This window comes from Sarcina sp. DSM 11001, assembly GCF_900101015.1.
Taxonomy (GTDB): domain Bacteria; phylum Bacillota; class Clostridia; order Lachnospirales; family Lachnospiraceae; genus CAG-791.
Map to the genome: position 1 here is coordinate 1 of NZ_FNFZ01000024.1, position 57671 is coordinate 57671.

General features: G+C 53.3%; 46 protein-coding genes and 1 pseudogene. 9 read left to right on the forward strand and 38 right to left on the reverse strand.

The window, feature by feature from the left end; all coding sequences use genetic code 11:
- Nucleotides 1-451: 451 nt before the first annotated feature.
- From BLT02_RS12490 to BLT02_RS18120, 5 genes are all read right to left on the reverse strand, one after another.
- Nucleotides 452-1228 (reverse strand): SDR family NAD(P)-dependent oxidoreductase, encoded by a 777-nt coding sequence (locus BLT02_RS12490; RefSeq protein ID WP_092996027.1) that lies wholly within the window; start codon nt 1226-1228, stop codon nt 452-454.
- Nucleotides 1225-1446, reverse strand: a complete 222-nt coding sequence (locus BLT02_RS12495) for a hypothetical protein (protein ID WP_139187601.1) — start codon at nt 1444-1446, stop codon at nt 1225-1227. Before BLT02_RS12495 ends, BLT02_RS12490 begins: the two co-directional genes overlap by 4 nt.
- Before the next feature lie 218 nt (nt 1447-1664).
- The gene (locus BLT02_RS12500; RefSeq protein ID WP_092996033.1) at nt 1665-2513 is read right to left on the reverse strand and encodes an N-acyl homoserine lactonase family protein; all 849 of its coding nucleotides are present in this window, start codon (nt 2511-2513) and stop codon (nt 1665-1667) included.
- Nucleotides 2514-2707: 194 nt separating this feature from the next.
- Nucleotides 2708-3244, reverse strand: a complete 537-nt coding sequence (locus BLT02_RS12505; protein ID WP_092996036.1) for a hypothetical protein — start codon at nt 3242-3244, stop codon at nt 2708-2710.
- A gap of 302 nt (nt 3245-3546) precedes the next feature.
- On the reverse strand, nt 3547-4146 hold the full coding sequence (locus tag BLT02_RS18120) for a sugar O-acetyltransferase (protein WP_175453828.1): 600 nt from the start codon (nt 4144-4146) through the stop codon (nt 3547-3549).
- 510 nt (nt 4147-4656) lie between these two features.
- Between BLT02_RS18120 and BLT02_RS12520 the strand changes: the two genes are divergently transcribed.
- A complete protein-coding gene (locus BLT02_RS12520; protein ID WP_092996045.1) occupies nt 4657-4923 on the forward strand; it encodes a type II toxin-antitoxin system RelB/DinJ family antitoxin in 267 nt (88 codons plus the stop codon).
- A complete protein-coding gene (locus tag BLT02_RS12525) occupies nt 4916-5185 on the forward strand; it encodes a Txe/YoeB family addiction module toxin (RefSeq protein ID WP_092996048.1) in 270 nt (89 codons plus the stop codon). Before BLT02_RS12520 ends, BLT02_RS12525 begins: the two co-directional genes overlap by 8 nt.
- A gap of 136 nt (nt 5186-5321) precedes the next feature.
- On the opposite strand, the gene BLT02_RS12530 is transcribed toward BLT02_RS12525, so the two are convergent.
- The 4 genes from BLT02_RS12530 to BLT02_RS12545 are packed head-to-tail and all read right to left on the reverse strand — an operon-like array spanning nt 5322 to nt 8607.
- A complete protein-coding gene (locus BLT02_RS12530; RefSeq protein WP_092996051.1) occupies nt 5322-5843 on the reverse strand; it encodes a flavodoxin family protein in 522 nt (173 codons plus the stop codon).
- A gap of 16 nt (nt 5844-5859) precedes the next feature.
- Nucleotides 5860-7317, reverse strand: a complete 1458-nt coding sequence (locus tag BLT02_RS17930; protein ID WP_242869805.1) for an aldo/keto reductase — start codon at nt 7315-7317, stop codon at nt 5860-5862.
- A 19-nt stretch (nt 7318-7336) separates the two neighbouring features.
- Nucleotides 7337-8350: an alpha/beta hydrolase gene (locus BLT02_RS12540; RefSeq protein WP_092996185.1), complete on the reverse strand. Its 1014-nt coding sequence runs from the start codon at nt 8348-8350 to the stop codon at nt 7337-7339.
- A 35-nt stretch (nt 8351-8385) separates the two neighbouring features.
- Nucleotides 8386-8607 (reverse strand): hypothetical protein, encoded by a 222-nt coding sequence (locus BLT02_RS12545; RefSeq protein ID WP_139187603.1) that lies wholly within the window; start codon nt 8605-8607, stop codon nt 8386-8388.
- A gap of 173 nt (nt 8608-8780) precedes the next feature.
- Between BLT02_RS12545 and BLT02_RS12550 the strand changes: the two genes are divergently transcribed.
- The gene (locus tag BLT02_RS12550; protein WP_092996056.1) at nt 8781-9665 is read left to right on the forward strand and encodes a LysR family transcriptional regulator; all 885 of its coding nucleotides are present in this window, start codon (nt 8781-8783) and stop codon (nt 9663-9665) included.
- 21 nt (nt 9666-9686) lie between these two features.
- Here the strand turns inward: BLT02_RS12550 and BLT02_RS16885 are convergent.
- The 3 genes and pseudogenes from BLT02_RS16885 to BLT02_RS12560 form a co-directional block, all read right to left on the reverse strand.
- Nucleotides 9687-9842 (reverse strand): annotated as a pseudogene (locus BLT02_RS16885) (type IV secretory system conjugative DNA transfer family protein); the annotation flags it as partial.
- 434 nt (nt 9843-10276) lie between these two features.
- Complete coding sequence (locus tag BLT02_RS12555) at nt 10277-12013, reverse strand: ABC-ATPase domain-containing protein (RefSeq protein WP_092996059.1); 1737 nt, start codon at nt 12011-12013, stop codon at nt 10277-10279.
- Nucleotides 12014-12079: 66 nt separating this feature from the next.
- Complete coding sequence (locus tag BLT02_RS12560; RefSeq protein ID WP_092996062.1) at nt 12080-13573, reverse strand: glycoside hydrolase family 32 protein; 1494 nt, start codon at nt 13571-13573, stop codon at nt 12080-12082.
- A 401-nt stretch (nt 13574-13974) separates the two neighbouring features.
- Between BLT02_RS12560 and BLT02_RS12565 the strand changes: the two genes are divergently transcribed.
- Complete coding sequence (locus BLT02_RS12565; protein WP_092996066.1) at nt 13975-15213, forward strand: TFIIB-type zinc ribbon-containing protein; 1239 nt, start codon at nt 13975-13977, stop codon at nt 15211-15213.
- A 247-nt stretch (nt 15214-15460) separates the two neighbouring features.
- Nucleotides 15461-17449, forward strand: coding sequence for a TPM domain-containing protein (locus BLT02_RS12570; protein ID WP_139187605.1), 1989 nt, complete (start codon nt 15461-15463; stop codon nt 17447-17449).
- Nucleotides 17450-17766: 317 nt separating this feature from the next.
- Here the strand turns inward: BLT02_RS12570 and BLT02_RS12575 are convergent, their stop codons facing one another.
- The 18 genes from BLT02_RS12575 to BLT02_RS12660 form a co-directional block, all read right to left on the reverse strand.
- Nucleotides 17767-18114: a hypothetical protein gene (locus BLT02_RS12575; protein WP_092996072.1), complete on the reverse strand. Its 348-nt coding sequence runs from the start codon at nt 18112-18114 to the stop codon at nt 17767-17769.
- A 179-nt stretch (nt 18115-18293) separates the two neighbouring features.
- Nucleotides 18294-19853 (reverse strand): acyl CoA:acetate/3-ketoacid CoA transferase, encoded by a 1560-nt coding sequence (locus tag BLT02_RS12580; protein WP_092996075.1) that lies wholly within the window; start codon nt 19851-19853, stop codon nt 18294-18296.
- Between the two features lie 189 nt (nt 19854-20042).
- Nucleotides 20043-20837, reverse strand: a complete 795-nt coding sequence (locus BLT02_RS12585) for an enoyl-CoA hydratase-related protein (protein ID WP_092996078.1) — start codon at nt 20835-20837, stop codon at nt 20043-20045.
- A gap of 511 nt (nt 20838-21348) precedes the next feature.
- A complete protein-coding gene (locus tag BLT02_RS12590) occupies nt 21349-22692 on the reverse strand; it encodes a GntP family permease (RefSeq protein WP_092996081.1) in 1344 nt (447 codons plus the stop codon).
- A gap of 515 nt (nt 22693-23207) precedes the next feature.
- Nucleotides 23208-23648 carry a MarR family winged helix-turn-helix transcriptional regulator gene (locus tag BLT02_RS12595; protein ID WP_092996084.1) on the reverse strand — a complete coding sequence of 147 codons (441 nt, stop codon included), beginning with the start codon at nt 23646-23648 and terminating at the stop codon, nt 23208-23210.
- Between the two features lie 372 nt (nt 23649-24020).
- Nucleotides 24021-24926, reverse strand: a complete 906-nt coding sequence (rsgA, locus tag BLT02_RS12600; protein ID WP_242869806.1) for a ribosome small subunit-dependent GTPase A — start codon at nt 24924-24926, stop codon at nt 24021-24023.
- Nucleotides 24919-27228 (reverse strand): Stk1 family PASTA domain-containing Ser/Thr kinase, encoded by a 2310-nt coding sequence (pknB, locus tag BLT02_RS12605; RefSeq protein ID WP_139187607.1) that lies wholly within the window; start codon nt 27226-27228, stop codon nt 24919-24921. The genes rsgA and pknB overlap by 8 nt, the downstream gene beginning before the upstream one ends.
- A 132-nt stretch (nt 27229-27360) precedes the next feature.
- Complete coding sequence (locus BLT02_RS12610; RefSeq protein ID WP_092996090.1) at nt 27361-28113, reverse strand: Stp1/IreP family PP2C-type Ser/Thr phosphatase; 753 nt, start codon at nt 28111-28113, stop codon at nt 27361-27363.
- 54 nt (nt 28114-28167) lie between these two features.
- Complete coding sequence (rlmN, locus tag BLT02_RS12615; protein WP_092996093.1) at nt 28168-29292, reverse strand: dual-specificity RNA methyltransferase RlmN; 1125 nt, start codon at nt 29290-29292, stop codon at nt 28168-28170.
- 68 nt (nt 29293-29360) lie between these two features.
- Nucleotides 29361-30791 carry a 16S rRNA (cytosine(967)-C(5))-methyltransferase RsmB gene (gene rsmB / locus BLT02_RS12620; protein ID WP_092996096.1) on the reverse strand — a complete coding sequence of 477 codons (1431 nt, stop codon included), beginning with the start codon at nt 30789-30791 and terminating at the stop codon, nt 29361-29363.
- Nucleotides 30788-31489, reverse strand: a complete 702-nt coding sequence (locus BLT02_RS12625; protein WP_092996098.1) for a zinc metallopeptidase — start codon at nt 31487-31489, stop codon at nt 30788-30790. Before BLT02_RS12625 ends, rsmB begins: the two co-directional genes overlap by 4 nt.
- 410 nt (nt 31490-31899) lie before the next feature.
- A complete protein-coding gene (gene fmt / locus BLT02_RS12630; protein ID WP_347474977.1) occupies nt 31900-32859 on the reverse strand; it encodes a methionyl-tRNA formyltransferase in 960 nt (319 codons plus the stop codon).
- 43 nt (nt 32860-32902) lie between these two features.
- A complete protein-coding gene (gene def / locus BLT02_RS12635) occupies nt 32903-33433 on the reverse strand; it encodes a peptide deformylase (protein WP_092996104.1) in 531 nt (176 codons plus the stop codon).
- Nucleotides 33434-33683: 250 nt separating this feature from the next.
- Entirely contained in the window at nt 33684-36065 is a 2382-nt protein-coding gene (priA, locus tag BLT02_RS12640) for a replication restart helicase PriA (protein WP_092996107.1), read from the reverse strand.
- Nucleotides 36066-36192: 127 nt separating this feature from the next.
- Nucleotides 36193-37740: a UDP-N-acetylmuramoyl-L-alanyl-D-glutamate--2,6-diaminopimelate ligase gene (locus BLT02_RS12645; protein WP_347474978.1), complete on the reverse strand. Its 1548-nt coding sequence runs from the start codon at nt 37738-37740 to the stop codon at nt 36193-36195.
- Nucleotides 37741-37915: 175 nt separating this feature from the next.
- Nucleotides 37916-39703, reverse strand: a complete 1788-nt coding sequence (gene recJ, locus BLT02_RS12650; protein WP_092996113.1) for a single-stranded-DNA-specific exonuclease RecJ — start codon at nt 39701-39703, stop codon at nt 37916-37918.
- 69 nt (nt 39704-39772) lie between these two features.
- Nucleotides 39773-42181: a protein translocase subunit SecD gene (gene secD, locus BLT02_RS12655; RefSeq protein ID WP_092996116.1), complete on the reverse strand. Its 2409-nt coding sequence runs from the start codon at nt 42179-42181 to the stop codon at nt 39773-39775.
- A 242-nt stretch (nt 42182-42423) separates the two neighbouring features.
- Nucleotides 42424-43497, reverse strand: a complete 1074-nt coding sequence (locus tag BLT02_RS12660) for a hypothetical protein (RefSeq protein ID WP_092996120.1) — start codon at nt 43495-43497, stop codon at nt 42424-42426.
- A 414-nt stretch (nt 43498-43911) separates the two neighbouring features.
- Between BLT02_RS12660 and BLT02_RS12665 the strand changes: the two genes are divergently transcribed.
- Together BLT02_RS12665 and BLT02_RS12670 are read left to right on the forward strand one after the other, a co-directional pair.
- On the forward strand, nt 43912-44808 hold the full coding sequence (locus tag BLT02_RS12665) for an alpha-hydroxy acid oxidase (protein WP_092996124.1): 897 nt from the start codon (nt 43912-43914) through the stop codon (nt 44806-44808).
- A gap of 278 nt (nt 44809-45086) precedes the next feature.
- Nucleotides 45087-45845 carry a 4'-phosphopantetheinyl transferase family protein gene (locus BLT02_RS12670; protein ID WP_092996127.1) on the forward strand — a complete coding sequence of 253 codons (759 nt, stop codon included), beginning with the start codon at nt 45087-45089 and terminating at the stop codon, nt 45843-45845.
- Between the two features lie 206 nt (nt 45846-46051).
- Here the strand turns inward: BLT02_RS12670 and aspS are convergent, their stop codons facing one another.
- From aspS to BLT02_RS12685, 3 genes are all read right to left on the reverse strand, one after another.
- Nucleotides 46052-47836, reverse strand: coding sequence for an aspartate--tRNA ligase (gene aspS / locus BLT02_RS12675; protein WP_092996130.1), 1785 nt, complete (start codon nt 47834-47836; stop codon nt 46052-46054).
- 91 nt (nt 47837-47927) lie between these two features.
- Entirely contained in the window at nt 47928-49190 is a 1263-nt protein-coding gene (gene hisS / locus BLT02_RS12680; protein ID WP_092996133.1) for a histidine--tRNA ligase, read from the reverse strand.
- A gap of 253 nt (nt 49191-49443) precedes the next feature.
- On the reverse strand, nt 49444-50616 hold the full coding sequence (locus BLT02_RS12685) for a hypothetical protein (RefSeq protein WP_175453829.1): 1173 nt from the start codon (nt 50614-50616) through the stop codon (nt 49444-49446).
- A gap of 488 nt (nt 50617-51104) precedes the next feature.
- On the opposite strand from BLT02_RS12685, the gene BLT02_RS12690 reads away from it, so the two are divergent.
- Together BLT02_RS12690 and dprA are read left to right on the forward strand one after the other, a co-directional pair.
- Nucleotides 51105-52655, forward strand: a complete 1551-nt coding sequence (locus BLT02_RS12690) for a YifB family Mg chelatase-like AAA ATPase (protein WP_092996139.1) — start codon at nt 51105-51107, stop codon at nt 52653-52655.
- Nucleotides 52656-52661: 6 nt separating this feature from the next.
- Nucleotides 52662-54443 (forward strand): DNA-processing protein DprA, encoded by a 1782-nt coding sequence (dprA, locus tag BLT02_RS12695; RefSeq protein WP_092996142.1) that lies wholly within the window; start codon nt 52662-52664, stop codon nt 54441-54443.
- A 161-nt stretch (nt 54444-54604) separates the two neighbouring features.
- On the opposite strand, the gene BLT02_RS12700 is transcribed toward dprA, so the two are convergent.
- The 5 genes from BLT02_RS12700 to dhaL all read right to left on the reverse strand — a co-directional run bounded on the left by BLT02_RS12700 (nt 54605) and on the right by dhaL (nt 57368).
- Nucleotides 54605-54934 (reverse strand): rhodanese-like domain-containing protein, encoded by a 330-nt coding sequence (locus BLT02_RS12700; RefSeq protein WP_092996145.1) that lies wholly within the window; start codon nt 54932-54934, stop codon nt 54605-54607.
- A gap of 16 nt (nt 54935-54950) precedes the next feature.
- Complete coding sequence (locus BLT02_RS17225) at nt 54951-55106, reverse strand: hypothetical protein (protein WP_175453830.1); 156 nt, start codon at nt 55104-55106, stop codon at nt 54951-54953.
- A 21-nt stretch (nt 55107-55127) separates the two neighbouring features.
- Nucleotides 55128-56126: a dihydroxyacetone kinase subunit DhaK gene (gene dhaK / locus BLT02_RS12705; protein ID WP_092996148.1), complete on the reverse strand. Its 999-nt coding sequence runs from the start codon at nt 56124-56126 to the stop codon at nt 55128-55130.
- A gap of 206 nt (nt 56127-56332) precedes the next feature.
- A complete protein-coding gene (dhaM, locus tag BLT02_RS12710) occupies nt 56333-56740 on the reverse strand; it encodes a dihydroxyacetone kinase phosphoryl donor subunit DhaM (protein ID WP_092996151.1) in 408 nt (135 codons plus the stop codon).
- Between the two features lie 4 nt (nt 56741-56744).
- The gene (gene dhaL / locus BLT02_RS12715; protein WP_092996154.1) at nt 56745-57368 is read right to left on the reverse strand and encodes a dihydroxyacetone kinase subunit DhaL; all 624 of its coding nucleotides are present in this window, start codon (nt 57366-57368) and stop codon (nt 56745-56747) included.
- Nucleotides 57369-57671: the final 303 nt, after the last annotated feature.

Below are 57671 nucleotides of genomic sequence, written 5' to 3' on the forward strand. Positions count from 1 at the left end.
GTGAGAGTTGATCCATAAAAAAGCACCTCCTGTTAGAAACTTGAAATGTGATTTCTAACAGGGGCGCCGCATTTTTGTTAAGGGTATGTCAATTGACAAAATACACAAATCCACTACTTAAATTTGTGCACTATGTATAGAAAGTGTGCCAAAAATCTTATTTTGACCACCTTGGTACCAGGTACCATAAACCTACGTAATACTGAGTCGCTTCAGACAGGTGCTTAAAGCCAAACTCTCTGTAAATCTCGGCAGAATTCTCTCTGACAACCTTATAGGAAAGCTTCGGGAACTTGCGTCCCCTCGATGCTGTCATATGGTCTCAGCTGACTCCCAGGCATAAGCTTTATATCGCACGTGTATAAGATGCCCAGCACACAGAAAGAACGCTCCTACACACGAAAGGTGTGTCGGAGCGTCCCTCGCGAACGGGTCTTGAATTGTGCTGCTGTCAGTGGTTCATTTGTCTTGCAAACTTCCTGGTAACCGATCTGGGGGCGATCCTGGCACCGAATCCCATCAGCTTAGTGAATGTTCCCTGGTAATGAAGGACTTTTCCCTTTTCCATGGCCCGGATGCCTTCTCCCGCCACAGCAGCCGCGCTGGCCGCTTTTCGGAACATAACGGATCCGCCTTTCATAGAAGCCGCTTTCTCAAACCCGGTGGCAGTAGGACCGGGACAGATGGCTGTGACGGTCACTCCGCTTCCTTTTACTTCTTCGGCGACCGCTTCCGAAAAGCTGCGGACAAATGCCTTGGAGGCATAATACACGGACATGTCCGGCCCAGCAGAGAAGGCGGCAACTGATGACAGGTTCAGGATCTTTCCGTACCCCTGTCTCATCATGGGTTTCAGGAAACAATGCGTCAGCTGCATCAAGGCTACAATGTTGACCTGGATCATCTCGTACTGTTTCTGCCAGTCCCTATCCGCAAAGCTTCCGGAGTCCCCGAATCCCGCATTGTTAATCAGGATATCGACCGGGAGCTTATGCTCCAGAGTATAATCGAAAACATCCAATGCCGCGTCCTTCACGGAAAGATCTGCTGCACAGACATGAACCTTCACGCCGAATTCAGACTCCAGCTCATTCTTGATGGCATACAGTTTTCCTTCATTCCTTGCCACCAGGACCAGATCATATTTCTTTGATGCGCAGATCCGGGCAAACTCAAGGCCCAGCCCGCCGGATGCTCCCGTGATCAAGGCTGTGTGCTGTCTTTTCATTTATCAATATCACTCCTCGTATACATAATCCTGGCATCAGCCATCCGCCTCAGAATCCGGTCCTTTTTTAAGAGGGAAGGCAGGACCTCGATACACTCCGCAGAAGCTTCCCATACGGAAAAAGATCCGATAGTAGAAATGACCACTGTCGGGATCTCCCTGATCTGTGACGCAGATACAAGCCCGACCAGGATAAAGAGAATCCCAATAATCATCATACGTGCTGCCCGGATATTGCACTTTAACATATCCCGTTTGTTCCGGTCCTGCAATTTCCGGAGCAATCTGTCATAGGATTCACGGAAACGTCCGTCAGGCTGCTGCTCAGTGTCAGACCTGATGGGTCAAAGGCAGAATACAGCTCTTCCTCTTCTCTGATATGAATCGGGATTAAAAATTCTCTCATCTGCTGCCGTTCCTTGTTTATGATGTTCTCTTACAGCTCGATCACATGCGGCGCTATATCCGGATCGTGATTGGCCAGGGATTCTATGCAGTCCGGATCCAGGCTCTGTTCACGGATCCAGGCAAGGGACTGTTTCTGCAGCTTCTTGTCCGCCGCAATACCTGAAGTAATCTGCTCCTCCCAGCTCTTTCTGGCATAACCGCCGTCGGAGAAGAGCAGGACAAACTTGCCATCCTCGTTCCTGATCTTGACCGCGTACAGACCGTCCGCATGACCGGGGATATTGATCAGTTCGATGGATCCGTCTCCCAGAAGGTCGTAGGACTTGCCCACAGGTCCCTGGGTATCGTTCCAGTCAAAGGCTGTGAGCGGGATATCCTCCCACCAGCCCTTGTAATAGCGGACCCGGTTGGTTGCTTTTGAGGCAAACTTTAACTCGTCTGCAGCGACCATGAACTTCTTTGCGCCCTTCACCTGCTTCAAGCCGTTGGCATGGTCGCAGTCCAGATGGGTAAGAAGTACTGCATCCAGGTCGGAATCCCTGATGCCAAGCTTTAGGAGCTGTTCGTCAATGCACTCTCCCAGGCCGATCCGGCCCTGATTCACTTCATAGAGGATGACGCTGCCAAGAGACTTGACCTGTGCCCTCTTATCAAATTCCCCGTCCGGACTCATTTCCCTTGCCCAGCCGGTATCTACCAGAAAACGTCCCTTTGGATGCTCAATAAGATAGGCAGAGACCGGAAGCCACAGCCTGTCCTCTTTCTTCCCGAATATACCGGAAGCCTTGATGGCATTGCTTTTGTCCCCTCCAAAGGGAAGATCCGGCGCCACGCACACCTCGCCGGTGTGAAATACATGAATTTTGATGTCAGCCATGAAAAAGCCCTCCTTATGTGAAAATCGACCGGCTTCCTTTCTGCCGTTTCTTTCATCATAGGAGGGTTCTGAACTTAGGAACACTACACAAAACGGAATAGTGTCCGGTTTTGTGTACGGTTTTGTGCCCGGTTTTGTGTCTGGTTTTGCGTTCGGTTTTGCGTCTGGTTTTGCGTCCGGATTTGTATCTGGTTTTACGCGGATGTCGTCAGGGAATCCAGCACCTTCATGATAAGGGGCTTGATTTCCTTGGGACGCACAGCTTCCGGATGCTCCATCCAATAGGTATAGGCACTGATCATAGATGAGGCAAGAATCTCCGCAATCGGATCACGGTTTCTGGAATACTTCATCCCCGGATAGCGCCGGAAGAAGTTCGCGATGATCGCGTCCTTCCACTTGCGGATAAATCGGTGGTTGGGCTGCCTTACCAGGAAGAGGTAAATATCAGACCAGTTATCCCGGATATACTGCTCCGTCTCATCCATAAATACTGTAAAGTCCATGTCAGCCATGTCCCCGCCCGATACCTTCTCTGAAACGGCAATGAGGCCCCGGATCAGTCCATCCTCGATTTCACATCTGACCTCATCCGTATTGTTGAAATAAGAATAAAATGTCGTACGGGCAACCGGCGTGGAGGCACAAAGTGCCTTCACTGTGATGGCCTGAAAATCTTTCCCGGCATACTCCTTCATAAACTGTACCTTGATTGCGCTTCTGGAATCCATTCTGACTGATCTGCTTTCGTTGTTCTATTTATCCTCACCCTGCATTTACTGAAATGCCCTCGATAAAATCATAGCACATTCAGACCAGTGCGACGTAAGCGGAAACTTTTCCAATGAAAGTCTTCTGTGAATTACAGACTTTCGTGCATATGATGAATATCCGTCAGGGGAAACTCATCAAACCTGTGATGTCCCCAGTCCTTAATGGCCGTTCCGGGAACAGTGTTTTCAGGAATGCACAGATCCCGCGAAAGTCCGAAAGTCCATGAAAAATGTGCAGCGTGATCGTCCTGTCATCATAGTCAGCATAAAGCTGCAGCCCCTCTGTCTCCTTCGTGCCCATCCGCCGGAATCTCCTTGATGACCTTTGCCGGTACGCCGCCGACAAGACAGTTTGCAGGGACATCTTCCGTCACGACAGACCCCGCTGCAACCACTGCGTTTTCACCAATCGTCACGCCGGTAAGGATTGTGGCATTTGCGCCAATCCAGACTCTGTCCCTGATTACGATCGGGTGACTCTGAAAATGTCTTGTCACTCTGCGCTCAGCGTCCAGAGGGTGCGTCGCCGCACTGATCACAACACCGGGAGCGATAAAAACATCTTTGCCAAGTGTCACATAATTCGTATCCAGGATGGTCACATTGCAATTTATTATCGTCCCGTCTCCAATCGAAATATGACGGCCATAGTCACAGGCAAAATTGCTTTTGATCGTCACTCGCTCGCCCATATTTTTAAAAAAGGATTTGAGGAATCGGTCTCTTTCGGGATCACGGGGCGGTTTTGAGTTTATTAAAATGAGTCCCTTACTGCACATATAAGCCATTTCCGTGAGTTCCTGATCCGGATAATACTCTTCTTCTTCCAGCATTTTTTCGTAGTTAGATTTCTCGAACATATTAACCTCCTTCCTGAATGCCAATAGATTTTCCCTTGCTGAAATCCGGCAGTGGATCCAGCCATGCAGCGTTGATGATATGCGGAATCGATGTGCAGGCTCTGTCCGCAGTCCCGGATCGGAGTAATAGTATTTTACGGGCGTCTTGATGTACTTCCTTCCCTTTACATCGTACCGTTCGGCTTTCCGGATCAGAAATGCTTCCATGAAAAAGCCGATGTATTTGTCAATGGTATCCGGTGCGATCTTGATCTGTCGTTCACTGGCAAAGGTTTTTGAACCGGCTTAGGGATTCAATAGTTTTTTTATCCAATCATCGAGCGGCCGCCTTCTACTCGACTCCCTGCTTTTTCCTTTTCTTTTCATTTTCCCCTACACATATTCCTGTAACAGCCAACCGGGCAGTTGATTTTCATTCAATCTTCCGATTCTCATTTTGCACACTATAGCTTGCTTTTGTATTCGTTTAGTGTTACACTCAAGACAAATCATAATGAAAGGAGTGATCGTATGGCACTTGCAACATTAACAGCCCGTGTGGATGAATCGGATAAAAGCGCTTTCGATTCCTTCTGCAATTCCGTTGGACTCACTACGTCTGCCGCCATTAATATATATGTAAAAGCGGTTCTTCGTGAGCGGCGTATCCCGTTTGACATCAAACAGGAAGATCCTTTCTACAGTGCTTCCAATCAGGCATACATCATGAAATCTGTAGCGGAATTGAAAGCCGGTAAAGGTACCGTCCATGAACTGATCGAGGTCGGCGATGAGTGAAAAAATCTGGTCGGATGATGCATGGGATGACTACCTGTACTGGCAGACGCAGGATAAGAAGACAATCAAACGCATCAACCTGCTCATCAAAGACATCGAACGCAATGGGCCGCTTGACGGCATCGGTGAGCCAGAAGCATTAAAAGGCAGCCTGCAGGGTGAATTCAGCCGAAGAATCAATGAGAAAGACCGTCTGGTCTATCACATCGAAGGCGACCGGATCTATATCGCAGCATGCCGTGGCCACTATGATGACAAATAATCGTTTGGGGCTGTTGCCAGTAACCGCTTGTCAAGGACTTTTTTGCATTTGCTCAAAAAAAGGGCTTGCTAAAATTGCAAGCCCTGATAAAACATATATTGTATTATCGTATTCTATTTTCCTTTTGATACTTATTTCATAGGCTGGCTGCCATTTTTCTGATTTCTTCCAGAACTGACTCTTTCACGTCTCCCGCGCAGGTGAACATCCCCATATTCTCAAGGCCGAGGTAACCCAGAAAATCTCCCTCATAGGAAAACTTCGCACCTTCATACATTTCCGGATCTCCGGAACTTAAAAACATGGCTGTCTTTGTGAGTGACACAGGCGCTGTCGGATACAGCGCGGAATAGAAACGGTCGATCGTACACTTAAGCTGACCGCTGATTCCATGATAATAAATGGGAGAAGCCAGGATAAGCATGTCTGTATCCCGCAGATATCCGTATACTTCCTGCATGTCATCCTTCTGGACACATTGCCCTTGGCCTTTTCCGTGGCAGTATTCACAGGCGAGACATCCTTTGATGTTCTTCCGGCACACATTCACGATATTTACTATATGTCCGGCTTTTTCAGCACTCTCCCGGAACGCAGCAACCATTTTTACGGTATTGCCCTGAGGGCGGGGACTGCCGTTTAAAACGAGTATATTCATTTCGTGTTTCTCCTTGTCAATACCAGTCGTGTTTCTCGCCCCGATCCAAAAAACTGATCGCCGCCATTTCCTCATCCGTCAATTCAAAGCCGAACAGATCGAGATTTTCTTTGATGTGCTCAGGATCGGAAGAGCCGGGAATCACCACGATGCCCCGCTGCAGATCCCACCGGAGGATCACCTGGGCAGATGATACACCGTGGGCTTCCGCGATGGACCTAATCGTCTCATCGCCAAGAAGCTCCGCCGTATGGCCCCGGCCCCCTAAGGGGTACCAGCACTGGACCACGATGCCCTTTTCCTGGATAAACGGGACAACATCCTGCTCCTGATAATACGGATGGATCTCGTTCTGCACCAGAGCCGGCATGATCGTGACCTGTGGAAGAAACTCCGTCAGTTCATCCACATACCAGTTGGAAAGGCCCAGGGACCGGATCTTTCCCTGCTCCACATAGGTCTCCATCGCTTTATAGGCTTTCACATCGTCCGTTCCGGGATGGTGGAGTAGCATCATGTCGATGTAGCCGATATCCAGCTTTTCCAGCGCCGTATCAATTGCAGCTTCCGGATCAATAAACTGACTTGGATATATCTTTGTGATCACGAAGATTTCTTCCCGGGGAATGCCGTACTCCTCCATGGCCTGGCGGACGCCCTCCCCGACGGCCTCCTCATTGTGATACATATAGGCCGTATCGATGAGCCTGCCGCCGTTTTTGAGCAGCGTTTTCACCGAATTCACGCAAGTATCGTGATGCAGTGCATATGTGCCGAGTCCCATGATCGGCATAGCATAGCCGCTGTTCAGAAGGACCGTATGATTCTCAAAGTCAAATCCTCCGACAGGTTTCACGGATCCCGTGCCTTCCTTCAGGGAGAAGATCACTGTCGGATCTCCGTTACCCATCGTGGCGCGGATCTCCTCCGGAGACATCCCCTGTACTTTGCCGAGGCGGGTGAAACTCCAGGTATTCTTATCATAGTAGATCGTGATCTGGTTTCCCTGATAAAGGATCACATCTCCCGGCTCCGTCGTGATGCGCTCATCATTCGTCGGAAGCTCCGTTCCCAGCGGACCGACTTTCTCAAATCCGCCGTAATCGTGCATGTCAATCGTGATATCTCCGTCCTGCAGCAGCTCCATAAATGCCTCTGCCGACGAATTGCTTTCCGGTCTGATCGTAAGGATGCTGTTCCCGATGTGTGCGTAGATCATAGTTTCTTCATCCGTGATATGTTCTGAGTTGGTCATCTGTCCGGAAGAATCTTTTGCCGGAGCTGTTTCCGGATCCGACTGATGGATTTCCGCTGAGCTTTTGCTGTTTTCCTCTTCCCTGGTCTCCGGAACATCCTGCTCTATATCGGATTCCTTTCCCCCAGTCCGGGAAGGATTCGCCGCCTGACAGGCGGAAACGCAGACCAGGAGCAGTATGAGTGTCAGAATAACGGATATAATCTTTTTCCTGTTCATGGTCTGCCTTGTATCCTTCTTATTTCAGATATTCCGTAAAGAAGCTCTCCAGCTTATCAAAGGGGATCGCATCCTTTCCGCCGCCGTCATAGAGATCGGTGTGAGAAGCACCCGGAATGATCAGAAGTTCTTTATTGTCCGTATACTTACTGTCTCTTACCATATCTGCATATGCATCCTTTCCGAAGTAACAGGAGTGTGCCGCATCTCCGTGCATCACAAGCACTGCGGAGCGGATCTCATTGGTGTATTTCAGGATCGGCTGGTTTATGAAGGACTCGCAGCCGATGACATTCCAGCCGCCGTTGGAGTTGAGAGACCGTGCATGATAGCCGCGTTCTGTCTTGTAATAATCATAGTAGTCCTTTACAAAATACGGAGCATCCTCCGGAAGCGGATCAATAACACCGCCGCCAAGGGCGTATTTCCCTTCCTTAAGATCTGCGAGTCTCTGGGCGCACATGGCCGCTCTCTTCTGGTAACGGGCTTCCTCGCTGTCTTCACTGTCAAAGTAGCCCTTGGCATTGACGCGGGTCATGTCGTACATGGTAGAAGCAACCGTTGCTTTAATGCGTGTGTCCAGTGCTGCTGTGTTGAGGGCCATACCACCCCAGCCGCAGATTCCGATAATGCCTATGCGCTCCGGATCGACCTTGTCACAAAGGGACAGGAAATCGACCGCTGCCATAAAGTCTTCGGTGTTGATGTCGGGAGAAGCCATGTAACGGACATTGCCGCCGCTCTCACCGGTGAAGGAAGGATCAAAGGCGACCGTGAGGAATCCTCTCTCTGCCATGGTCTGCGCATAAAGTCCGCTGCACTGTTCCTTGACAGCGCCGAAGGGTCCGCAGACTGCGATGGCAGCAAGCTTCGTTTGCTGGAGCTTTCCCTCCGCATTTTTCGGCACATACATATCCGCCGCCAGGGTAATGCCGTAGCGGTTCACAAACGTCACTTTGCAGTGATCTACCTTGCCGCTCTTCGGGAAGGTCTTGTCCCAGTCCTGCGTCAGTGTGAGCTCTTCCATCTTCATCATGATCCTTGTCCTCGCTTTCTTCATTTCAATTTTTACTTCATCTTTTTTTCCTGATTCCGGATCAGGAAATCCATGTGGTCTACTTTTCTCTGGCTCTCATGCATCTGCTCCATGAGCTTGCAGCGCTGTACCTTCATCTGGTGCAGCATTTCCCGGTAGTTGCCGGTTTCGTAAAGGCTTCCAATCTGCTCCGCCGCCCCCATACTGCAGCCCGCATCCGAGAGCCCCTGTATCAGCTGTTCCTTTGTATCCATACCTGCAGGATCCTTTCTGAAATCTGTTTTTAACACACTGCCGGATACTTTTATTCCCTGCCGGCAAGGCTATCTTAACAGCTTGTAAAGCAACGTGCTAATAGTTATAATTCATATCATGATATTCTATTTAGGAATGTCTTGATATAAACACAGGGAAAGGAGCATTTCTGATGGAGATCCGGACTTTGCGTTATTTTCTTGCGGTCGCCAGAGAGGAAAACATGACCAGAGCGGCTGAGATCCTGCACGTCACACAGCCGACTCTTTCCAAGGCATTGAAATCCCTGGAGGGTGAGCTTGGAAAAAAGCTGTTTATCCGTCATAGTTTCAGCATCCGGCTGACAGAGGAAGGAGTACTGCTCCGGAACCGGGCGGAGGACCTCATCAGCATGGCAGATAAAATAGAGCAGGAATTTATTTCCCTCGATGACATTAACGGTGGAGAACTGTATCTGGGCCTTGCGGAGTCTTATCAGATCCGTTATCTGGCCCGTGTGATCAGGGATTTTAAGACCCGTTACCCAAACCTGCATTACCACATCACCAGCGGCGATACCGAGCAGATTGCGGACAAGCTGGATAAGGGACTTTTGGATTTCCTGGTGTTGGCGGAGCTTCCGGACAGCCGGAAATATGAGTATCTGGCATTTCCCGAAAAGGATGTATGGGGGCTGGTGATCCCGGAAGGGAACCCGCTGTCAGAAAAGGATGTGATCCGCATGGAAGACCTGAAAGGGCTGCCTCTGTTCTGCTCTGAGCAGGCCTGGAACGGAGACATAAAAAAGTGGGCAGGGAGTTTTTTTTCGAAAATGAGGCTGGAGGGATCTTTCCGGCTTTCCTACAATGGATCCATCTTCGTGCGGGAAGGTCTCGGATATCTGCTGACATTCCGGGATCTGATCGATACTTCCAAAGAAAGCGGACTTGTATTCCGCCCTTTGGAACCGGCGCTTGAGACCATGCTCTATATTGCCTGGAACCGCTATCAGGCCTTTACACCGATCGCGGAGCGTTTTCTGCAGCAGCTAAGAGAATCCTTCGTGAGCGCTGAATAACAGGTACTATCCGTCATATCCACCGGGCCTTACCAGAAGGGTGCCCGACTCATCAGGGACTGTACCTTTTGGATCAGTTACTACGAATGAAACCGGATAAGATGAACTTTCGCACTGCATCAAATTTGGCTTGACGTACCCCCTTGTTTTTCCGGAACCAGATCCGCCAATGAAGATGACATCTACTGCACGCCCACATAAGACTGAAGAAGCACCCTCGCTTCTTCGCTATAACAACTTCTCCTGACTTCAAATAAAACCTCACCACAACATAAAAAGGACACCTTCTAATTTCTTAGAAAGTGTCCTTGCGAAACATCTGATTGGATCTGATGGCAGCAAATCTGCCCTTATCGGACCGTATTTGTTGTCAAATTTGTTCTCAAACTGCTTTCAAAATGACGTTGAAGCCCAAAAATCCGCGTAGTTATGTGGTTTTTTTCTTCATTGTTTTTCTTTGTCGCAAAGCATCACATGGCTGCATGCCGCAGAAACATTGTTGCAGAAACATTACTGCAGAAACATTACTGCAGAAACATTACCGCAGAAACTTTGTTGCAGAAACATTGCTGCAGAAAACATTGCTGCAGAAAACCGGGGTGAAACGTTTTTCACCGTATCCTAAGCCCCCGGAAGCGGCTGAGCATGGCACAGATCTCCTCCCGCCGGGGCAGTGCCAGTCCTGTTCTTGTATAGCTTCCTTCCGCGGCGGCTCCGGGCCCTTTTTCACTCATCAGATCCTCCAGGATGTCAGCGATCTCCCTCACCGTCCTTTTCCCGTCCATGAGATGCCGCCCCGCATACAGCAGGCACTGGGCGAGGGCCGCGCTCTGCTCCGGGTCAACGATCTGTTCTACATATCGGAGATCCACGGTGCTTCGGTCTATGGAAAAACCGTCCCTGCCCAGGGTCCTGGTCTTGATCCTGTCTGCCGCAAATGTCCGGTCGGGGAGCGGCACGCGGCGCGGGGAAAGGTTTGAAGACGGTAAAGACGGCCCGGCATCCGTGAGATCCGGAGTGCCCCGCCCGCGCAGTGATCCCGCCATCTCCTCCTGCGCGGCTTCCTTTGCCCTCTGTGTTATGTCGACCGGACGGTACTCATCCATCTGGAGGATGCAGTCCGCCGGGATGAACCACGCGCCGCTGGAACCGAGCGCGAGGATCGTGGAGATCCCGTGTTTCTCGAAAAGGAGACGGGCCCTGTCGATAAAGGGTGTGATGGGTTCCTTGTCAGGCGCAATCACCCTCTGCATAAGGGAATCTCTCACCATGAAATTGGTCGCGCTGGTGTCCTCATCAATGAGCAGCAGCCGGGCTCCCGCCTCCGCAGCCTCCACGACAGAGGCAGCCTGGGAGGTGCTGCCGCTGGCGTTTTCCGAAGAAAAACGCACTGTGTCCTTTCCACCGGGGAGGTTTGAAATAAACAGGCTGATATCGTCGCAGGCGATGCTCCTGCCGTCCTCCGCCCGGATCTTCATCGCGGACCTGTCCGTGATGACATATTCACGGCCGTCACCGGCAATGTGGTTATAGACGCCCCTCTCCAGGGCATGGAGGAGGGTGGATTTCCCGTGATAGCCCCCGCCCGCGATCAGCGTGATCCCGCGGCGGATTCCCATTCCGCTGATCCTGCCAGCGTGGGGCAGGTCCATCTCTGTCCGCATGCTTTCCGGTGAGGAAAAGGGAACCGCGCCCTTCATAGGCAGATCGCTGACTCCACTCGCGCGGGGAAGCACAGCCTTATCCGCCACAAAAGCACAGAGACCTCTTTTATCCAGTTCCTTCCGGATATAATCCTGGTCATCTGCCAGGTCGACAGCGGCCTTCAGGGCTTTCCGGTCAACGCTCCGGTTAAACAGGGCATTCCGTACGCAGGATGGGAGAAAATCGAACAGGATCTTATCCATTTCTCCGGCATTAATCGTCCTCCCGTTCGCCGGGAACCCGATCTCCATCCGGAAAGTCACATTTCCCGCACTGTCAATACTGCAGGCACTGCGCGGGATCACCTCCTGCCCGGGCCGGCTGACACTGATGAGGCCGCTCTTGCCGGATCCGCGTGCCTTTTTGCTGTATTTTTCTGTTTCTTTCCCAAAAAGACGCACCAGAAAGTCCTCCAGGGCTGTCTTTCTGTGGGCCGGGGACAGATAAGCAGGCGGAAAGGCCGCCCTGGCAGCTGACACACTGACGCTCACGGCGGAGGGCGCCGCAAAAGGGTCTCCCTGGACATGATCAATGTGCAGCAGATAATCCCCGAAGTCATAGGATCCGCGAAGTCCTTTGTAAGCGGGATAGCCCCTGTGGTCGATCGACCGCAGGAGCGCCCGCAGTTCTGACTGATTCTTCATGTTTTTTCCTGTCACAATATTATCTGGGGGGTTTACAGGTTCAGATTACAGGTTCAGATCACAGGTTCAGATCAGGAAGGAATCCTTGACCGCATTTTTCAGAGTCCACATACGGTTGAAGGTATCTCCCTGAACTTTGAAATAATGTTCCTCCTGGTCGGGGAAAATGCGCGAAGTAAAGACCGCGTCGCCGTCATTGACGAAAATCTCGATCGAGCTGCTGTCGACAAAAATGCGCAGGTGCGAAAGGCCGTTTTCAAGAGGCCTGGTCCGGCTCTCTCCCTCGGATTCGTTGAAAAGGATGTGCATTCCGCCGCGGTCTACGGTGATCTCTTTTTTCTCTTCGTCGTAAATGATCGAAAGACCTCCGCTCCCGTTTTTATCCGTGAACATGTCGATCCGCACATCTCCCCTGCGGCAGTCCAGCTCCACCTCTGCCGCGGCGGGCAGGGAAAAGCATCCGGCTTCATTTCTGGCCCCGGGGTCCGTCAGGTCGATCTTTTCATCGCGGAGCTTTTTGAGCTCGGGGAGAGGCTGCTGGATCAGGCGCCGGCCCCGGACAGTCAGTTCCCTGGGGAGGGTCAGGCAGCCCGCCCAGTCCTCGTCATCCGTGGGATAAGAGACGTCAGGAAGCCCCATCCAGGCGATGAGGATCGCCTTGTCAGCGTCCTGCAGGTTGTTGGCGCAGGCCGCCGCATAGGAATCAAAGCCGAAGTCGAGCACATGGAAGGCGCCGTCCGGCGTGAAGGTCAGGGTCTCCCAGTCCATGGTTCCGAGAATGTATCCATTGTGGTTCTGACTTCCGCCGCGGCCGGGAAGGGTCAGGTGCTGAGGGCACAGGAGCAGGACATCATGCCCGCCGATGTGCTCGATCGAAGGGCACTCCCACATATCCCCGAAGGCTTCGAAGCCGGGAACCTTGAGCTCTCCCGCGAAGGTCCAGCCGTGCTGGAGGTCCTCGGAGGAATAGACCAGGACACAGCCGCGTTTATCCAGAGTCTGCGCCCCGATGATCATGAAATATTTGTCCTGTCCGGGGACCCGGGTGATCTTGGGATCTCGCTGATGTTCCGTGTAGCCGGGATTGGCGCCGAACAGGGGCAGAGGGTATTTTTCCGGCCAGCCGTCATTGCCCAGGCGGGCCAGGCAGGTATAGGCGTGGCGCGTCCAGTCGGGGTCGCGGTGGTTACCGGTGTAATAAAGATAGATCTTGTCGCCTATGGGCATGGCCGACCCGGAGTAGACACCCTTGTTGTCATAGCCGTCCTCCTGATCGGGAAGCAGGCAGACGCCCAGATTATTCCAGGTCACCAGGTCTTTGGAGACGATGTGGTACCAGTGCTTGAGCCCGTGCACGGCGCCCCAGGGACACCACTGGTAGAACAGATGCCACCTGTTGTCATGCCAGACAAAACCGTTTGGATCGTTCATCAGTCCGGTCACCGCCTGAATATGGAAATGCTGGCGATAGACGGATTTCGAGATCCGTCCATACAGTTCCTCCAGCTCCTGCGGATCCTTCAGATAACGGTATTTTTCTTCCTTCGTCCATTCCCTCATCCCTTTTCCTCCCTTCGAAGAACAATTCAAGACGCCCTGTGCGGCTTTCCTGAAACGGTTTCTGCGGCATTTCCCGAATCATCTGAATCTGTTTTTATGTCATTATTCTTGAAGCTGTTTCCTTAAGTATTATATCATGTGCGGACAGAAGGTGAAACAGAGGAACCCGGTCCTGTTTTCAGCCTGTTTTCAGGTCGTTTTTGTATTGGAAACCACGAAAAAAGGCCTCGAATTTCGAGGTGGTCCGCACTGTACCACCCGCTCTTCTCCTCATCTTCTTTCCCCCATCAAAACTGCACATGCCGTCCTCTTCATGGTATAATGGTTACAATATTTCATGAATGTTGTTTTTACCATATGCATGCTCGTTTTTTACTTTATACAGATCAGGAGAATTCAATATGAGCCAGATCGCTGAACAGAAATGCCCTGCATGCGGGGCGCCGCTGCGGTTTGACCCGGCTTCCGGAAAGCTGGTGTGCGATTACTGCGGCACGACCACAGAGGTAAAGCCGGAGGGGCAAAAACCGATGAAAAAGCCCGGTGCCGCTTCCGGAAAGCCCGGTGCCGGCCCTGCTCAGGGCGGACATGCCGGACAGTCAGATACCGGCGCCGGTGCACCCCAGGGCAGTCAGAGCAGCCCGGGGCAGGGGCAGTCCGCAGGCAATACAGACAATAATATAGACAGCAGTACGGACAGTATTGAAGGTTTTGATTTTGCAAATATCACAGATTCGGTCACTGTTCCGGATGCCGGAAATCTGCCCGTGTATAACTGCGTCTCCTGCGGGGCTGAGGTCATCGCCCCTGCTGAGCAGGTCGCGCTCACCTGCCCCTACTGCGGCAATAATATCGTGCTGACGGACAAGGTCTCCGGAAAGCTGCGTCCGGACGGCGTGATTCCCTTCCGGATCCAGGCAAAGGACCTCCCGGACGCCGTCAACCACTTCTACAAAGACAAAAAACTCCTGCCCCGCCGCTTCTTCAGTGAGAGCACCATGGGCAGGGTCACCGGCGTCTACGTCCCCTTCTGGGTCTTTAACGGCAGAGTTTCAGGCACCTTTGAGTTTGACGCGCAGACGACCTCATCTGCCCGCCGCGGGGACTATATCATCACAAAGACCGACTACTACCATCTGGTGCGCGAAGCCGCAATGGATTTTGAGAACCTCCCTGTGGATGCCAGCACCAGAATTGAGGACCGCCTGATGGACTCCCTCGAGCCCTTTGACTCCCGGGAGACAAAGCCTTTTGACATGCGCTATCTCGCCGGCTTCACCGCTGACCGTTTCGACCAGAAAAAGGAAGACATCTCCGCGAGGGCAAAGCACCGGATGCAGACCAGCACAGTCTCCGCCGTGACCGCTCAGGCGGGGGCGGGCTACGGGTCCGTGACTCCGACCGACAGCAGCCTCCATGCTCAGCTGGACGCCAAATACATCCTGTTCCCGGTCTATATGTTTGACATTTCCCACGCCGGCAAGAACTATCACTTCGCAGTCAACGGACAGACTGGAAAGGTCGTGGGTGACCTGCCGACTGACAGCGGCGTGAGCTTTTTGTATTTCTTTAAGCGTTTTGCTCTCGTCAGCGGCGGCCTTCTGGCATACTCTGTCGGAAAATACCTGCTCGGGATGTGACGATCCTTTAAAACAGGCATTCATGACAGGCACTTATAATAATCGTACATAATAATCATTCATAATAGATAATCATTTTTAACAGATAATCATTTATAACAGGCACATAAAAACATTTTAAACATCTCAAGCGGAATCCGAATGACCGGTTTTAACACTGGTATGCTGAAACGGCACACTATATAGTCACAGACCAGTGCGTATTTTCATCATGCATATTTGTGAAGAGGAGGTCACCATCGCAGATATGAAGAGTACAGGCATGAAAAATACAGGTTTAAAGAAGACAGGTATGAAGAATACAGGTATAAAGAATACAGGTATGAAGAATAATAATAGAAACGAAACAGGCACGAAATGGAAATCCATCCTGATTTCCCTTCTTCTGACCGGCTGTCTGATTTTTCCCGGTGTATTCCCCGCCTTGCCGGAAGGACCGTTTTTGCCGGATTCTTTCCTGTCTGTTTCCGCAACCGTCTGCGCCGCTGAAACGAAGGACGGCGGGGCAGGCTCAGAAGCCGCTGCCGGGCATCAGGCCAGGGCAGGCGGGATCCCGGCTGTTTCAGCCGTGAACGGTTCAGCTGCAGCCGGTTCCACTTCCGAAGATCTGGCAGCGGATGATTTCCAGACAGACGCGGCAGTTCGGAGCACACAGCCCGATCAGGAAGAAGGGGACAGCGCCCTCGTCCCGGCGGAGGATGGCTATACGGAGGCAGAGGGAGCCGGAGCAGATACCGATCCGGGACTCGATGAGAATCCTTATGAGGGTCCCAACGAGGATTCCGATAATAAGGATTCCGATAATAAGGATCCCGATAACAGCGATCCCTATGGAGAAGAGACCACAGAAACGCAGAACGGGCCGGAGGAAGGGAGTCAGGATCAGACTGCACTCTCTGACCGTGACCGGATGCTGCCGGACGGTGAGAAGCCCGATGACGATCTCCGCGTCGGAGACGGGGACCCGGCTCTTCCCGCCTGGTATCCGAAGGATCCGCTCTCTTTTCCCTTTTATCACGACGAAAAGGCCCCCCGTGTGATCGACATCGCAGATATCTTTTCCGGAGAAGAAGAACAGCAGATGGAAGCCCGTCTCGCAGAAATCAGAGCTTCCCTCGGGAAGGACATTGTGATCCTCGCGGATGTCTCCACCTACGGACTCTCCCGCTCTGTCTACGCGGCCGATTTTTACGATTTCAATGGATACGGGATCGGTCCTGACCGAGAGGGCGTATGCCTGATGATCTGCATGGAACCTGGCAACCGCGGCTGGTGGTGCTGCTGTACGGGTCCTGTCACCAGAGGACTTTACGATGAGACAGTCGCGAACCAGATCGATGACATGCTCTACGACTATATGAAGGCCGGCGACTACGGCACCGGTGTGGAAGACTGGATCGAAAACATCCGCCGCCTCTACACGACCGGGTCACCCTATTCTGAGGAATGGGCGGTCATGGACGAGGCCTCTTTTGAAAGGTTCCATGATCCGGATGCCCCCCGTGTCGTCGATGACGCAAAGATCCTGTCCGACAGCGAGATTGAAAAGCTGACACAGAAAGCCGCGGACCTCTCAGACAAGTACGGTGTCGACGTAGTCATCCACACTGCCCGCAGCCAGGGCGTACTCGACCGCGACACCTACAGCAGAAAGTACTTTCTGTCCCATGGCTACGGATTCTCCGATGAATATGACGGGATCCAGCTCACGATTTTCAAACGGCCGGGCTATGTGGGAGGCGTCAATGTTTACGCTTCCGGAAAGGGGCTTAAAAAGCTTTCCGAAGTCAACAAAAACCGTCTGGAGAACCGCTGTGACGGTCTTATCTCCGGCGGAGAATACTATGAGGGAGCCAGCCAGTGGCTGGACCAGACCGGCCACATGCTGCGCACCGGCCGCGCTCCCCGGTCATCGGCTTCCTGGAGATTTACGACCATCCTTGAAATGCTGGCGGGGCTGATCTTCGGCTCTTTCTCCCTGGGAAAAGCCAAAGCCCGCATGGCCACTCCCCAGACGAAGGAAAACGCAAATTCCTACATTGTGCAAAAAAGCATCCGGATCCGCAATATCGCGAACAGGCTCCTAGATTCCAGAGTCAGCGAGGTCTACTCTCCCGTTAAAAGAGAAAGCTCCGACAGTGGGGACCACTCCTCAGGAGGCGGCTCCTCCACCTTCCACAGCAGCTACTCCGGTTCCTCAGGAAGCTCCCACTCCGGCTCGGGCCGCGACTTTTAACCGGATGGATAAAAGTGTGAAAGTTCAAATCTGCGGCGACCTTTCATGTTTCATGGCCTGTTTGTGGCGGTACCGCATCGGCATGTGGGGTTTGGATGGATTAACTGAAAAATGCTTTATCTGAAAAATTCTTTAACTGAAAAAACCGGCACAACAGATCACTCTGCTGTGCCGGTTTTCATTTTGTTTTCATTCTGCCGTCTGCCTGTCAACAGGCAGCTTCCGGATCTGATCTACAGGTGTCCTCCGGTTCAATAAGTAATGATCATTTGTGCAAGCTCCCGGCAGTTCACCAGACCCGGACCTGTTTATCGTTCTCAGGACGGGGACAGATATTTTTTCTGAGCCCGCGCAAGCCCAAAGGCATAGATGACAAAGAGGATGACATAAGCCATATAGATATATATGCCGATGTCTTCTTTTCCAAGGATGTCGGCTACAACAAAGTGAGCCGCGCCGACAGCCATCGTGACAAAACCGATCACGAGATTGGGCAAGTACATGCAGGAAATAAATCCTGGAAGGTCTCTGGCCTTCTGGGGGTCGTACTTTTTGCTGATCAGCATACGGTTTACTCTGCCGTGAACCTTCATCATCGCCGTAGATATCAGAAAGTAGAAACCCACAAACATAATGATCGTATCAGCGAGATTCATGGTAGTCATCTATAGTACCTCCGAAAACAACAGGCTGCAGGTTTATTGTCTACAGGGCCCCGCAGATCAGGACCCACCCGCTCGCGGGTCTTGTGCAGAACCCTGTAACATAATAGCATATTCAGCTCAGAATACAGCTTTGATTCCTGAAAAGATCCAGATCATCAGATTATTGACAAAATTCCGGATTACTTCAGGCCCATGGGCTCATCGCGGAAGATACGCTCGTCCATAAGCTTCGGGCCGCCCTCAGGAATGATGGGTGCAAACTCCATGAGGTCAAGGACCTGGGTCTGCAGGTCGATGCCGGGAGCGATCTCAACGAGGTGGACGCCGTCCTTCTCAAGTTTGAACACAGCGCGCTCGGTGATGTACATAACGGGCTGGCCGGTCTTGTTGGCGTACTCGCCGGAGAAGGTGATCTGCTCGACAGTGTCGATGAGCTTCTTCTGCTTGCCTTCCTGATCGATGATAAGCTTGCCGTTCTCGCAGTGCTCCTTCAGGCCGCCGGCTGTGAAGGTTCCGATGAAGAAGACCTTCTTGGCGTTCTGAGTGATGTTGATGAAGCCGCCGCAGCCTGCAAGACGGGGACCGAACTTGGAGACGTTGATGTTGCCGTTCTTGTCGCACTCAGCCAGGCCGAGGAAAGCAAGGTCAACACCGCCGCCATCGTAGAAGTCAAACTGATAAGGCTGATCCAGAACGCACTCGACGTTGATGGAACCGCCGAACTTGTTGCCGCCCTGCGGAACGCCGCCGACAGGACCTGCCTCAACGGTCAGAGTCATGTAATCGCCGATGCCTTCTTCATTAGCGACTGCGGAGACAAACTCAGGAGCGCCGATGCCGAGGTTGACGACCTTGTCCGCCTCGAGCTCGAGAGCTGCACGGCGGCCCATGATCTTCTTCGCGCTCATCTTGGGAGCAGCGAGAGCATCCAGAGGAAGACGGATCGCGCCGGTCATGCTGGGATCCCAGCCGGGAGTGCCCTGGCACTGTGCCATATCTTCTTCAGACTCAGCGAGAACGATCGCATCGACATAGATGCCGGGGATCTTGACAAGCTTGGGATCAAGCGTGCCGGCCTGGACGACCTTCTCGACCTGGACAACGACTTTGCCGCCGCTGTTCTTTGCAGCCTGCGCGATGGCAGTGGACTCAGTGGGAGCAGCCTCGTGGTCAAATGTGACATTGCCCAGTTCATCTGCGTATGTGCCGCGGATAAAGGCCACATCGATCTTCTGAGCCTTGTAAAGAAGTCTCTCCTCGCCGGCGATATTGACCAGCTCTACGATATCCTCAGTTGTCTTTGTATTGAGCTTGCCGCCCTGGAGACGAGGATCGCAGAAGGTGTTCATGCCGACATGAGTGATGGTGCCGAGCTTGTGGCCGGCGATATCACGGAAAAGCTGGGAAATCGTTCCCTGAGGAAGGTTATAGGCTTCCAGCTTGTTGTCGAAGATCAGCTTGCCGAGCTCGGGAACCATGTTGTAGTGGCCGCCGATGACTCTCTTGAGCAGGCCTTCGTGTGCAAAGTGGTCTGCGCCGCTGCCGTCGCGATTGCCCTGTGCTGCTGCATAGAGCAGGGTCAGATCACGGGGATGGCCGGTCTCAAGGAAGCTCTTCTCGATCGCCTTGTTGGTGGACTCAGGCATCTGGCATGCAACAAAGCCTGTGGTAACGAATGTCATTCCATCCTGTAAAAACTTAACAGCTTCCGCTGCGCTGATAATAGGCTTAACTGACATGATTTACTCCTTTATATGAAAAGTAAAAATATTCCATTTTTTCAAATGATTCAATGATTTTTTCGAAAAAAACTGCCGCAGGCGACTGCAGGATCGCCTGCGGCAGTATCGCCCCGTATCCCGGAGGACACGGGCCTTTAAATGGGAAATGTATGGTTACCGTATTCCTACGATATAAGCAAGACGAAATTACTTGCCGATGAAGTGTTTCTCTTTCTTCTTCTCAAGGAATGCAGTCATGCCTTCCTTCTTGTCGAAGGTAGCGAAGGTCAGACCAAACAGGTTAGCTTCCAGCTTCAGGCCGGCGTCGAGGTCAGTGTCAAGACCAACGTTGATAGCCTGCTTCGCGATTGCGATGCTGTAAGGGGAGCTCTTCATGAAGTGGCCGGCAAGCTTCTTAGCCTCATCCATGAGCTGATCCTGAGGATAGACATGGTTTACAAGGCCGATACGCATAGCTTCGTCAGCGGAGATCATGATGTCAGCGCCGAAGATGAGCTCTTTCGCGATCTTCTTGTTGGTCAGGCGGGGAAGTCTCTGTGTGCCGCCGAAGCCGGGGATGATTCCCAGACCAGCCTCAGGCTGACCAAACTTGGCATTGTCGGAAGCCAGGGTCACGTCGCAAGCCATGGAGATCTCGCAGCCGCCGCCCAGAGCGAAGCCGTTAACTGCAGCGATGGTGGGCTTTTCCATATCCTCAAGGCGCTTGAAAGCAACGCGGGCAAGGAGGCCCATGGTGCGGCCTTCGGGAGCTGTGCCGTTGACCATCTCAGAGATGTCAGCGCCAGCGACGAAGGACTTGCTGCCGGAACCGGTCAGGATGAGAACCTTTGCCTCAGGATCAGCCTCGATCTGTGCGAAGCAGGCATCCAGCTCAGCCAGAGTCTCGCTGTTCAGAGCGTTGAGGGACTTCGGACGATTGATCGTCACGACTGCGATACCATCAGCGATGTCAACCAGTAAATTCTTGAATTCGTAAGCCATTTTTTCCTCCTTTGGATGATTTGACTCCATAAAATGAATGGTTACTATTGTTCTGCTGTCCATTTCAGGACAGCCGTCACACATTATTGTACACCGTTTTCAGATTTCAGTAAACGAGGTATCCAAGCGGAACCCGATAAATTGTTTTCTTTCCACCTTTAAGAACAGTTCTCTTAAGGACAGTTCTCTTAAGATTAGTTTACTCAAGAAAATTTCCTGCTTAAAAGGAACCCCCGAACCAGCCCCAATTCAGTTCATGTTTATAGTTAGCGCCTGGCAGGAGTAATCCCGATACCCCGCCTGTTTCTTCATCCTCCCGCGCCCCGCCTTAAATACCGCAGGATGCGGGAGGAACATGTTCTGATCAGGTGGCAGATCTTTCTGCCGTAAAGACATGTTTTTATAAAACAAACTGATAAAGCATTTTGTGTACAGTTGTGTTACGACAGCACAGCTGTCAGGATCATATCCTCAGATTATGACCACACTCTCATATCCGGGCCTGTAGGAATTACATGAAACCGCAGCAGGCGATGAATACGAAGCAGGCAATGAAGGGGATGGCGATCTGTGTTACAAAGATATCGAAGTAAGCTTCCTTGTGAGTCATCTTGCAGATGCCCAGCAGGGTGATCTGTGCGCCCTGGTGAGGCAGAGTATCCAGAGTACCGGCTGCGATAGCTGCGATACGGTGGACCTGCTCAAGGTTGGCACCGAGTTCGATATAAGTATCAGTCAGAGCGTTGAAGGCGACGCCCATACCGCCGGAAGCGGAACCGCATGCACCTGCGCAGATTGCGACGGTCAGCATAACGAATACCAGCGGGGAGATGTTCCATGTCTTCAGAGCTGCTACCAGATCCTGGAAGCCCTGAGTCTTCTGGACGATACCGCCGAAACCGACGACGATCGCGGTGTTCAGAATGGAGACACCAGAGTCAGCTGCGCCCTTGTTGAAGACCTTCAGCCATTCCCTGATTCCGCCCGGAACCTTCTTCCACATCAGGATAGTCGCGGAAGCAACACCTGCGAAAACGGAAGCCTCGACGGGAACCTTGAAGCCGTTGAAGAGAACCAGGATGATAATGATGGGAGTCAGAGCGATGCCCCAGTGGGGAAGATCTTCACGACCGCCCTGGCCGAGCTCCTCGGGATCCAGCTGGAATTTCAGCCTGGGATCGTCGAAGTAGTAACCCTTAGCTGTAAAGGAACGTGCCCTCCACTCGAGCCATACAAAGATGAGGATGAACTCGACGATAACTGCGACCATGGAAGGTGCAAAAGCAGCTGTGGAAGGTGTGTTCAGGTTTGTCATCGCGATGACGTTCTGAATGGAAGGAGAACCGGGAGCGACCATGGAGACGGTCCAGCAGCCTGCGGAAATCGCGGCCGGGATCAGACGTCTGGTCAGGTTGGATTCCTTGAACAGGTTCAGAGCGATAGGATAGATAACGAAGAATACGACGAATCCGGAAACACCGCCGTAGGTCAGGATCATGGTGATGACGAAGATGATGGGTGCAGCATATTTGCCCTTGCTGAAGCCGGCGATCCATTTAGAAATGGACTCCGCAGCACCGGTAAACTGATAGACAGCACCGAACAGAGCGCCTACGAAGAATACCAGGAAGTAGCTCGTGACATACGCTGAAGCTGCCGGCATGAAGAGCTGCTTCAGACCTGTCAGAATGGTCATCTTCTCTACGCCTTCCGGCAGCAGCTCCACAGGGAACTTACTGCAGACGATAACGAAGATCGATACCAGAGGCGCCAGGATCAGCGCACTGAGCTGAAGGAATGCCAAGACGCCGAACAGCACCAGGGCAAGAACCAAAACCAAGATTCCAAAATTCATTTTTAGTAAACTCCTCCTTTCGGGAAACCCCCCAGCCGCGGGATGCGGCCAAACATGTTTAACTCAAATAATTAGTGCGCTAACTATTTGTGCAAAAAAATATAAGCCTTTTGAACTTATGGTATAATACTAGCACGAAAGCCTTAAAAGAACAAGCCCTTCAAAGCAGTTTCAGCTATATTCGTGAAAAGAGCAAAAAGGAATATGCAAAATTGTGCAGTTTGCACAATCTTGAACCCCACACCTCACCCCCCCCGAAGAGATACCGGTGTCTTTGATTTGTTTGAAGTCAAATGATTCATCCGGAAAACCATGAATTCGCAGAATTCACCTTCTCCCAGGCTTGTGTTCCGTCAGGTTTTCGAAGTTTTCATTTCATCCCCCCCTTTCTTTGGGCGTAACTACTGTTCTGCCAAAAATCGTGGCTGAGACCGCGAAGGCAGTCCCGACAGGTTTTCATAATGCACATAAAAAAATCCGGCCGGAGCCGGATTTTTCCTTTTTTGTTTTGGACATTAAATTTGAATAATCTCTTCAATCGACTGCATATAAAGTCTGCGCAGGGCATTCTTAAGTGCAGCTTTCTCCTCTTCATCAAATATTTCAAGGACCTTCCTGTCCACTTCCGTCACGACCGTCCTCACCGGGATCTCAAGATCTCTGGATACATCTGTCAGCTCAATATAGATATACCGCCTGTCAGTACTGTCGATCATGCGCCGGATGAGGCCTTTATTCTCCATGCGCTCCAGGATACCGGAAATAGTTGAATTTTCCACGCCGAGATGAGCCGCTATATCTTTGGGATTGTGCATATCAAATTCCCAGATGCACCCGAGCACCCCGTATTGAATCGGAGTAATGTCAAACTGGGCAAGATTTTTTTTCATATACTGAAAAACTGTATGCTGAGCCCCCGTTAACAGGTAGTTGATGCAGTTGTTCAGACTGTTCATAGAATAGTTCCTCCTCGTCCAATAAGTATTGTACTGAAGTATCCTGTTTATCGACCTATGCCTGGTTTTTCTGATCCCGCTTTAAAATAGTCCTCCTGGCAGGGATCGGTACTGCCTGAACAACCTGTGCATACAGATAATAAATACTCAGATGCTAATAATATCATATTTCATTAGGTAATTCTATCTGTTTATATATCCTGTCCGTAAAAATGTACTACAGTTTTATAGTGGTTTTCCCTGTACTGTTGTCAGCAAGCCGGTCACAGTCTTAAAGCTGCAGGTCAGAGTTTCGAACTGTCAATCAGCGTCCTGAAGCTGCCGGTAAGAGACTTGTAACTGTTCCGGGGCTGTCCCGGATCTCCCTGATCATTATTTTTTCGTATATACAGGGCGGCGTCCGCGGAGCTCGTCATAGAGCTCACAATAATTCCGGTAACGGATCCTGCTGATCTGCCCCCGGGCGAGGGCATCCTTGACAGCACAGTCCGGTTCATTGATATGGACGCATCCGCTGAACCTGCAGTCCCTCTCCCACTGTTCAAATTCGGGATAATAGCAATGCAGACGGTCGGGTTCAATATCCTGGAGCCACAAAGATGTAAATCCCGGTGTATCAACAAGGTAAGTGTCTTCGCCGGCTGCCAGCAGTTCCACATGGCGGGTGGTATTTTTGCCCCTCCGGATCTTGCGGCTGAGCTCGCCGGTCTGCATGTTCGCACCGGGGCACAGGACATTGATCAGAGTCGACTTTCCTGCGCCGCTGGGACCGGTCAGGACGGTGGTCTTTCCTCTGAGGATCCCGCGGATCTCTTCCAGGCTCTCCGGTATATAGCTGCTGATAAAAAGGACCGTACATCCGCAGGCCTCGTAGGTCTGACGAAGTTCTGAGATCTCTTCAGGGGACGCGATGTCTTTTTTGTTAAAACACAGGATCGCGTCCAGTTTTCTCTCCTGCATAGTGATCAGGAAACGGTCCAGCATATTGTAGCTCGGGGCGGGATGGGTGATGGCAAAAAGCAGCAGAGCCTGATCGACATTGGCCACATTAGGCCGGACGAGCTCGTTTTTCCGGGGAAAAAGAGCCCGGACATTTCCCTCCATGGGTACGCTCACTGTATCAGTGATGTCGATCTCCACATCGTCGCCGACAAGCGGTTTCTTTCCCAGCGCCCGGAAGATCCCCTTGGCGCGGCATCTGTAGACCGCTTCCGGTGTGTGGACTTCATAGAATCCGGCTATGCTCTTGATGATCTTTCCCTTCACTCTGTCACTCATTTGTAAATGTCAGCTCTCTTGTGATCTCCATGGGAATGCCGTACTCTGCCGCTTCATCCTCATCACTGGAGATTCCTGTCTGGGGATCCTCTCTGACAATGTTCGTATAATTCATATAGAGTGTTCCCTTTTCACAGGAGATCCCGGTAAAGGAGACCGGATATGGAAATTCCGTTGTGGTCTTGTTCAGGATGGTCTCTCCGTCATCGGTCACGATGACAAGGGTCACCGCAGTTCCCTCCTGATAGTCGGGATCCTCGCTGCGTCTGGGCGCCTCGATCCTCGCGGAATAACTGTAGCTTGCAGTCCCGCTGATCTCCATGTCGACCTGGGTCCCTTCCTCAACATAATCTCCCCTGGGGATGGACTGGCCGATCACGGTGTCCGGCGCGTATCTGCCGCTGGTATCTGTGACAACTGCCTCCCCCGGAACGAGCCCGGCCTGCAGGAGCGCTGTAGCGGCTTCCTGTTCAGAAAGGCCCAGGATGTTCGGGACCTGGATCAGACCGGAAAGATCAGGGCCGATACTCACATATAATGTGATCTCGGAGCCAGCGGGGACCTCAGTGTCCGCCTCAGGATCCTGACCTTCGACATATCCGGCGTTGACTTCGTCGCTGTATACCTCCTGAACAGCAGGGAAGAGTCCGAGCTCCTGCAGGATGTTTTCCGCTTCTTCTCTGGAATGATCCACCACTTCAGGCACCATGACCCTGTCCACTCTGACGACGGTGATCGTGACGGTCGCGCCGCGCTGGACCATCTGGCCTTCCGCGGCATTGGCAGCCATGACGATTCCCTCGTCATAAAGGTCGGAGATGTCATAGATGATCTCCCACCTGAGACCGGCGCGTTCGATCGCCTCCTGTGCTTCTCTGGCTGTCAGGCCGACGACCCGGGGCATTGCCACGGTATTGGAAACCTGCTGTTGCTGCTGTTCGGGCGCCTCTTCCTGTACAGCCTCTTCCGGCTGGCTTTCCTCCACAGGTGTCTGCGCCGCAGCGGCCTCTTCATCCTTCTTCGCTGAGGAAGCTGCCCTGTTATGGAGCACGAGGATAAAGACGACGATGACTGTTATGACAGCAAGGACCGAGAGGATCTGGACAAGCCTGTCGAGCCTCTTTTCCTCGATCTCCAGTTCCTGATCCTCGTCATTTTTGTCCTTCGGATGGAACAGAGGATCCTGGGAAGAGGGACGGCCGGAGGCATTTTCCCTGTCAGTATTTTCAGGACCGGAGACAGCTCCTGTCTCTTTGTCTGCCGGACGGACATCTGCCCCGGCTCCCGCGGGCCGCTTCTGGCCCTGGCCGGCTTCCATCTCTGTTTTCCCGTCAGCTGTCATTGCGGCAGCTCCGGCTGTGCCTGCTGCAGCAGCCCCCGCGGTCTGAGAAGATCTCTTCCGGATCTCTTCCCTCTCGCGGCTGGTCATGGCACGGGTCTCGGCGAGATTCTCCTCCCCGATCCTCCTGACAAAATCACCATCCGGATCATTGAGGGAGCGCCTGAGGTCAGACGCCAGCTCATCCATGGTCTGATACCGCCTGTCCGGGCTCTTTTCACAGCATTTGAGCACGATCTGCTCCACGCTGTAGGGCAGATCCGGGACCTTTTCACGGGGACTGGGGAAAGGATCCTGTATATGCTGGAGCGCGATAGCAACGGTGGTGTCCCCCTCGTAAGGGACATTCCCAGTCAGCATCTCATACAGAGTCACACCCAGGGAGTAGACATCGCTCTTTTCATCACTAAATCCGCCCCGCGCCTGTTCGGGAGAAGTGTAGTGGACCGATCCCATTACATTGGAAGTGATGGTATTGCTGGTGGAGGCCTTCGCGATCCCGAAGTCAGTCACCTTTACCTTCCCTTCCTTGGAAATAATGATATTCTGGGGTTTAATGTCTCTGTGGATGATATGGTTCCGGTGAGCCGCGGCAAGTCCCATGGCGACCTGGATGGCCACAGTGACAGCCTCTCTCGGCGTCAGCCTTTCCTTCTTTTCAATATAGCGCTTGAGGGTGATCCCGTTTACCAGCTCCATGATGATGAAGTGGTTTCCCTTTTCCTCCCCGACGTCATAGACATTGACGATATTCGGATGCATCAGGCCTGCAGCGGCCTGGGCTTCTACCCGGAACTTGGAAACGAATGAAGCGTTTTCGGAAAACTCCTGTTTAAGCACCTTGACAGCGACCATGCGGTTAAGGCGGTGGTCTTTTGCTTTATAGACATCGGACATGCCTCCGGTGCCGACCTTTTCAAGCACCTCATAGCGGTCCGCTATTAACATACCTATTTTGATCATGTCACTCTCCATGCAGTCTGCGCCGCACCCTCCTTCACCGGGAAGAGGTGTGCCGCTGATCTGTGTTTGCGGGTGGAAACCGGTTCATGGGGACGGTCACAACACCACATCCCGCCCGGTATCCGGTTCCTTTTATTTAGGCCAGCGACCTGTATCAAAAGGGTTTACAAGTACGACGGAAATATTGTCCTGCCCTCCCGCCATATTTGCCTCATAGAGAAGCCTGTCGGCAGCTGTTTCCAGACTCCTGTTTTCAAAAACGATCTGCGCGATCCGGTCATCGGTCAGCATATTGGTGAGGCCATCCGAGCACAGAAGGAGGATATCCCCGTCAAGCAGGTCTTCTCTGTAAAAATCCACGACCAGCTCCTGTTCGGCACCGACTGCCCTGGTAATGATGTTCCTGTTGGGAAGCGTGCGGGCAGTCTCCCTGTCGACCTTGCCCGCCTGGATCAGTTCCTCCACATAGGAATGGTCGACGGTGACCTGCCTGATCCTGGAAGGCGCGTGCAGAACGTATAGCCTGCTGTCTCCCACATTTGCGGCCAGAAGCCTTGATCCTGAGACAGAGGCAGCCACAAATGTCGTGCCCATGCCGTGCATTGCGGGATTCGCCGCGCCCTCTTCCTGCAGACCCCTGTTCGCCTCTTTGAGCGCGAGGTCCAGAGCCCGGGAAGCATTCGTTTCCTGCGACTGTACGATATTCGCAGCGACTGTGTCAACCGTGTAGCGGGATGCGTACTCTCCGGCATTATGGCCGCCCATCCCGTCCGCAACGATGTACAGATTGGGAAGAGGCCCCATGGCAATGTCGCTCGTAAACACGTAATCCTGATTGTTTTTTCTCTTTCTTCCAGTATCCGTAATAGAAAAAGATGAAGGCATGATCTTCCGTCTCCCTGGTTTTATCGTCTGGTGTGACGCCTCAATAATTCTAATTTATGATTGAGACGGCACACTAGTCTCGTTCTTTCTATTTTCCCGGCTTGAATATCTGTTGCGCAGCTGTCCGCATGCGCCCTCGATATCTTTTCCAAGTGCTCTTCTAATACTAACATTTACGCCGTTAATTTCAAGTTTCTTTTTGAAAGCCTGGACTGCTGTATTGTCCGGCCGGACAAATTCCCGCTCGCGCACCGGGTTGACCGGGATCAGATTGATATGGGCCTTCAGGGGTTTCGCAAGCTCCGCCAGCCCCTGAGCCTGGGCGGGGCCGTCATTTACTCCGCTGATCAGGCTGTATTCAAAGGTGATCTGCCTGCCTGTTTTCTGATAATACCGGCTGCAGGCCTCCATGAGCTGCGCGATGGAATATTTGTTGGCGACAGGCATGATCCTGCGCCGCTCCTCATCCGTAGAGGCATGCAGAGACAGGGCGAGAGTGATATGCAGCCCCTCCTCGGCCAGGCGGTAAATGTTAGGGACGATCCCGCAGGTCGAGACCGTCACATTGCGCTGGCTCAGATTCATCCCCTCAGGACAGGTCAAAAGACGCAGAAAACGGATAAGATTGTCATAGTTGTCGAGGGGTTCTCCCATCCCCATGACTACTACATGGGAGATATTCTCTCCTGTCTCCCTCCTGATGGCGTAGATCTGTTCCAGCATTTCCGATGGAGAAAGGGACCTGACCAGTCCGTGAAGCGTCGAGGCGCAGAACCTGCAGCCCATCCGGCAGCCCACCTGCGAGGAAATGCAGACGCTGTTGCCGAATTTATAGCGCATAAAAACGCTCTCGACCAGGCACCCGTCCGGCAGGCGGAAAAGAAATTTCTGCGTCCCGTCGATACGGGAGGTCTGTCTGTCCGCCACAGAAGCTGTCACCAGAGGATATTCTCCGGCCAGGCTCTGGCGGAGGGCAGCCGGGAGATTGGTCATCTCCTCATACCCGCGGACATGGCGGACGTGGAGCCACTGGAAAATCTGCTTCGCCCGGAAGGCGGGCAGACCTTTTTCCCTGATGAGTCTGGTCAGTTCCTCCAGATCCATGGATTTCAGGTCGCGCTTTCCGGAGTCTTCTCCCTGCCCGGATGCGCCGGTTTTTTCTTCCTGTAAACTGGTCATAAAAGTAATCCTCAGTTTCCGGTCGCCCCCGGCCGGGGTGTGACCATGAACCGCGAAACACATCAATATTACATCTTTCGGAACCTGGCTATAAAAAAACCGTCCGTGCCGTGGACATGAGGCAGCAGCTGGAGGGTATTGCCCCTGATGCCGGGGATCCCGGCAGGAAGATAAGGAGAGAGGTCCTCCGGCACAAGCCCCAGTACAGAGGCGATCCATTCGGCGTTTTCCTCATTTTCCCTCCTGCTGATCGTGCAGGTGCTGTAGATCAGGGTCCCGCCCTTTTTGAGATATTTCACAGCACTGGACAGGATCTGCCGCTGGAGCTCCTGAAGATCCCGGATTCCCTCCAGGCTGGCCCGGTATTTGATATCCCTTTTTTTGCCGATCACACCGAGCCCGGAGCAGGGAAGGTCGCAGAGCAGGACATCGGCGGCTCCCTCTTCCTCCGGCGGGGCAGTGCGCGCGTCCCTGGCAGCTGCCGTGAGATTGGGCAGATGCAGGCGGGCGGCTCCCTCTCTGATCCTGTCTGTTTTTTTCTGCGTCAGGTCAAAGGAACAGACATGTCCGCAGTTCTCTTTTCCCAGCGTCCTCAGTATGTCCGCTGCCAGAAAACTCTTGCCCCCCGGGGCGGCGCAGACGTCATACACTGTCTCAGAACCCTGCAGCCCCGCCGCTTCCACGGCGAGCATGGAGCTCTCATCCTGGACTGTCCACAATCCCCCGGCAAATCCGGGAAGCCTGCTCAGGTCCGACGTTTTACGCAGGAAATAGCTCCGGGGCAGCCATCTGCCCTTCTCGATCAGGACTCCTGCCGAGCGGAGCCGGTCCAGAAGGTCCCGGGTTTCCTCCGGTGAAGGATCTCCGCATATCCGCATCGTGACAGGCCGGATCTCCATCAGGGCAGCCAGGAGCAGCTCTGTCTGTTCCTGCCCCAGCTCTTCTTCCCACATCCTGACAAGCCATTCCGGCATGGACTGGCGGAGATGGGCTCCGTCCTCCGGCTCTCTCTGTGCAGCAGCTTCTCTGGCAGAGTTCCGGAGAACGCCGTTCACAAAACCGGACAGCCCTGAAGGGGCATGGCACCTGACAAGGCGGACGGATTCATTGCAGGCCGCACTGTCCGGAACCGCGTCCATATAATAGATCTGATAGATCCCCATCCGCAGGATCTGCCGGATAACGGGATGCAGCCGGGTCACAGACCGGTGTGTCAGCTGCTCGATCCTGGCGTCCAGCCACATCCTGCGCTCAATGACTCCCTCCAGCAGACGCTTGATGAAGGCGCGCTCCGAAGCCGTCATCCGGGAGCAGTCATCCAGTGTCCTCTTGACCAGGACATTGCTGAATGTCCCGTCCTTTTCATACGAAAGAAGGGCAAGCAGGACAGCCTCTCTGGCGTCCTTCACTGCCCTTCCGTTTTCTGTTTTCTGTACAGGGACAGCCTTCCCGGCAGTATCCCCCTTATTTTTCCTGCGGCTTATCTGCTTCGGGCTCATCTGCGTCGACGTCCTCCGTTGACAAGCATGAGCAGACGCAGGAGCTGGAGCACGGAAGCCGCTGCAGAGGCGACATAGGTCATCGCCGCGGCATTGAGGACGGCGCGGCTGCTCTTGACCTCCGTGTCGCCAAGAATCCCATAATCCTGGAGCATGACCAGGGCGCGGTGAGAAGCATCGAACTCAACAGGGAGCGTCACCAGCTGGAACAGGACTCCGAAAGAAAAGAGATAAACTCCGATCATGGCCAGAGACTGGTTCAGTCCGAAGATCAGTCCCAGCATGACGATCCAGATGCCCAGATTACTGCCGATATTCGCGACCGGCACCAGGGCTGTCCTGAGCCTGAGCGGCAGATATCCGGTCTCATGCTGCATGACATGCCCGCACTCATGGGCCGCCACTCCGATCGCAGCTACTGAAGTGGAGTTATAGGTCGCGTCCGACAGATTGACCACTCCCCTGGAGGGGTCATAGTGGTCCGTGAGCTCGCCGGCTACGTGCTGGACGGTCACACCGACTACTCCGTTCCTGCGCAGGATCGCCTCCGCTGCCTGGGCACCGGTTATACCGGACGCAGAGCGGATACCCGCGTATTTCCTGTAAGTCGATTTGACATGGGCGCTTGCCACAAGGCACAGGACCGCGCCGATGATCACAAGCAGATAGGTTGTGTCAAATCCATATCCATAATACATAAGAGGCCTCCTTTCAGAATGCCTTTCATTCTCACTGTTTCATCATTGTTTTAGCTCTGTTTGCTGTTTTATCTCTGTTTATTGTTTTGTCTGTGTTTGCTGTTTTATCTTAGTTTACTGTTTTGTCTGTGCTTGCTGTTTTATCTCAGTTTACTGATTTGTCTCTGTTTTCTGCCTTGTCTCAGTTCCAATCAGGATTATGACGCTGACTTGTTGAAAAAGTGTTGCCAAATTATAAAAAAATTATATTTTTCAAAATCAGTGACAAAACTTCAAGTGCGGCGAAGCTTCAGAAATCCGGTGGTAAAACCGGTGCAGGTGTTCAGCCATGGGTTTGGCCATCAGTTCCCGAGAACTTGATATACCACTCCAGATGCCTTGCGTGAGTCGTTCAGCCATGGGTTTGGCCATCAGTTTCCAAGAACCTTTCCGGCGCCGACAGCATTTCCCCGCAGAAACGCATCCGTTCCCATTCTCTTCTTTCCTTCCGCCTGAACCTCCAACAGAGCGAGAGTTCCTTCTCCGGCTGTCACATAGATGGTTTTTTTGTCGACTGCGGAAACCATGCCCGGCATCGACTGCTGTCCGGATTTTCCCGGATTTGCCTCTTTTTCCACTACCTCTGCCTTCCAGATCTTGAGGACATGGCCGTCGAGAGTGGTATATGCCCCCGGCCAGGGGAGCATGCCGCGCATCCTTCTTTCTATTTCCGCAGCCGGAAGGGTCCAGTCGATCTCTCCCATCTCCTTGCGGAGCATGGGCGCATAGGTGGATTCTTCATTGTTCTGCCGGACCGGGTGGATATCCCCGGCCTCGATCATGGGCAGATACCGCACGATCATCTCCCCGCCGAGCACGGCGAGCTTTTCATAGAGGCTTTCCCCTGTCTCTCCGGGACCGATCGGAACTTTTTCCTGGAACAGGATGTCGCCTGTGTCGAGTCCTGCGTCCATCTGCATCAGAGTGATCCCGCTCTCAGGGTCTCCGTTGATGACCGCCCACTGGATCGGCGCAGCTCCCCGGAGTCTGGGAAGGAGTGAAGCATGGATATTGACGCATCCCAGACGCGGGATGTCGAGCAGCTCCTGGGGAAGGATCTGTCCAAAAGCGGCGACGACGATCAGGTCTGGAGCAAGCTGGCGAATCTTTTCGATGGCTTCTGGATCCCGGATGCGAGACGGCTGAAAAACCGGGACATTCCATTTCTCCGCGCAGATCTTCACCGGAGTCTGGATGACTTTCCTGCCTCGTCCCTTCTGCCTGTCCGGCTGTGTGACCGCAAGGATCACCTGCTGACCGTCCCGGCACAGGGCGTCAAGAGCTGAAACTGCAAAATCGGGGGTTCCCATAAATATGATCTTCAAATCCACCTCCTGTTATCCTGATTACACAAGCCGGGTTACCTGATCCTGATCATTCAGGCCGTTTCTCAGGCTTGTCCTCTTCTCCATTTCCTTCCTCTGCATTTTCCTCAAACTCAGAGGCATCGTGCAGTTCGCCGTTGACCTTTTCTACATAAAGATGACCGTCCAGATGATCCAGCTCATGGCAGATCGCACGGGCGAGGAACTCCTCCGCCTCCATCTCCCATTCATTCATATCCAGATCATTATAGCGGACGACGACACGGTTGGGGCGGGTCACCTCTCCGAGCTTACCGGGGACGGACAGGCATCCTTCGTACCCTGTCTGTTCTCCGTCCTGTTCGATGATCTCTGGATTGAGCATCGTGTAGGGTTCATCCTGTTCCTCAGTGACATCGATGACGACAATGCGTCTGAGAATGCCCACCTGAGGGGCAGCCAGCCCGACTCCGCCGGCATCATACATAGTCTCCAGCATATCCGCAGCCAGTGCCCGGATGCGGGGGGTTACTTCAGTGATCTCTTTTGCCCTCTTTTCCAGAACAGGATCTCCCATTTCTCTGATATTTCGAAGTGACATAGTCTCCCTTTCCTAATTTTTCTTTTACCTGCTATTATCTTTTATCTGTCTTTATCTTTTATGTATTTTTACATTAATTTCTATGTTTCAGGTGACTGACCGTTTCCGCTTTTTCTCCCGGTTTTCCGTCTGTCCGCATGCCATACAGCCGGAACAGAATCATACGGAGCATGATCAGACGGAACATGATCAGGCGGATCGAGCATTCCTCTCAATCATTCTTCTCAATTATTCCTCTCAATTGTTCCTTTCAAAATGGATTGATCGGGTCAAAATCAAACTGAATCTCTGTTTTCCGGAACAGATTCCCTCCTGCTGCAGGACCGGACCGGGCTTTTCCCTGCCTGGTCATCTTTTCCGGCTGATGAAGGGCACCGGGACTGCCGGGGCTGTCTTTTAGTCCTGCCGCCGGTTGCCGTTCCTGAGCCGTCAGCAGTTCGATCTGCTCTCTGCATTGAATCAGTGTATCATATTTTTCCGCTTTAATATACAACACAAACCGGTAGAGGTCACGGATCTTTTTCAAAGATGCGCCGGAAGGGCCTATGATCTGAAACCCTGCCGCCTGTGGCGGCAGGGGAGCCAGAGTCAGGCTCCTGCGGATCTCGTTCGCGGCCCTGAGTGCCGCGTCCTCATCCTCCGACTGGATCTGGACAGCCATCATATGGGCGGCCGGAGGGTATCGAAGAAGCCTCCTGTAAGCGATCTCCTCCTCATAAAAACCGATGTAATCCTGGTTTGCCGCGTGGCGGATCGCATAGTGTTCCGGCTGATAGGTCTGGATCACGACATCCCCGGGCTCTGTCCCCCGGCCTGCGCGGCCGGCCGCCTGTGTGAGCAGCTGGAAGGTTCTCTCCGCGGCCCGGTAATCATCTCCGTACAGGGACAGGTCCGCCATGAGGATCCCCACCAGGGTCACGCCGGGGAAATCGTGTCCTTTGACGATCATCTGGGTCCCCAGCAGGATGTCCGCTTCCTCTGAGGAAAAGGCGGAGAGGATCTTTTCATAGCTTCCCTTTCTCCTGGTGGTATCCGCGTCCATGCGCAGGATCCTCGCGTCGGGAAAGGTGAGGCGGAGCTGTTCTTCGATCTTCTCGGTCCCCGCCCGCATAGCCAGGACATAGCGGGAGCCGCACTCCGGACAGGTCCTGAAGGAAGGGCGCTCATAGCCGCAGTAATGACAGACCAGCCTGCCGTTTCCGTGCAGGGAGAGGGATACATCACAGTGGGGGCACTTGACCACATAGCCGCAGCTCCTGCAGGAGACAAAGCCCGCATATCCGCGGCGGTTGATGAACAGCATGCTCTGCTGTCCTTTTTTCAGGCGGTCTGAAATCTTTTCGTGGAGCGCCGCTGAGAGGATGGATTTATTTCCTCTTTTGAGTTCCTCCCGCATATCCACTGTCCTGACCGCGGGCAGGGCTCCTCCGGTGAGACGCTCTCTGAGGCGGAACAGCCTGATCTGGCCGCGTTCCGCCCTCCAGTAGGACTCCAGGGAAGGCGTCGCGGATCCCAGGACCAGCAGGGCGCCGTGCATCCTTGCGATCTCCTCCGCGACTTCGCGGGTCTGATATTTGGGCATGGATTCATTTTTATAACTGTGCTCGTGTTCCTCGTCGATCACGATCACTCCGGGATTAGCAAAGGGTGTAAAAAGAGCGCTTCGAGGTCCGATGATCACGTCGATCTCTCCCCTGCGGGCGCGTTCCCACTGGTCTGCCCGCTCCGCGTCGGACAGGGAAGAATTGACCACGCTCACCCGGTCCCCGAAATGGCTGTAAAAGCGCATGAGCGTCTGGAAGGATAAAGAGATCTCCGGGATCAGCATGATCGCCTGCCTCCCCCGGGCGCAGATCTGACGAATGATGGAGATATAGACCTCTGTCTTCCCGCTTCCGGTGACCCCGTGGATCAGGCTCACGGATGGAGACCCGCTGTCAAAATCACTGACCACTGTGTCGACGATCTGTTTCTGGGCAGGACTCAGCTCCATCCCGGTCCGGCTGCTCGGTGAGACATTGACGGGATTGCGCAGCTCCTGAACAGTGTCCACACTGACCACTCCCGCCCGTTTCATGGCCTGGATAGCAGAGGCGGAGACATGCAGGCGTGTCGTCACCAGCGTCCAGGGGAGAGCGGGGACCTCCAGGAGTTCCTTCAGGAGCCTGGCCCTGGCAGTCTGGTGCTTCTGCTCATAGATGTGCAGCTGCCGGATCCCCTCTTCAGTGTTCAAGAGGAGGCGGATCTGACGCAGCTCCCTGATCTTCCCGGGTTTGCGGGAAGCCAGGACCGTCCTGAGGGCAGTCGCCATGGTGGATCCGTATCTGTTTTTCATCCAGGCGGCAAGCCGCAGATAAAACTCGCTGTTGTCCTCCATGGAATAGCCCCGGGAAGGTTCTATTTCAGAGTCGATCTCCTTGATCTTTTCCGGTGCCACAGCCGTCCTGTCGGTAAAACCGGTCACATATCCCTTTCGGAGCACATTTCCGGCGCCGAAAGGAACCATGACGATGCTGCCGGCCCGGAGCGTATCAGCCAGGGCATCCGGGATCCTGTAGGTAAACGGCCGGTCCAGGCCGCGGGCAGAGATATCCAGGATCACCTGCGCATATTTTTCCCTGTTTTCAGCCATAGGACCTGCCTCCGGATTCCATACCCTGCCTGTTCAGCTGCGTAGTGCTTCGGTTTATGAATAAATCAAGGCAAACGAAATATCCGGCTTTTGGTCAGATCGGTTCGAACCTGTACGCCGCAGCCGCTTATTCTTGCCTTTCTTCCAATACCTCCCGGATCAGATCACGCTCATCCATGGGGTATTTCTTTCCTTTGATCTCCTGATAATCCTCGTGTCCCTTTCCCGCGAGGACAATGATATCTCCCGGCCGGCCGTTCTCGATCACGTAACGGATCGCTTCTTTCCGGTCCGGGATCTCCACATAGGCACCGCCGGTGGGTGTGATCCCGGTGACGATATCTTTTATTATATCCATCGGCTCCTCGAAACGCGGATTATCCGAAGTGATGACAGTGAGATCCGCCAGTCTCCCGCTGACCTCTCCCATCTCGAAGCGGCGTGACCGGGCGCGGTTTCCTCCGCAGCCGAATACACAGACCAGACGTCCCGCCTCATATTCCCGCAGCGTCCTGAGCAGGCTCTCCAGAGCCATAGCGTTGTGGGCATAATCGATCATCAGGGTGAAGTCATCGCTCACTTTGACCATCTCGATCCTGCCCCGGACATGGATCTGTCTGAGAGCGCTGCAGACCGCATCCTCAGGCACGTTGAAATGCCTGCAGACCGCTATGGCGCACAGGGCATTATAGACACTGAATTTTCCGGGAGCCGGCACATGGGCATGGAGGGAGAGAAGCCCCTCTGTATCAAATGTGATGCCCAGCTCGCCGGGGGTGTGGATCAGACCGATGTTTTTCGCCCGCAGGTCACAGTTTTCCCCCAGGCCGAAGGTCTCCACCGCACAGGTGCGGCCCTCCAGAATCTTTTCAAAATAGGGGTCGTCCCCGTTCAGGATCCCGGTCCTGCACTGTCTGAACAGAAGGCTCTTGCAGTGGAGATAGTCCTCAAAATCCTTGTGCTCATTGGGTCCGATATGGTCAGGGGAAAGATTGGTAAAGATCCCCAGATCAAAGACAAAGCCGCCCGTCCTGTGGAGCATGAGAGCCTGGGAAGAGACCTCCATGACAACTGCCTGCACACCGCAGTCCGCCATATCCCGGAAGGTTTTCTGAAGGACAATGGACTCGGGAGTCGTATTCTCAGCAGGGATACGGACCTCTCCCTCAGGCGTCGGATACAGGGTCTCGATGGTCCCCACAAGGCCTGTCCGGATTCCGGCCGCCTCCAGGATCGAGCGCACCATATAGGTCGTGGTGGTCTTGCCCTTAGTTCCCGTGACGCCGATGATCTTCATCTCTTTCGCCGGATCACCGTAAAAGGCAGCGCTCATCACAGCCATCGCTTTCCTGGAGTCCTCTACCCGGATGATGGCAGGAAACCTCCTTCCGCCGATCTCCGATGCTTCCGCCGAAAGATCAGGCATCTTCTGGACGACCAGAGCGGCTGCTCCTTTTTCAATTGCCCCTCCTGCATAGTCATGCCCGTCACTGACAGCTCCTTCTATACAGAAAAACAGTGATCCCGGACGGACCTCCCTGGAATCATTGGTGATCCCGGTGATTTCAGTATCCAGAAGCTCCCGCACGCGGGCTTCCTCCAGGATCTGTTTTCCATCCTGCCCGATAAAGTGGTAAGCAATATTTTTTACAAGAGATTCCAGTTTCATAGCCATCTCTCCTCCTGATTCCGATCACCTGATAATCCTGAAAGTAAGGAACTGTCTGTCCGGAAAATCCGTTCAACAGATCGGATTGATTAAACTGTCTGATCATCCGGTTTTCAAACCGATCCTGTGAAGCACATGATCAAATCGCTTCATCCGGTCGGTTGAACTTTTCACAAATACTTCAGTAATGAATATCCCGCACCACAAACTGCAGTGTTTTCCTGCCCCGCCACTCATTGATCTGAGGGTAATAGACCATGCTCACGGGTATATCCGCATATCCTCTGAGCAGAGCCTCCCAGGCAGGTCTGCCCGCGGCTTCAGTCAGTTCCTCGCGAAAGATCCCATCCTCCTGAAAACGGATGAGCGGCAGGCTCCTGCCGTCCGTTCCGGCGGCCTCAAGCCTGAGGACATTGCGGCCCTTCCCCATAATGCGGATCCCGTGCAGGCGGATCCCCCGGGCGACAAACATGGGCTTTGGATTTGAAGTACCGCAGGGGTCGAGGAGGCTGAGTTCCTCAGTCATCTCCCGGGTCCACAGCCCCGGGGGCAGTTCCATGTCGATGTGGAGCACATCGGTGAGATCCTCCTCCCTGAGGCAGCAGTGTTCCTCCAGGCGCTCCTGCAGGGGACGGATCATCGTCTCTTCCATGGACAGACCCGCGGCCATTTTATGCCCGCCGAATTTGACGAAGCAGTCCTTCACAGCCGTCATGGAAGCAAACATGTCATAGGCTTCGATCGACCTGCCGGATCCTTTGACCAGGCCCTCTTCCGTTCTGGTCAGGACAAAGACAGGCCGGCAGAAACGTTCGCGGATCCTGCCCGCGATGATGCCTGCGAGCGATTCATGGCAGTCCGGCAGATAGATCACCAGGACCCTGTGGTCGAGCAGGTGCTGTTCGCTGACCTGTTTCAGGGCCATGTCAACCCCCTGTTCAGTGAGGCTCTTGCGGCTGTCATTGAGCTCGCGGAGCTTCTGCGCGCTGCGCAGGGCTTCCCGGGGATCCTGTTCGAGAAAAAGGGCCAGAGCCCTCTCCGCGCTGTCCAGGCGTCCTGTGGCGTTCATGCAGGGCCCGATCACAAACCCGGCGTGGTAGACGGTGAGCTTTGCTCCCTCCAGTCCGTTGACGATGAGCAGGCTCCTGAGGCCGATATTGGCGGTGGAGGCAGCTGCCTCGAGTCCTTTCTTCACAAGGATCCTGTTTTCATCCAGCAGAGGCATGACATCACAGACAGTTGCAAGGGCACAGAAGGGCAGCAGGTCCCTGAGGACCCGGGAGCGGCTGTCCGGAGCCAGCTCCTGCAGGAGGAGATCCGCCAGCTTCCAGGCCACGACCGCCCCGCAGATTTCCGGGAAGGGATACACGGTCTCTCCTGTCTGCGGGTCGCGCACTTTGGGATCCACAACAGCGTCCGCGGGAGGAAGGATATACCTGCGCGTGCCGTCAGCATCCTCCTCAAAGGGGACTTCGTGGTGGTCTGTCACCACTACACAGATTCCTGCTTCCTTTGCGGTCCTGACCGCCTCTGCCGCGGCGATCCCGTTGTCACAGGTCAGGATCACGCCCACCCCGTCCCGGGCCGCGTCCAGGGACATCCGGGGATTCATGCCGTATCCGTCCCTGATCCTGTCCGGGAGCACCACATCGGCCTTTGCCCCGCAGACCTCCAGAGTCCTCATCAGGATGTAGGAGGCGCAGATCCCGTCAACATCATAATCCCCGATCACACGCACAGAAGCCCCGTCCCTGATCCTGCTGCTCAGGATCCCGACAGCCTTTTCCATATCCGGAAGAAGGCGGGGATCATGCAAGTCCGCGAGATTTCCTTTAAGGAAACGCCTGGTCTCTTCGACCCCTATGATGTCCCTGTTCCGGATCAGGCGCGCCAGCACCTGGGAGATCCCGCATTCCTGCGCGATCGCCCGGAAATCTGCCTTCTTTGTATAAACCATCCATTTAGCCATAAACTGTCTCCGCGATAAAGAACAAACAACAGGGAGGATGCGGTACATCCTCCCTGCCTGTATACCGGATCAGACGGTGATCTTGGACTTGTTTTTAGCCTCCTCTTCCTTACGGCGGCGCTCCCTGCGCTCCTTCTTGGAGAGATTGGAATAATCGTCCTTTTTCTTTTTGGACTGCTGGTTTCCGGAACCGCTGCTCTGCTTTTTGGCCGGCGCAGCCGCCTGGGCTGCGTCATCAGCCTTTTTGCGGAGAACATACCAGATGGAACCCGCCAGGCAGACAGAGGAATAAGCGCCGCAGATGATGCCGATCATAATGGGAAGGGCAAACTCCTTGACACTGGCCACGCCGAAAATAAAGAGCGTGAGCACCATAAAGAAGGTGGTCAGGGAAGTGAAAATGCTGCGGGACAGAGTGTCCGTGACGCTCTCGTTGACGAGCTCTGCCAGGCTCTGGTTCCTCACGCGGGTACGCAAGCTCTCGCGGACGCGGTCAAAGATAACGATCGTCGCGTTGATGGAATAACCTACGATCGTCAGCATGCAGGCGATAAAGGTGCTGCCAACACTGATCCGCACGAAGGCATAGAAGGCGAGTACTACCAGCACGTCGTGAGCCAGGCACAGGACAGAGGACGCACCGAAGCGCAGATCCTTGAATCTGAACCAGATGTAAAGCAGCATGAGCACCAGGGCAACACCGACAGCGATCAGCGCGTCGCGCTTCATCTCATCACTGATGGTGGAGCTGATGGTCTCCGAAGTGATGCTGTCCTTGTTGACCTTGAATTTTTCAACCAGCTGATTGGAGAGCTCTGTGCTCTTCTCGGTATCGAGGACTGCGGACTTGAAGATCACTTCATTGCTGCCCGCGACCTTCTGTACCTGTACATTATTGTCTCCGGTCACCTTTGTAAAGACCGGAATGACCTGCTTTTCGATGTCCGCGAGGCTCATGTCCTCATTAAAGCTGACACTGGTCGCCGTGCCTCCGACAAAGTCAAGGCTGTAATTGAGGGGATTGCCCTCCTTCGCCTGGAAAACGCCCATGGCGACAAAGCCTGCCAGAACCATTGCGATAGAGACCGCAAAGAAGATCTTTCTGTGCTCGACGAAAGCAACCGGATTTCTCTTCTTACCGACGCCGTAAAGCTTTTTGTCGGTGAGGCCCAGTCCATAGAAGATGTTCATGATCAGCCTGGTCACGAACAGGGATGTGATCATGGAAAGGATGATACCGATAGCCAGTGTATAGGCAAAGCCCTTGACGGAACCGGATCCGAGGACAGCCAGAACTGCCGCCGCGATCAGGGTTGTCACGTTGCCGTCGATGATGGCGGAAAGAGCCTTGTGGTAGCCGTTATTGATCGCCGTGCGGACACCGATGCCGGTGGCCAGCTCCTCACGGATACGGGCGAAAATGATGACGTTCGCGTCGACTGCCATACCGACAGACAGAAGGATACCCGCGATACCGGGCAGAGTCAGGGTGATGTCAAAGCCATTGAGCACCAGTGCCATCATCAGGACATAGATGCACAGAGCCAGAACCGCCGAAAAACCCGGCAGCAGATAGATCACGATCATCAAAAGAGCGACGAGCGCAAAACCGACCATGCCGGCGAATTTACTGGTGCGGATCGCGTCCTGCCCCAGCTGGGCGCCGACGATCTGGGAGCGGAGTCTTTCGAGCTCAACCTTCAGTCCGCCGATACGGATCGTGGAAGCCAGGTTTTCCGCCTCCTCGATCGTATTCTCACCTGTGATCACCGCGCGGCCGTCAGTGATCGCCGCCTGCACAGAGGGGACGCTGACAAAGTGGCCGTCATAGTAAATACCGATCGACTCTTTTGCGGCAAAAGCCTTGGTCGTAGCATCCGCAAAAGCCTTCTTTCCTTCATCATTAAAGGTCAGGGAGACAACGATCTGCTTGTTGCCCATATCGTCCTGCTGGTAGCCCGCCTTGGCATCAGTGACCTGAGTACCGGTGACGACAGCATCTCCGTCCGCGATGATCTTGTCGAGATCCTTGGTAAGCGTATACTCAATGCTGCCTTCTTCGGTGACACCGAGCTGATAGTTTTCCTTGCCCTCTGCATCCGTCTGGCGAATGAAGTACAGCGAACCGGGACGGCCCAGATCCTCCAGGATCTTGTTTGTCTCAGCCACGCCGGAAATACCGGGAATCTCGATGTTCAGACGGTCCGTTCCCTCGGTATACACCTGCGCTTCCGTGCTGTACTGATCAACACGGCGCTGCAGCTTGTACTTTGTATCATTGAGGTCTTCCTGTGACGGGGGCTGCTCGCCCACTGCCTGATAGGTGATGCTCGCGCCGCCCGCGAGATCCAGACCCTTCTTAATGTTGTGATACGATCCTCTGTGTCCCTTGCCAAATCCAATCAGCACAGTGTACGCCATCAGGCATGTAATGGCCGCCACGAGCAGAAGGGATATGACCGCTCTCGATTTCTTCATTTTCGATCAACTCCTCCAACATGTATAGGATTAACAGGGACGCACGTCCCGGTCCCTGTTCCGCACTATGCGTCCCGAAAAAAGGACACATATAAAAGCGGACACTTTGGCATTATAGCACCATGTCCGCATGATTGTAAAACACTTTTCACATATTTTATTTCTTATTTTATTACTTTTCAGCTGTCTTTTATTACTTTCCAGCTGTTTTTTGCTCTCTGAGCAGGGTTAAGGAAGTTTTTTCAGAAGGTTCCCTCAAATCTCTGGCGGAAGGATTCAAATAACTCCCGGACAAAGATCCGGCCCGTCCGGTCGAGACTGTACTTGGCGATCTGATAGCTGTTCCCGTTATCGAGATCCACGTAGAGCACATAAGATTCATCGTAAGGGAAGACTTCCTCACCCGGATCTGACATCGGCTCTGCCGTGTTGAACAGCATATGTGCCACATAAGCCTTCATATCAGGAAGATCCTTATTGAGTTTAAAGAAAAACTCCTCGCTCTCCCAATAATAAGTCAGCCCGACCTTGGAATACCGTGTTTTGACAGTGTATCCGGAATCATAAATGAGTACATAATTTCCCTCCGGTTCAAACCCATCCGGAATATACTCACCTTCCAGCCCTGCCTGCAGGTCTTTCAGGATATCCTTCTCTTCTTTTTTCTTGTTTTCCTTTTTCTTATTCTCTTCGTTTTCAGTATCGTCTTTTTTAGTTTCTTCTTCAGTTACTTCCTTGTTTTCTTTCTGCCCTTCTTCCCGGCTGCCGTCTTTCGTCTGATCTTCTTTTGCCGCGGCTTCTTTTGTCTTGCCTTTTTCCTGCTTCTCTTCCGGCTGTTTTTCCTTTGCCTCTGCCTCTGCAGTCTCCTTTTTGGATGCAGTATCATCACTTACAGTCCCGGCAGCTGCTCCGGCCGGCGTCTCCTCCTTCTTTGTCTCCTGTCCGGAAACCTCTGCGGAAATGCTCCCGTCCTCCCCGGAGCCTGGCTCTTCCGGCTCTTCTTCTAACTCTGCGCCGGATTTTTCTTCAGGTTCTTCCTCAATCTCTTCCTCAATCTCTTCTTCAATCTCTTCTTCAGTCTCTTCTTCAGCCTCTTCTTCAGATTCCCCTTCGTTCAGAAAGGAATCACTGCCGACAAGGATCCCCTCCTCAGGAACAGACTCCGAATCCTCCAGCTGCTTACCGGACGTTTCCTGCCCCTTCCCGGCGCTGTCACCCGTCGTTTTACTTACTGTACCGGAAGAACTGCATCCCGATACCAGAAGTGTTGTGGCAAATATAATACACAGCAAGGCGGCCCAGATATTTTTTTTCATGACTTTCCCTCTCGTTTATCCAGTTTCTCTGTCTCCCGGCAGATTTCCGGGACCAGACCAAAATTGCATTTATGCCTCAATATAAATCCGGATCTGTATCTCAGTCTTTTTCTCCGGCATTAACTCTACGCTTCCATCATACCAGATTTACCTTTTCCTGTCATCGCAATTAAACCGCAAATTAATCACGGACTGTGGGACATGTAAGCTCGTGAGGGAGCGGACGACAGGGTTCATCCGCCCTGTGTCGTACCTGGTCCTGAGGGAAAACAAGAGATGGGCACTGTACATTTTTCCATATGCCATCTCTTCCCGGCGCCTTATAATTCTCTTATATGAAATGATTTCCGCCTTGTATAAAGAGATTCGCCCCAAAGCGGAAGCAGGCAAGCAGGCAAAGAAGGAGGTTTTACAATGTCACAGGCTGGTAATTCCAACAGGATCACAAGAAACTATCTGGACTCTCTGCTGATTGAAACACGCTATATGAATTCGGATAATCCCGATACGGGGTTCACATTGTATGGGGAAACGTTCGCGTCTCCGGTCATGACGGCAGCCCTCTCCCATCTCGAACAGCTCGGGGAAGGCGGCATGGCCCGCGGCATCGCTCTCGGTGCAAAAAAAGCAGGATGTGTCATGTGGTATGGAGCAGCGAAAGAAAGCGAGATCGAGATGCTCGCCGGGACAGGTGTACGCCTGATCGAAATCATCAAGCCCTATGCAAACCGCGATCTCATTTACAAAAAGATTGAGCACGCACAGAAACTGGGACTGCTCGCAGTGGGTATTGATATCGACCATCCCTTCTCGGAGGACGGTTCTCCCGACATCGTAGACGAAGAAGAAATGAAAGCCCTGACAACGGATGAACTGGCACAGATCGTAAGGTCCACAGAACTGCCTCTGATCACAAAAGGCGTGTTGAGCCTTTACGACGCAAAGGAGTCGCTCAAGGCCGGTGTAAGGGGCATGGTGGTGTCGCATCACAACAACAGGATCGAATATGCTTTGCCGCCTCTGTATATCCTGCCGGAGATCGTAAAGCTGGCAGGACCTGATGTCCCAGTATTTGTGGACTGCATGATCCAGACCGGCATGGATGCTTTCAAGGCTATCGCCCTCGGCGCAAAAGGTGTCTGCATCGGCAGGCCTCTGATGTCAGCCTATACGAATGACAGGAAAGACGGCGTCTTTGACTATCTCACAAAAACCAAGGGCGAGCTGGCCAAAGCAATGGCATTTACAGGATGTACGAATCTCAACAGGATGGATCCCTCTGTCATCCACAGAGACTGCTTTATCGGCTGACCCATGGTGTTATACCTGAAAAATGATCAGATCACAGACCGAAGACTCCTTTTGATTTCCCGTCGATTCTCTGATCATAACGGAACTTTTTTCTGTCATCGCAATGATTCTTTTCTGTGATCACAGGGGGGTCTGTCATCGCAATGATTCTTTTCTGTCATCGCAATGATTCCGGGAATCTGATAAAATGTTAGTGCTGCCCCGGGCCTGCCGATGAACAGCCTGTGCGGGCGGCTTGTAACTCCCATATAGCTCCCCGATGAAAGCATGAGGAAAATATGATCTCAGTCCTGATCCTGGATATAAATGAAGCAAAGGAAAATGAAACAAAAGAAAATGTATCAAAGGAAACTGTATCAAAAAAGCTTCACACCTGTCCTCTTCCGCAAGCGGAGGACAGGGATCCCCGCCTGTTCCTTCTTCGTAAAGGACTGCACTTTATGGGAGCAGACTCTCTTGCGGAGAGGCTGACGTCAAAAATGCTTTGTCTGGGCAGAGACGGTAAACCTTCTTTTTCTGAAGAGATTACAGGAAAAACAGGGATTTTCTTCAACCTGTCCCATTCCGGCAATTATCTTGCAGGTGCTTTTTCTGACCGGGAGATCGGTCTGGATATTCAGACAACCAGTCCCCCTCACAGTGATGTACTGCGCATCGCCAGGAGGTTTTTCCCCCTTGACGAATATGAGCTTCTGGCTGCCATAAAGGATCGGGAGGATCAGCTGGAACTCTTTTTCCGTCTCTGGAGCATTAAAGAGGCGTATCTCAAATACTGCGGATGCGGCCTGAGGGCCGATCTGAACAGCTTTTTGATCCGGCCGGTTCCGCTGATCCCATCGATGCAGGATAAGAGACAGGATACGCTGGATAAGAGAATGGATACCGCTGGAGAAATACAGAAAGGAAGCCTGTCTGTCCTGAAAAAAGAGGACCTGCTGTCTCCGGCTGAATATGCTTTGCTGAGCGGTCCCCCCGGTTACACCCTGGCCGTCTGTGCCGAAACTATTCCGGATCGGATTCAAATCCATTATATCTAAACAAAAACAGACCTGTGCGGCACCGTTCATTCCTTGCCGCCCAGGTCTCTTTTCTGATTGCCTGCAGATCATTATACAGATTATTCATCTGTACCGTTGTACCGTTCATTCCTCTGCAGGTCCCTGTCTGTTCTGTTTTTGTGTTCTGTTTTTCTGTTCTGTTTTTCTGTTCTGTTCTAGCTTACTTTGCCACTGCTTTACTCTTTTTACTCTTCCACTGCAATATGCAGGTCTGTGAGCTGCACGGGATCGACCACGTCAGGTGCCCCGCTCATGAGGTCTGCCGCGTCTTTGTTCTTGGGGAAGGCGATGACCTCACGGATGCTGTCCGCGCCGGCCAGAAGCATGACGAAGCGGTCAACACCGTAGGCGAGTCCTGCATGAGGAGGAACGCCGTATTTAAAAGCAGTGAGCAGGAAACCGAATTTCTCATTTGCCTCCTCTTTGGAGAGGCCGATGACCTCAAACATCTTTTCCTGGATGTCGCTCTGGTGTATACGTACACTGCCGCCGCCGAGCTCGACTCCGTTGAGAACGATGTCATAGGCCTTTGCCCGGACACTGCCGGGATCGGAATCAATGCGGTCCCAGTCCTCTTCCATCGGCATGGTGAAGGGATGGTGCATCGCCATAAAACGGTTTTCTTCCTCTGACCACTCAAGGAGAGGGAAGTCGACGACCCAGAGGAAATTAAACTGGCTGTGATCGATGAGACCCATGTCCTCGCCCAGCTTCAGGCGCAGGGCACCCAGGACATTCCAGACGATGCCGTTCTTATCCGCTGCGAAGAACAGAAGGTCGCCGGGCTCGCCGCCCATGCGGTCCACCAGGGCCTTGATCTCCTCCTCGGAGACAAACTTCGCGAAGGAACACTTGACAGAACCATCTTCCTTCAGGGAGATATAGGGAAGGCCCTTTGCGCCGTTTCCGCGCGCCATCTCGACGATCTTGTCGATCTGCTTGCGGCCCATCCCGCCCTGGCCCTTGGCGTTGATGCCCCGGACGCTCCAGCCCTTCTTTTCAGCGGCGTCCGCAAAAACACCAAACCCGCAGCCCTTCACGAGGTCTGTTACTTCCACCAGCTTCATACCGAAACGGGTGTCGGGCTTGTCCGAGCCGTAGTCGTTCATGGCATCGATCCATTTCATGCGGGGGAAGGGGATCTCGACATGAAGGCCGATCGCGCGCTCCACCACATACTGGATCAGGCGCTCGTTGACATCGATGACATCGTCTATATCCACGAAAGACAGCTCCATATCCGCCTGGGTAAACTCAGGCTGGCGGTCGGCACGCAGGTCTTCATCGCGGAAGCACCTGGCGATCTGGAAATAGCGGTCATATCCAGAACACATCAGCAGCTGCTTAAAGAGCTGGGGAGACTGCGGCAGGGCATAGAAGGTACCGGGCTTCACACGGCTGGGTACCAGATAGTCCCTTGCGCCTTCCGGCGTGGACTTGCAAAGGATGGGCGTCTCGATCTCGAGGAAGCCCTCTTTGTCCATGAAAGTGCGCATATCCTGAACGATCCGGCTGCGGAGCATGAGCTTACGCTGCATATCCGGTCTGCGTAGATCAAGGCTGCGGTACTGCAGACGGAGCTCTTCCTTGGTATTGCTGTTCTCCACGATGTGGAAGGGAGGCGTCTCGGATTCCGAAAGGATCCTGGTGTCCGTCACGCGCACTTCGATCGTGCCTGTGGGAAGATTGGGGTTCACCGCGCCGCAGCGCATAGTGACCTTACCGGTCGCCGCGACTACGAACTCCGCGCGCATCTTTTCCGCCTTGCGAAAATTCTCCTCGCCGCAGTCCGTCTCTTCATAGATCAGCTGGATCAGGCCGCTCCTGTCCCGCAGATCCACAAACACGATTCCGCCCTTGTTTCTCTGCTTGGCGACCCATCCCATCACTGTCACTGTCTTTCCGACATACTCCTCTGTCAGCTCGGCACACCGGCATGTGCGGTGCAGCCCTTTCATCGATTCTGCCATTTTAATTGTAGTCCTTCTTTCCTATGCTATTTCTTCTCGTACTATTTCTTCTCGTACTATTTCTTCTCGTGCTATTTCTTCTCGGTTCCCTTTACTTCGCGATCGGGTTTTTATAAAACTCTTCAAAGTCCTCATAACCGCGGTCCTTGAGCTGCTGTTTCTGGAACTTTTTGTTCTTTGCCATACGGGCGATGAGCACCTGTTTTCCTTCCGCACGGGCCTCCTGGGCACGCACCATGACCTCCTGCAGACGTTCCGCGGGGAGATTCTTTTCGATCAGAAACGCTGTTTTCTGGGGACGTCCGGGAATCTTAAAGCCCTGCTCCATCAGGATCAGGATGATGCGCTCAAAACCGATGGAGAAACCGCAGGCCGGGACATCCCTGCCGGTAAATTTCCCTACCATCTTGTCATAGCGCCCGCCGCCTCCGCAGCTGATCCCCAGCTCCGGCATGGCGATCTCAAAAATCGTGCCAGTGTAGTAACCCATGCCGCGGACGATCGTGGGGTCAAAGACCATGCGGAAATCCGCAGCCCTGACCGCGCTGACGCTGTCAATGACCGTGCGCAGGTCCGGGATGACCTCAGGGCTGATCACGCCCTGGAGCTTCTCCTCGAGGAATCTCAGCTGGTCCTCCGCCTCCTCAAGACCGCGGAAAAGGCCGATATAGGCATCTGTACTCTCCTGAGAGAATCCGCTCTCCACCAGCTCCTTCGCGGCGCCGTCCATCCCAATCTTGTCCATCTTATCCAGAATGATGAAGACCTCGCCGAACCTCTCCTCGGGGAATCCGCAGGCAGCCGCCATCGCGGCCAGGATCCGGCGGTCATTGATGCGGATCTGGAAGCCCTTGAAGCCCAGCCTCCCCAGCGTCGTGGTGGTCGCCAGGATCAGTTCGATCTCCGCCAGGTTCGTCTCCTCACCGATGATGTCGATATCACACTGCATGAACTGGCGGTAGCGTCCCTTCTGAGGGCGGTCCGCACGCCACACATTTCCCATCTGCAGAGCCTTGAAGGGCATAGGCAGATCATTGGCGTGATTTGCGTAGTAGCGCACAAGAGGGACTGTCAGATCATATCTGAGACCGCCGTCCACCAGATCCTCCTCCGATTTCGCGGACTCCAGTTTGAGCTTCTCTCCTCTTTTCAGAATCTTAAAGATCAGCTTTTCATTGTCGCCGCCCTGCTTGCTGGTCAGATTGGCAATATTTTCCACGCACGGCGTCTCGATGGACGAAAAACCGAAATCAGCATAAGTCTTTTTTATCACAGAGATCGCATAATCACGGATCTCCATCTCTTCGGGCATAATGTCCTTCATGCCTGTGACAGGCTTCTTAATCAATGCCATATGGGTCTCCTATTCTTTATTGCTCAGCTCATCTGCTGCTGCACGCCTGCGGCCGTGACCAAACTAGGCTGACATTCTCCCGATCGAGACTGTCTGCTGCTGCACGTCTGCGGCCGTGACAGACAGTTTTTTATTTTACTCTTTTTCATAATCATTGTAAACCTCCCGAAACTGAGAACAGGAAGGAAACCCCGGCAAAAATTCGATAAAAATCCGATAATCCCCCGGCTAATACCGGTCCGGAAGCCCTGCTTCACCGGTCATCGGCCAGCTCTGACAAGGGTTTGGGCTCGATTTCTTTCACTTTTACGATCCTGTTATATCTTTCTTCGTACTCCTCCCTGGAAACATTTTTCCAGTTATCCGGCCCGTTATAAAAAAACCATGGCTGGTCTTCATTCCTGCTGGGGTCAATCACAAAGATATCCATCCCATTTGAGTAACCTTTTGTTTTTTCATAAACAATACTGTAATCAGGACTGTGAACCGACCAGTATTCCTCCCCGTTCAACCCCCGATACACATTGTACAAATAGAGTTCTCCGGCAACATACCAGTTCTCATTCCATCCGCTCAGGACATGAACCGGTTTGTGTTCTTTGATGGTATAAATATCATAAATCTTGAATACCTGCTCTCCGTCAGGGATCTCACCGACCAGAAGTTCCTCCACGCCCTCATCAGTAAGGTCGCTGTATGCGTAACAGATCCGGTCCAGGGCAGCTTCCCCGTAAATCTTACCGATCAGCTCATAGGCCGGGCTCATCCCTTCTTCCTCCAACAGGGCGGAATTCCATTTCTCATTGATTGCCGTCACATATTTTTTCAGCACATCCTGATAAAGATCCTCCCCTTTTATTCCCGCACCGGCAGTATAGAAACCTCCCTTCGTGCCAGCTATGGTACCCATAACCTGTACCCCTGAATCCAGAAGTTTATCATAGGTCTCCGACCTCTTGCCGTCCTTGTAACTGGCCTGTGCATCAGTGGGCTTTCTGAACGTCATATCGTATATAGTCCCGTCTGACGACGTCAGTTCACCATATTTTTTCAGCGAAGGAATATAGCAGTATTCCTCTGTCGGCTCTTTTGCGGAAATCTCAAATACCATCCCGGGTGCCCCTTCCTCACGCGACTTCTTGTCACAGATAAAGATTGACCGGTCATCAATCAGCCCCACATAGAGTCCTTCAACCTCCTCAGGCATAGTCACTGAAAAAAGGCCGTTTGCCAGGATCCTGTCCGTCGACTCTGTCATGGTACTCCCTGCAGCTGCGGTCTCCTCCTGTGTCGTTTCCTCTCCAGAAACTTCCTGTGTTGTACCCTCTTTGGATACTTCCTGTGCGGTCACCCGGCTCTGTCCCGCGATAAGCACACACAGTATGGACATACAGCAAATATAAACTGCCATTCTCTTTTTCATCATCCACCTCCAGACCGATGAGCCCTTACGTTTTCTTCTTAATGCATCCTTATTCCATCCTTATTGCATCCTTCCCCTCCCGGGGTATGCAAGATAGCTTTGTCTGTAAGTTTACTCTATTTCATCCAAAAAGTCGATTAGTTCATAATAAATGATAATAAAGTTATTATGTTGGATAAAAATTTATTTTTAATTATTTAACATTCTTATATTAACACATTTTCAATCCATCCGAAAATTTTATATGTCGAATAAATATTTCATTGACAATCACTCGAAAAGGTCGGATAATTCTTCCCAAAAGGTCAGATGATGATACATGGATTTTTTTCTATATAACCTGTTCCACTTTGTCTCATACTGCCGTTTTAAATGGCTGAATTTTTCAGTAAGCTACGGTCAACCGGCAGATTCGGGGAGGAAGCATGAAACGGACGCCGCCGGCAGCAATCAGGACTGGTCAACCGGCAGATTCGGGGAGGAAGCAGTAAATGTACAGTACGATCATGACAGGGGCCGTCCACGGCATCACCAGCTATCTGCTTCGGGTGGAGACCAATATTTCAAGCGGTCTCCCCTCCTTCCATATGGTCGGATTCATGAGCGCGGAGATGAGGGAGGCCGGCGAACGGGTCCGTGTCGCCCTGAAAAACGCGGGGATCTCTTCCCCTTCCGCCAGGATCACTGTGAACCTGGCCCCCGCGGACATCCCCAAGCGAGGCATCGTCATTGACCTGCCGGTCGCCGTGGGCGAGCTCATCTGCATGGAGCTCCTGCGTCAGGAGGACTTCGAAAATGTTCTGGTCGCGGGTGAGCTGGGTCTGAACGGTGAGATCAGGCCGGTGCGGGGCATCCTGCCCATTGTGCAGTGTGCAAAGCAGCAGGGGATCAGGCTGTGCATCCTGCCAAAGGAAAATGAAACCGAGGGGGCAGTCGTCGAGGGGATCCGGGTGGTCGGCGTGCGGTCCATCAATGAGCTGATCATGTATATGTGTACGGCACCCGACAGGCGGGACAGGGTGATTCCTCCCGCAAAGGTAGATGTTCAGGCACTCTACTCCGGCAGATTCCGGGGGACAGGTGCTGATTTCAGGGACGTGCGCGGCCAGTCCTTCGCCAAAAAGGCCATGGAGATCGCGGCGGCGGGCTTTCACAACATGCTGATGACGGGACCTCCGGGGACAGGAAAATCCATGCTGGCCCGGTGCATGCCGGGCATTCTCCCTCCCATGAGCTTTGAAGAGAGTATGGAGGTCTCTGCCGTCTACAGCGTTGCGGGAGCCCTCCCCCAGGGAGCTCCCGTCGTTCTGGACAGACCCTTCCTGGCGCCCCACCATTCGATCACCGGCGCCGCTCTTGTCGGGGGAGGGATCATCCCCATGCCCGGCCAGATCTCCCTCGCCCACCGGGGAGTCCTGTTTATGGATGAGCTGCCTGAATTCGGCAGAGAATTACTTGATCTGCTGCGTCAGCCCCTCGAAGAGCACAGCGTTACGATCGTCCGGCAGTCAGGAAGCTACAGCTACCCCTCCCGCTTTATTCTGCTGGGGGCCTGCAACCCCTGTCCCTGCGGCTATTATCCGGACAGGAACCGCTGCAGGTGCACCTCTTCCCAGATCAGGAGATACCTGTCCAGGATCTCCGGCCCGCTCCTCGACCGCATGGATCTGTACCTGACCGTCCCCCGCGCCAGGATCGACGATCTTCAGAGTGAAGGGAAGCAGGAGGAATCCAGCGCGCAGGTCCGCTCCCGCGTCATGGAGGCCTGTGAGCGGCAAAAGCACAGATTCCGTGACAGCGGGATCCTTTTCAACGCCGATATGCGCCCGCCGGACCTGGAGAAATTCTGTCCTCTCGGTTCAAGGGAAAAAGGGTGCCTGCGCGAGCTTTTTGAGACCAGCGGCATGAGCGTGCGCGCTTATCACCGCATCATCCGGGTCGCAAGGACCATCGCTGATCTGGAGGGACAGGAAAACATCCGCGAGAACCATCTCTACCTGGCCTACTCATTCCGCCGGCCGGAGGACCTGAAGGGAGGATGATCGTCAATGAATACAGAGACCCATAAATATCTGTGCTGGCTGGACCAGATCAGGGGACTGGGGAGAAAAAGGATCTTTCCGCTTCTTCAGTCTGCAGGAGAATCCAGTCTGTTCAGCCGGACAGACCCGGATGGAGACTGTTTCCCGGGTCCGGCAGACTGGGGCGAAGCTGCCCGCCTGCTCTACACTGCTCCGGAGCCGCAGCTTTCTTTTTTGTGCGCGGAAGCCATCCCTTCAGGAAAACATGCGGCGCAGGCTGCACAGCTTATTCTCCGGGCCAGAAAACAGGATCCTGCCCGCATTGAAGAGAATCTTGCGCGCACAGGCATCTTTTTTTCCTGTATAATAGAAGAAAGCTTCCCTTCGCGGCTCCGGTTTATCCCGGATCCGCCCTTCGGGATCTACTGCCGGGGACCGCTTCTCCCCCCTGATCCGCCCCCTTTTCCCGGGCTCGAATCTCCCGCGGCGGCCGTGATCGGCGCCCGGCTTGCCTCCGGTTACGGCAGGGAACAGGCAAGACGCTTTTCCTATCGGATGGCTTCCCGGGGGATCACGATCATCAGCGGCATGGCGAGAGGGATCGACGGCATCGCGCAGACAGCCGCGCTTGACGCGGGAGGCAGATCCTACGCGGTGCTGGGCTGCGGAGTGGATATCTGTTATCCGGAGGAAAACCGCTCTCTTTACGACAGACTGCTGCAACAGAGCGGCATTCTCTCGGAGTATCCTCCCGGGACTCCTCCGGAGGCCCGCCTGTTCCCACTGCGCAACAGGATCATAAGCGGGCTCGCGGACGCTGTCCTGGTCATTGAAGCACGCAAAAAATCAGGGACTCTGATCACTGTCGATATGGCACTTGAACAGGGACGAGATGTTTTTGCCCTTCCCGGCCGCGTCAGCGACAGTCTAAGCGACGGCTGCAACCGCCTGATCCGGCAGGGAGCCGCACCTGCGACCTGCCCGGAAGACCTGCTCGAATACTTTTTTGAAACAGACACTCCTGCTCCTGAAACAGGCAAAGGGCGGCCGGCCGCTGCCGCCGGTGCCAATCTGTCCGGAGGAAACCATGAATCAGATAAGGAAACAGCAAAAGAAAAAGGCCAAACTGCAGCACAAGGCTGTAAAGCTGGCCGCCCTGTTCGCACTGAAAATGATGATCTCCCAGAAGGAGAAAAAGGAAGCCCTGGCTGCAGCCGAAGGAAAAACGGTCTACGGGAAAATATCCTCAAAGGTTCCGGATCCCATGCATGTCCTGTACTTTGCGCTGGGCGGGAAAGCAGCCGGTCTGAACCCGAAGAAGGTCGAGAAGGCAGCCGCAGCCGCAACTCTCCTCTCTGCAGCGACTACCGTCGGGAACCCCGGTATCTCAAGGCAGGTGGCGGGCTATGCCTTCCGGAAACTGACGGAAAAGAAGAGTGTGAAAAAAAGCCTGGTCCCCTGGAAGAAATAGAGTCTGCGTTCATGTTTAATTCTCTGGAAGAAACAGAGCCGGAGAACATATTTGAGCCACCGGGAAAAGCAGAGCCGGAAGACATATTTGAGCCACTGGAAATAGCAGAGCCGGAAATAAAGGTCGATTCCCTGGAGGAAATGATCCTCGAGGTCCTCTCCCCGGAGGACGGAATGCATCTGGAAAGGATCATTGAGCAGGTCAACAACATCCCTGTCGAAAGGAAGACTTTTGCCGGTTCTTTCGGGCTCACCAGGGTCATACCATGTCTTCTGCGCCTGAAAACAGACGGGCGTGTCGAGGAGACCTCTGCAGGATACTTCCGGAAGACCCGGTAATGGAAAACAGCCGCAAAGGAGTGTGATTCTCCTTTGCGGCTGTTCTGCTTTAAATGTTTATGTGTGTTTGTTTGCCTGTTTTTTTGTCTGCTTTATGCCTGTTTTATTCTTCATCGAGGTCGACTCGCGAGCAAGTCTTGAAATCTGTTTCCTGTAATGGATCAGCGTTTTCCTCTCTGAAGCTGGCCCTGATACTGTTCTATTCCGCCGATATTGTACACTTCTGTATACCCGAGCTTGCGCAGGGCTGATACGGCTTTTCTGCTCCGCTGGCCGCTCAGGCAATAGACAAAAATGGGGGCGGATTTGTCATGCAGGAGGTTCACGGCGTTGCCGATCTTCTCAACAGGAATATTGCGGCTTCCGCCGATGTGTCCCTGACGGTACTCCTCCTCCGTGCGGACATCGAGCAGTATGGCGCCCTTTGTAGTCCTGCAGCGGTTTAATTCTTTGTTTATATCAACAGATTTAAAGATTTCTAAAAAAGACATTGGACCTCCATGCGTTTTACTTTATCCAGTGTTCAAAAGCTGTGCGGGGCACTCCGCCAACGCAGCCGGACAGTTCCGCTGCGTCCACGGGCTCCCGGATCCCGTCAAAGGGCACTCCGCCAACGCGGCCGGACAATTCCCGGGCAGGACCAAAGGTTTCCGGATCAATCATCAGTTATCCTTATCAGGGATTTCAGACCTGCTTGAAAGCGGGCGTATCCGCCGGTGCGTTCAAAAAGCCCTTGAGTTCGTCGTCGAGTTTGAGCAGGGTGACAGAGAAGCCGGCCATATCGAGGGATGTCATAAAGTTGCCCACCTCGGTCTTTGCGATCCTGATCTTCTTCTCATCGAGGATCTCTTTTACGCGCAGGTTGGCAATGAACAGCTCGCTCAGAGGGGTTGCTCCCATTCCATTGACCATGACGGCGACTTCGTCGCCCTCACCATAGATGCCCTCGTCAAGGATCTTGCCCACCAGAGTATCTACCGTAGCCGCCGCACTGCTGATCTTTTCGCGGTGCGTGCCGGGCTCACCGTGGATGCCGATCCCGATCTCGACCTCGTCTTCAGCAAGTTCGAAGCTGGGCTTGCCGACTGCGGGAACAGTGCAGGGAGAAACAGACATACCCATGGATCTGACATTGGCGATGACCTTTTCGGCGACGCACTTGACTTCGGCGAGCTCAGCCCCTGTCTCCGCGCAGGCACCTGCGATCTTATGTACGAAAACAGTGCCGGCGATCCCGCGGCGGCCGGTCGTCCAGGTGGAGTTCTCGACAGCGACATCATCCGCCACAATGACCTTTTCGACGACAATGTCCTCATCCGCAGCCATATCCGCGGCCATTTCGAAGTTCATGACATCGCCGGTATAGTTTTTGATGATCAGCAGTGCGCCTTTTCCGCACTCCGTAGCCTTGATCGCCTCATAGACCTGATCCGGAGTGGGTGATGTAAACACAGCACCTGCCACTGCTGCATCCAGCATTCCCCTGCCGACATATCCGCCGTGGGCAGGCTCATGACCGCTGCCGCCGCCGCTGATCAGGACGACCTTGTCCGTCTTCTTCGCCCCGGTACGGGCGACAACGTCGGTACCCTGTACACGCTCAATGTACTGGGGGAAAGCGGCTGTCATTCCGTTGAGCATCTCATCAACTACATTGTCGACTCCATTGATCAGTTTTTTCATGATTACCTCCATTCCTGACATATTTCACCACAGTGCACACTGTAATCATCTACCAGCAGGCATCCTGTTTTTTCATTCCTTCACGCAGTATCTCAGTACTTACTTTTTCAGTCCTTCACTCCGAACCAGTTCCTACTCAGTCACTGAGCTTTTTCATTCCCCTTGCCTCCACGGCTGCCGCGATGGCTTCCCACAGGAATCTTTACTCAGTCACTGAGCTTTTTCATGCCCCTTGCCTCCTCGGCTGCCGCGATGACCGCCTCCAGGGGGTCTCCTGCAGAAGCCGAGACCGCTGCGCTGACAGCGCCTTCCAGGACAGGGGCATCCGCGATCATGACCCGCAGATCCGAATGGTCATCATCAAATTCCAGAAGCTCCATGGCCGTCTCCGTACTCATGATCCCGCTTCCGAGATCGACCATGGCGCAGACTCCGTCCCCGCTGTCCGCTTCGATCATGGCATTCTGGATACGGACCGCATCTGTACCGATGCTCCCGTCCTCCATTCCTCCACAGGCAATGATGCGAAGATCAGGTCCTGCCATCTGTGCCGCCAGTTCACGGATCCCTTCCGCGGCGAGCCTGCTGTGAGAGACAATGACTATCCCTACCATCTTTTTATCCCTCCTCGACAAAGCCCCTGACAGCTTCCATGGTCAGCAGGGATGAGGTGGCGCCGGGATCCTGATGCCCGATGCTCCTGTCTCCGAGATAGCTGGCACGACCCTTGGTCGCACGAATGGTCTTTGTGTATTCCACACCTTCTTTTGCCGCCGCGCACATGGCGTCCAGGCAGCCGGCGAGGTCTTTTCCCCCGTCAGCGGCAGCTGCATAGGCTTCATAAGCAGGAATGATCGCGTCCAGCATGGTCTTTTCCCCGCGCTCCGCCTTCCCTCTCTGCTTGATCCCGCCGATGATCGCCTCCAGGATCTCCTTTCCGTCCTGGACAGTCAGTTCTGTCTTTCCGGCAGCTGCTTTAGCCGCTTTCATATAAGCAGTCCCGTAGAGGGGGCCTGAAGCGCCTCCAACTTTGGAGATCAGCACCATTCCGGTTTTTTTCAAAACCGCACCAATATCCGTTTCATCCTGCGGAAGCTGGCCGAGAGCCTCCGTATAACCCCTTGCCATATTGATCCCGTGATCCGCATCGCCGATCTCACGGTCAAGTTCTGTCAGGAACTCCTTATTTGCGATAATGCTGTCGGCGATCTTAGCGATGCACCCATAGACTTTCGATGCCATATTCTCAACTCCCTTCTGACCTGACCGGCTTCTGTTCCTGTATTCCTGACTCTATACCGGACTGTATGCCGGACTATATACTGGACTGTTTGCCGGACTGTTTGCCGGATATATAAACCTATACATTATTATATACCTGTCTTAAAAAAAGTGCACAAAAAATACAGAAATCCATACAAAACAGCCCGGAATAACCATTTTTAAACCTGTCAGAAAGGACGTCAGATAGGACAGTCTGTAAAGCCGGTCTATGATGCCGGTCTATGATGCCGGTCTATGATGCCAGTCAGAAATGATAAAAGA

What these genes read in the sequence shown, in the direction of transcription:
- BLT02_RS12490 (WP_092996027.1), bottom strand. Translation starts at nt 1,228, where the DNA reads ATGAAAAGACAGCACACAGCCTTGATCACGGGAGCATCCGGCGGGCTG.
- BLT02_RS12495 (WP_139187601.1), bottom strand. Translation starts at nt 1,446, where the DNA reads ATGATGATTATTGGGATTCTCTTTATCCTGGTCGGGCTTGTATCTGCG.
- BLT02_RS12500 (WP_092996033.1), bottom strand. Translation starts at nt 2,513, where the DNA reads ATGGCTGACATCAAAATTCATGTATTTCACACCGGCGAGGTGTGCGTG.
- BLT02_RS12505 (WP_092996036.1), bottom strand. Translation starts at nt 3,244, where the DNA reads ATGGATTCCAGAAGCGCAATCAAGGTACAGTTTATGAAGGAGTATGCC.
- BLT02_RS18120 (WP_175453828.1), bottom strand. Translation starts at nt 4,146, where the DNA reads ATGTTCGAGAAATCTAACTACGAAAAAATGCTGGAAGAAGAAGAGTAT.
- BLT02_RS12520 (WP_092996045.1), top strand. Translation starts at nt 4,657, where the DNA reads ATGGCACTTGCAACATTAACAGCCCGTGTGGATGAATCGGATAAAAGC.
- BLT02_RS12525 (WP_092996048.1), top strand. Translation starts at nt 4,916, where the DNA reads ATGAGTGAAAAAATCTGGTCGGATGATGCATGGGATGACTACCTGTAC.
- BLT02_RS12530 (WP_092996051.1), bottom strand. Translation starts at nt 5,843, where the DNA reads ATGAATATACTCGTTTTAAACGGCAGTCCCCGCCCTCAGGGCAATACC.
- BLT02_RS17930 (WP_242869805.1), bottom strand. Translation starts at nt 7,317, where the DNA reads ATGAACAGGAAAAAGATTATATCCGTTATTCTGACACTCATACTGCTC.
- BLT02_RS12540 (WP_092996185.1), bottom strand. Translation starts at nt 8,350, where the DNA reads ATGAAGATGGAAGAGCTCACACTGACGCAGGACTGGGACAAGACCTTC.
- BLT02_RS12545 (WP_139187603.1), bottom strand. Translation starts at nt 8,607, where the DNA reads ATGGATACAAAGGAACAGCTGATACAGGGGCTCTCGGATGCGGGCTGC.
- BLT02_RS12550 (WP_092996056.1), top strand. Translation starts at nt 8,781, where the DNA reads ATGGAGATCCGGACTTTGCGTTATTTTCTTGCGGTCGCCAGAGAGGAA.
- BLT02_RS12555 (WP_092996059.1), bottom strand. Translation starts at nt 12,013, where the DNA reads ATGAAGAATCAGTCAGAACTGCGGGCGCTCCTGCGGTCGATCGACCAC.
- BLT02_RS12560 (WP_092996062.1), bottom strand. Translation starts at nt 13,573, where the DNA reads ATGAGGGAATGGACGAAGGAAGAAAAATACCGTTATCTGAAGGATCCG.
- BLT02_RS12565 (WP_092996066.1), top strand. Translation starts at nt 13,975, where the DNA reads ATGAGCCAGATCGCTGAACAGAAATGCCCTGCATGCGGGGCGCCGCTG.
- BLT02_RS12570 (WP_139187605.1), top strand. Translation starts at nt 15,461, where the DNA reads ATGAAGAGTACAGGCATGAAAAATACAGGTTTAAAGAAGACAGGTATG.
- BLT02_RS12575 (WP_092996072.1), bottom strand. Translation starts at nt 18,114, where the DNA reads ATGACTACCATGAATCTCGCTGATACGATCATTATGTTTGTGGGTTTC.
- BLT02_RS12580 (WP_092996075.1), bottom strand. Translation starts at nt 19,853, where the DNA reads ATGTCAGTTAAGCCTATTATCAGCGCAGCGGAAGCTGTTAAGTTTTTA.
- BLT02_RS12585 (WP_092996078.1), bottom strand. Translation starts at nt 20,837, where the DNA reads ATGGCTTACGAATTCAAGAATTTACTGGTTGACATCGCTGATGGTATC.
- BLT02_RS12590 (WP_092996081.1), bottom strand. Translation starts at nt 22,692, where the DNA reads ATGAATTTTGGAATCTTGGTTTTGGTTCTTGCCCTGGTGCTGTTCGGC.
- BLT02_RS12595 (WP_092996084.1), bottom strand. Translation starts at nt 23,648, where the DNA reads ATGAACAGTCTGAACAACTGCATCAACTACCTGTTAACGGGGGCTCAG.
- rsgA (WP_242869806.1), bottom strand. Translation starts at nt 24,926, where the DNA reads ATGAGTGACAGAGTGAAGGGAAAGATCATCAAGAGCATAGCCGGATTC.
- pknB (WP_139187607.1), bottom strand. Translation starts at nt 27,228, where the DNA reads ATGATCAAAATAGGTATGTTAATAGCGGACCGCTATGAGGTGCTTGAA.
- BLT02_RS12610 (WP_092996090.1), bottom strand. Translation starts at nt 28,113, where the DNA reads ATGCCTTCATCTTTTTCTATTACGGATACTGGAAGAAAGAGAAAAAAC.
- rlmN (WP_092996093.1), bottom strand. Translation starts at nt 29,292, where the DNA reads ATGACCAGTTTACAGGAAGAAAAAACCGGCGCATCCGGGCAGGGAGAA.
- rsmB (WP_092996096.1), bottom strand. Translation starts at nt 30,791, where the DNA reads ATGAGCCCGAAGCAGATAAGCCGCAGGAAAAATAAGGGGGATACTGCC.
- BLT02_RS12625 (WP_092996098.1), bottom strand. Translation starts at nt 31,489, where the DNA reads ATGTATTATGGATATGGATTTGACACAACCTATCTGCTTGTGATCATC.
- def (WP_092996104.1), bottom strand. Translation starts at nt 33,433, where the DNA reads ATGTCACTTCGAAATATCAGAGAAATGGGAGATCCTGTTCTGGAAAAG.
- priA (WP_092996107.1), bottom strand. Translation starts at nt 36,065, where the DNA reads ATGGCTGAAAACAGGGAAAAATATGCGCAGGTGATCCTGGATATCTCT.
- BLT02_RS12645 (WP_347474978.1), bottom strand. Translation starts at nt 37,740, where the DNA reads ATGGCTATGAAACTGGAATCTCTTGTAAAAAATATTGCTTACCACTTT.
- recJ (WP_092996113.1), bottom strand. Translation starts at nt 39,703, where the DNA reads ATGGCTAAATGGATGGTTTATACAAAGAAGGCAGATTTCCGGGCGATC.
- secD (WP_092996116.1), bottom strand. Translation starts at nt 42,181, where the DNA reads ATGAAGAAATCGAGAGCGGTCATATCCCTTCTGCTCGTGGCGGCCATT.
- BLT02_RS12660 (WP_092996120.1), bottom strand. Translation starts at nt 43,497, where the DNA reads ATGAAAAAAAATATCTGGGCCGCCTTGCTGTGTATTATATTTGCCACA.
- BLT02_RS12665 (WP_092996124.1), top strand. Translation starts at nt 43,912, where the DNA reads ATGTCACAGGCTGGTAATTCCAACAGGATCACAAGAAACTATCTGGAC.
- BLT02_RS12670 (WP_092996127.1), top strand. Translation starts at nt 45,087, where the DNA reads ATGATCTCAGTCCTGATCCTGGATATAAATGAAGCAAAGGAAAATGAA.
- aspS (WP_092996130.1), bottom strand. Translation starts at nt 47,836, where the DNA reads ATGGCAGAATCGATGAAAGGGCTGCACCGCACATGCCGGTGTGCCGAG.
- hisS (WP_092996133.1), bottom strand. Translation starts at nt 49,190, where the DNA reads ATGGCATTGATTAAGAAGCCTGTCACAGGCATGAAGGACATTATGCCC.
- BLT02_RS12685 (WP_175453829.1), bottom strand. Translation starts at nt 50,616, where the DNA reads ATGATGAAAAAGAGAATGGCAGTTTATATTTGCTGTATGTCCATACTG.
- BLT02_RS12690 (WP_092996139.1), top strand. Translation starts at nt 51,105, where the DNA reads ATGTACAGTACGATCATGACAGGGGCCGTCCACGGCATCACCAGCTAT.
- dprA (WP_092996142.1), top strand. Translation starts at nt 52,662, where the DNA reads ATGAATACAGAGACCCATAAATATCTGTGCTGGCTGGACCAGATCAGG.
- BLT02_RS12700 (WP_092996145.1), bottom strand. Translation starts at nt 54,934, where the DNA reads ATGTCTTTTTTAGAAATCTTTAAATCTGTTGATATAAACAAAGAATTA.
- BLT02_RS17225 (WP_175453830.1), bottom strand. Translation starts at nt 55,106, where the DNA reads ATGATTGATCCGGAAACCTTTGGTCCTGCCCGGGAATTGTCCGGCCGC.
- dhaK (WP_092996148.1), bottom strand. Translation starts at nt 56,126, where the DNA reads ATGAAAAAACTGATCAATGGAGTCGACAATGTAGTTGATGAGATGCTC.
- dhaM (WP_092996151.1), bottom strand. Translation starts at nt 56,740, where the DNA reads ATGGTAGGGATAGTCATTGTCTCTCACAGCAGGCTCGCCGCGGAAGGG.
- dhaL (WP_092996154.1), bottom strand. Translation starts at nt 57,368, where the DNA reads ATGGCATCGAAAGTCTATGGGTGCATCGCTAAGATCGCCGACAGCATT.